Genomic DNA, 57,671 nt, shown 5'->3' on the forward strand with positions numbered 1-57,671 from the left:
TTGTGGGAGAAGGTCGGGTAGACCTTCATCGTGAAGTCGTCGGGGTCATCTCCGTACGGTTGCTGATAGGCGTAGCCCAGGCCGTGGCCGAACACCGGGGCTTCCGCGATCGCGCGGTCGAGGCTGTCGATTTCACGCAGCCGATCTTGCGTCGATTCGTCGACCGCGAGCGCGCCGCCAGAAAGGCCATGCAGCACACGCTGGTTGAATGCGGTGAACTGATCGGCGAGCCACGCCCCGGCCCTGGACTGCTGCAGCAGAAACAATGAGGTCGGCACCGAAAACGCGACAACCGCGGTGCCGACCAGGAAAAGCGTGGCGGTGCGGCGCAGCGCCGCCCAGCTGAAGGTGGCCAGCAACGCGATGACGGCGGCCACCGCCAGCGAGATCAGCACGTGGCGGGCGAAGGCCAGTAACACGATGATCAACGCGGGCAGGCCCAGCGCGACAAAGAAGGCCGGCTTGACCCGGCCGACGATCACCGCGGCGACCAATGCGCTCAGCACGGCGGTGGCCGGTGTTTGTGCGGACAAGATGATGCGCAGGGCCTGGTCGGCTCCCGTTGTCTCGGCAAGGCTTTCCGCCCGGCCAGCCAGCCGGATCGCATGCACCGAGCCGACAATGGCCATGCCCGCCGAGAACCACAGCGTCACGACCATCGTGACGATCGCCGTCCGCAGGTAATTGCCGTACACGACCACCAGCGCCAAGACGAACCCGCCGGCCATCTCCAACAGGTTTTGCGCTGACCGCATCACCACCCAGTCGGGATGTCCAAGCACCAGTCCGACCACCGCATACAGCAGCACCGCCACCGCGAAGATGCCGGGCAGCACGAAATCGGAGACCCGCGGTCGCACCAGTGGAATCAGGTAGCAGATCGCCAGCACCAACGCCACCTGATACGCGTAGATCACGCCCGGGCCGACGACCTTGCCCACGTGCAGGCTTGCCGGCAGCGCCGCGAATGCCAAGAACAGCGCGATCCCTACCATCGCTTCGGGTTTCGCCCAATACACGACCAGGCTGAACATCCCGGCGATCAACATCACGCCTTGGCCAGTGTGACGCACCGACAGCACGCCGAAAACGAAACATCCGAACAAGAACACCGCGAGCAGTGCCGCACCCATCGCCAAGCGATAGCGGCGCGGCAGGTAGAGGATCACGACAGCCCGCTTATCTTTCCGCGGTAGATCCGGGCCGCGGCGCTGGTGTGGCGCGAAATTCGGGCGTCGGTCAATACGGTGCCGACGACGTTCGCCCCGGCCGCGCGCAGCGCCGACAGCGCGTCGTCAACTTCATCGACGGTGGTGCGTCCCGCGCGCACCACCAGCACCGTGGCTTGAACGGCCCCGGCCAGCAAACCGGTATCGGCGGTGGCCAGCACCGGCGGGCCGTCGATCACCAGGCGGGAAAAACGTGCCGAAAGATCCATCAGCACGCTGTCGATCACTTCCGGCAGGTAGGCGTTGGCCGACGCGGTCTCGCGGCGGACACTTCGCGACGCCAGAATGAACAGCTTCGAGATCCGGGTGGGCTTGACGACTTCCAGCGCGATCTCGGGGTTGGCCAACGCGTTGGCCAACCCTTCTCTCGATTCAACCTTCAGCAAGCCGGCAATCACGGGCCGACGGGTGTCGCCCTCGACCAAAAGTACGTCTTCACCGAGTTCGGCCAAGGACAGTGAGAGATTCAGCGCGGTGGTCGTGGTTCCCTCGCCGGCGAACGGCGCCGCCACCACCAGGCGGCGGGCCTGCGGCCCCATCGCCCGCAGCAGGCGGGTACGCAGCCCGCGCACCGCATCGTCGATGGCGGCGTCGGTACCGAACTGCGGCACGCCGCCGCGCCGGCCGGGAAGCTCGGCCAACGTCGGCAGACCCGAAAGCTGGTCGAGCTGCCGGCGGCTATGCACGGTGCGATCACTGGCCTCACGGGCCAGCGCCACCGCGATCCCGAGCAGCACCCCGGCCGCAAGCCCCATCACCAAGTTGCGCTTGGGCAGCGGCCGGCTGGGACGAACGGGCACCTCGGCCCGCTTGACCACCGTCACCCTGGCCATCGGCGCGGTGGGCGGCGCCTGCTGCTGCGGTTCGGCGCCGAGTGCGCGCGGGCCCGAACCGAGCGTCCCAACCAGCGTGGCGAACGAATCGGCCATGCCCCCGGCGAGCAACGCGGCGCGCTTTGGATCGGTGTCGGAAACCGCGATGGTGAACAGCATTGATTTCGGCGTGTATTTCACCTGGGTCTGCTGCACCAGAGCTTCGGGGCTGATCGGCAGCTGCAGCTGACTGATGGCGCGTTGCGCCACCTCACGGCCCCCGGCGATCTCGGCATATGACGACAACAGGTCTTGTGCGGCCTGCCCGCCCCAGTACACGTCGTTGACGTCGGTCTGCCCGGATACCGAGATGAAGATGGTGGCCGAGGATTGATAGACCTTGGTCTGGAATGCGGTGACGGCTGTCGCGCCGGCCAGACACGCGAGCAGCGCGCCGACCACAAGTTTCCAGCGCTTGGCGAGGGTCTGAACAAAGGTGCGGAAATCCATCCATTACCCCCTCTGAGCCGGCGCCACACAAAGAGGGCCGATCGCGTTCCCTGGGCACCCGCACTGGGAATTCCTCTGGAATTATGCAGCATTCTCGCCGTCGCGCAGGAGATACGGCGGTCCTTGCCCCCAGACCCGGCACCGACATCCGGACCAGCCTCGACCAGCCCCGACACCGCGCGGTGGCCGCCAAGCGCGCAGCGCTGACCACGCCGGTTCGCGTAGCGTGTCACCGACAAGCCGCGGCGCAGACGCGTTCCCGCCCGGCAATGGCTTGGCCGTAGGAGATGCCGATGCGACGCCAGGCTCACGATCGCGAGGGAAGACTGCCGCCGATGACGGCCGCGGCCCGGACCAAACGGTGGCTCGCTCCGGTGGCCCGAACCGTCGCGCCGGGTCTTTTCTGGCAACGCAAGTACCGGGTGCTGCAACGCCTCGGGGAATCCCGCGCCGATGTCCGGCTGGCCGCGTCGCTGTGCGATCCGGATCGCATCTCGGTGGACATCGGGGCCGACGTCGGCGAGTTCGCCATCGCGATGCTGGCCTCGTCACGCTCGGTCGTCGCGTTCGAGCCCCGGCCCGCCCAGGCGCGCGAGCTGGCCTCGATGTTCGACGCGGTCGGCGCCGCGGTGCGGGTGGAAGCGGTGGCGCTATCCGACAAGCCCGGTTGCCTGTCCATGCGCGTCGTGGAGTCCGAACCGGGCCGCAGCACGATAGACACCGACAATGCCCTGGGCGATGTGGCTGGCCGCATCCGAAGCATCGACGTAGCGGTCAAGCGCCTCGACGATCTGCGGTTGAGCGACGTCGGCCTGATCAAGGTCGACGTGGAAGGCCACGAACTGGCGGTGTTGCGGGGCGCCACCGACACTCTCATGCGCAACCGGCCGACGATTCTGGTGGAAGCCGAGGAACGCCATCGCCCCAACGCCGTGGCCGAGATCACCACCCTGTTGGGCGGACTCGGGTACCGGGGCTTCTTCGAACTCGGCGACGAGCGGCGCCCGATCGCCGAGTTCGACGTCGCCCGGCATCAGAACCCGGCGAACATCGGCGGCCCGCGGGATGGCTGGGCGCCCCGGGGCGTCTACGTCAACAATTTCGTCTTCGTCCCCTAGACCGGGCCGTCACCCGGTAACCGCCGGCCGAACGAAAAAACCCCGGCCAACGGCCGGGGCATCCGCCACGCGACTCGGCGCTCACTTGTGAACCGAGTCTGCGAATCTGTGGAGCTAGGGAGAATCGAACTCCCGACCTACTCGATGCGAACGAGTCGCGCTACCAACTGCGCCATAGCCCCTGAACGCTATGCAGGCTACCAGCCGCGGCCGCAACGGCCGAACCGCCTGCCCCTACTGGCCGACGGCGCGCGGCAAGTCCCGCGGCCAGCCGTAGCCGCGCACCGGGCCGGCGTAGTCCAGATGCTCGAAGATCGGGTCCTCGTCGTCGATCTCGAGCACCACCGCGCCGGGACGCCGCAGCCGTGACGGCACCACGTCGTAGTCGCGGTCGTGGGTGTTTTCCACCCCGAGCCGCGCCCGGGCCTGTCGTTGCATCCGGCGCCGGCGCACCTTGGCCTCAATGCGGGTCTGGCGGCGCAAATACGCCAGGTAGAGCATCGTCACCACGGTGGCTGCCGAGCAGAGCCACCACGCGGCAGCCGTCACTTCGAAGGCGGCAATGGCCGAGCCGACCAGCACCACTGCCATCGCCACCAGCATGCGTTTACGGAAGGCGTACTTGCGAGCGCTGACCGCTGCGGCGGTCTTGGTGTCGTATCGGCGCCGCCGCGAGGCACCGGAGGTGTACCTCGGCGTCGGCTCGTAGCCCTCTTCGTCGTCGGCTTGCGCCGCCAAACCGGAAGTGTCGTCCAGGTATTCGTAGTCGTCTTCGGCGTGCTCGTGGTTGGCCGCGCGCGCCGCGAAGAGCTCCGCGGTGTCGAGTTCGGAGTCGTCGGCCAATTCCGGCTCATCAGCTAGCTGCGGCTCGTCAACGGGCTCTTCTTCGCCGTCGAGTTCGGCCTCGGTCACCGCCGTGCCGGCCGCCCGCGCCGTCGGCTGCTCCTGCACCGATCGAGCGCCGGGGCCCAGGCAGAGCACACCCGAGTCTTCCTCGACGACATCGACATCGAGGTAGTCGGGCTCGTCGACCGCGGCGTCGCGGGTGGCCGCCACCTTCATGATGACCGCACCCTGGCTGCCCGTGTCCTGGGCTACCTCGTCATCGCCGTGCGCCAACTCCGGGATTTGGTCGGTTTCCGGCTCGGCGTCGTCCTCGTCCTCGTCGTCGTCATTGGCGTGGGCGTCGTGGTCCCAGTCTCGCTGGTGTTTCCAGTCAGGGTCGCTGCGATGACCGGCGGCCGGACCGCCGCGCTTGACCAGCCGCGAGCTCGCGCCCCCGTTGAGCACCCTGGTAGCCAAGGCGACGTCGCTGGTGCGACGGACCGCTTCGCGTTTGCTGATCAGCATGGGTACCAGCACAAACAGCCACAGCACCACCAGCGATATCCACAACAACGACTGCGGGATGCTTGGCATAGTGACCTGCTCTCTTCGGTTCCGATCCCCGCGAGGCACATCAGTGGCCAACGCGGCCGGGTCAAAAGCGCCCAAGGGCAATTACACACCTGTAATTTGCCTCCCACAAGCACCACACGCCACACGTGTCGCGATAGCCCCAATTTTCCCTAGGGCTCCCGCCAGCGGGATTTCGCCATTCGCACCGGCCGGTTTGCCGCCGGCGCTCAGAGCCGGCTGGCTTGCCCCGCGCGAACCAGCGTCGAGACCACCGACCCTTCGACCTCTTCGACGGTGAGGCCAACCAGCAGGTGATCGCGCCATGCCCGGTCCACCTCGAGGTAGCGGCGCAACAGCCCCTCCTCGCGGAACCCGACCTTCGCCAGCACCGCTCGGCTGGCCGCGTTCTCCGGGCGCACTGTGGCTTCCACCCGGTGCAGCCCCACCGGCCCGAAGCAGTGGTCCAGCCCCAGCGCCACCGCACCGGTGGCTATTCCCCCACCGATCTGCGAGCTGGCGACCCAATAGCCGATCCAGGCCGAACGCAGCGCCCCGTGCACCACGTTGCCGACGGTCAGCTGGCCACAGAACCTGCCGTCCAGCTCGATCACATACGGCAGCATCCGGCCCTTGCGCGCCTCCGAGCGCAGCCCCGAGCACACCGCCGGCCAGGCCGCGACCGAATGCCGGATGGTCCAGTCGCCCTCCGCGCTGGGCTCCCACGGTTCCAGGTGAGCGCGGTCGGCCAGCCGGGTCCGGCTCCACTGCGCGCCGTCGCGCATTCGAACCGGGCGCAGCCGGATCACGCCGGCACGAACCCGCAGCGGACCGACATCCATCGGCCAACCGGGATGGCGCTGCCCAGCGCGCATGAGGTTCACGAAGATCTTGCCGTGGGTCGCTCTACCCGTGCTGCGCCAGGAAGGCGACGTCAACGATCTCGCCGGTACGAATCTGTTCGGCTCCGGTGGGTACCACAACCAGACAGTTTGCCTCGGCCAGCGTGGCCAGCAAGTGCGAGGATGCCCCCGGAGCCCCGCCCAGCGCCTGTACCAGGTATTCGCCGCTCTCCTGATCCCGCATGAGCTGGCCGCGCAGGTAGCCCTTGCGGCCGGCCACCGAGGTGATCGGCGACAGCGTGCGGGCCTGCACGATCCTGCGCATCGGTTGGCGTTTGCCCAGGGAGAGCCGGATGAGCGGACGAACCATCACCTCGAACACCACCAAGGCGCTGACCGGGTTGGCGGGCAGCAGAAACGTCGGGACCCGATCGCGGCCGAGTTGGCCGAACCCCTGAACGGATCCCGGATGCATCGCGATGCGAACCACTTCCATATCGCCGAGCTCGGAAAGCACCGAGCGGACCGCCTCGGCGGCCGCGCCGCCCACCCCGCCGGCGATCACCACCACCTCAGCCCGGTTGATCTGGCCCTCGACGATCTCGCCGAGTTGCTTGGGGTCGTTGCTGACGATGCCGACCCGGTTCACCTCGGCGCCGGCGTCCCGGCCGGCGGCCGCCAGCGCGTAGGAGTTGACGTCGTACACCTGCCCATTGCCCGGCGTGCGGGAGATGTCCACCAGCTCCCCGCCCACCGCCATGACCGACAGCCGCGGCCGCGGGTGCACCAGCACCCGTTCGCGCCCCACCGCGGCCAGCAGCCCCACCTGGGCGGCCCCGATGATGGTGCCGGAGCGCACCGCGACGTCACCGGGCTGCACATCGTCACCGGCATGGCGCACATAGGCGCCCGACGGCGCCCCGCGCAGCACCCGAACCCGATTCATTCCGCCATCGGTCCACCGCAGTGGCAGGACCGCGTCGGCCAGCGTCGGTAACGGGGCCCCGGTCTGCACCCGAACCGCCTGCTTGGGCTGCAACCTGGTGGGTGTGCGAGCACCGGCTTCGATGGTGCCCATCACCGGCAGCGTGACCGCATCACGGCTGGTAGCGCTGCCGTCGTCGACAAAGAACTCGGCGGCGCCGGAGGCGAGGTCTTGCCCGACCCCCACCACGTCGACGCTGCGCACCGCATACCCGTCGATGGCGGCCTGATCAAAACCCGGAAGGGGACGTTCGGTGACCACTTCTTCGGCGCACATCAGGCCCTGCGCCTCGGCGATGGCAACACGGATCGGCCTCGGGGCCACCGCGGCGGCCGATATTCGGGCCTGCTGCTCCTCTACAGAACGCACAGCGCGCCTTTCCGTCGAGCCAAGTGGGCGAGCTGGGCCCAACCCGCTCGGCTACTGCTCGGTCAGGCCCAATCGCGCCACCAACCATCGCCGCAAATCCGGGCCGTAGTCGTCACGATCCAATGCAAAGTCAACCGCAGCCTTGAGGTAGCCGCCGGGATTTCCCAAGTCGTGTCGGGATCCGCGGTGCACCACGACATGGACCGGATGCCCCTCGGCGATCAGCAGCGCGATCGCGTCGGTGAGCTGAACTTCACCCCCGGCGCCGCGCTCGATCCGGCGCAGCGCATCGAAGATGGCGCGGTCGAGCACGTAGCGTCCCGCGGCCGCGAACATCGACGGCGCGTCTTGGGTCTTGGGCTTTTCGACCATCCCCTTGACCTTGAGAACATCGGGATTTGCCGCCCATTCCCCGCCCGGCACCGGCTCGACATCGAACACGCCGTAGGCGCTGATCTCGTCGGGGGATACCTCGATGGCACACAACACCGTGCCGCCCAGCCGGGCCCGCACCTTCGACATCGTCTCCAGCACGCCGGTCGGCAGCACCAGGTCGTCGGGCAAGAGCACCGATACGGCGTCCTCATCATCGGACAGCGTCGGCTCGACACAGCTGATGGCATGCCCCAGTCCGAGCGGCTCGGCCTGCACCACGGACTCGACCTTGATCAGTGCCGGGGCCCGGCGAACCTTGGCCAGCATGGCCGTCTTGCCGCGGGCCTCCAACGTGCCCTCGAGCACCAAGTCCTCGACAAAGTGCGCGACAACCCCGTCCTTGCCCTCCGAAGTGACGATCACCAGCCGCTCGGCACCGGCGGCGGCCGCCTCGGCGGCCACCAGCTCGATACCGGGCGTGTCGACGACCGGCAGCAGCTCCTTGGGCACCGTCTTGGTCGCAGGTAGGAACCGCGTGCCCAGGCCGGCAGCGGGAACGATCGCCGTAAAGGGGATCGCAACTTCTTGTGACATCGTTCAAACGATAACCTCGCCAGGAATCGCCGAGTCGGTCCGGCCGGTAGAAATCGTGACCTGTCATCGTTGAGGCCATGACGTCGGTGAACAAGGCGGCGATGCGGGCGCGGCTGCGGCAGGCCCGGCGCCTGGTCCCCGACGACGTTCACGCCGCCGAAGCCCTGCTCCTCGACGCACACTTGGCGCAGGTCATCGACGGTGGCGCCACCGTCTGCGGATACGTTCCGGTCGGCACCGAGCCGGGCTCGATCACCATGCTCGACGTGTTGTTGCAGCATGGGGCGCGGGTGCTGCTGCCGGTCGCCCGCACCACCGACGGCGACGGCCCACTGCCGCTGATGTGGGGCGAGTATCGGCCCGGTGAGCTGGTGCGCGGCCGCTGGGGACTGCTGGAACCGCCGGCGCCCTGGCTGCCGGACTCGGCCGTGGGCCAGGCCAGCCTGGTGCTGCTGCCCGCCCTGGCCGTCGACCTCGACGGTGTCCGGCTCGGCAAGGGGCTGGGCTTTTACGACCGGTCCCTGACCAACCGCAACCCGCAAGCCCGCCTGCTGGCGATCGTGCGCGACGAGGAGGTGGTCGACCGGTTGCCCTCGGAGCCGCACGACGTGCGGATGACGCACGCGATTACCCCCCAGCGCGGGGTCATTTCCTTTCCACACCGGGAATGATCGAGCTCACGTGGCGGTTCTAGCACTTGAAACGGTAGAGTGCTAACCCAGACTGACCAAATCCGGAGGTTTCTGTGCCGACCTACAGCTACGAGTGCACTGAGTGCAGCAACCGCTTCGACGTTGTGCAGTCGTTCACCGACGACTCGCTCACCACGTGCGAGGAATGCTCCGGTCGGCTGCGCAAGCTGTTCCACGCAGTTGGCGTCGTGTTCAAGGGCAGCGGTTTCTACCGCACCGATAGCCGCGAAGCGACGAAGAAATCGAAGAGCTCCAGCGGCGGGTCGTCGTCGAGCGAATCTTCCAGCAGCTCCGGGTCGAGCGACGCCAAGACGTCGAGCACTTCGTCGAGCTCCAAGGAGAAGTCGACAAGCAGCGCCACCCCGGCCGCAGCCAGCACCTCGAGCTAGCGGGTTATCCACAGGGAGCCGTCTGACCGGCACCCGCCGCCCCGCCACCCGCCTACCGTTTGCACCGTGGCGGATCCCTCGCTGAACCCAACCCTGCTCAGCCGCATAGCGGTGTCGGTGCGTCCCGAGTGGACCCGGACCGTCCTGGCCCGCCGCGTTGTCGCGGGCGTTCTGGTCGTGCTGGCCGCCGTCGCCGCCCTGTGGCCCAGCCCCGACACCAACCTCTCCGAGGTGGTGGTTGCCGCGCGTGACCTATCGCCGGGCACACCGTTGACCACCGCGGACGTCCGCCTGGAAACGCGTTCGGCCGCAACCCTTCCCGACGGATCCCAAACCGATGTGGGCGCATTGGTCGGGGCGACACTGGCCAGCCCCACCCGGCGCGGCGAGGTACTCACCGACGTCCGAATCCTGGGCAGCCGGCTGGCCGAGTCCACCGCCGGCCCCGGCGCCCGGGTCGTGCCGCTACATCTGGCCGACAGTGCGCTGATCGATCTGATCCGGGTCGGCGACGTCGTGGACGTCCTGGCCGCGCCGCCCGCCGACGCGCCGGCGGCCAATCAGCCCTCCCCACCGGCCGCGAAGGTCGTGGCCACCGACGCCGTCGTCGTGCTGGTGTCGGCCAAGCAGGAGCTACAAACGCACGCTGACCGCGTAGTGTTGGTTGCGCTGCCGGCTCGCCTGGCGAACATGGTGGCGGGCTCTGCGCTTGGGCAGACTCTCACCCTGACCCTGCACTGAGCAGCTCGCCGCCGTTGCACAGGTGATCGACAGCAAACGCGGTCCAGTCTCGGTCCATTCCTGAAGGGACATCCCAATGCTCAAAGGGTTCAAGGAGTTTCTCTCGCGGGGCAATATCGTCGACCTGGCCGTCGCCGTGGTCATCGGTACGGCATTCACGGCGCTGGTCACCAGGTTCACCGACAGCATCATCACGCCGCTGATCAACCGGGTGGGCGTCAACGAGCAGTCCGATCTAGGCATCTTGAAGATCGGCATCGGCCGCGGCCAGAGCATCGACTTGAACGTATTGCTGTCGGCCACCATCAACTTCATCCTGGTCGCCGGGGTGGTCTATTTCCTGGTGGTGGTGCCCTACAACACGTTGCGCAAGAAGGGTGAGGTCGAGCAGGCCGACGACGCCCAAATCGTCCTGCTCACCGAAATCCGCGACTTGCTCGCACAGACGAACTCCAACTCGTCCGGCCGGCACGAGGCCCCGGGGACAGCCGGGACGCCCCCGCCGAACTACGGACCCCGCGCGGACACCTGACCCGTCACCGGGCCTGGGCCTAGATCTCCAGACTCGACAGTTGGCCGATGATGTGGGCGGCCAACGGATTCAGCGTCGCCATCCCGTCCCGCACGGCATAGCGGGACCCGGCCAGGTTGACCACCAACGTGCTCCCGGATACCCCGGCCAAGCCACGTGAGAGCCCGGCGTCGGTGATTCCGGCGGACAATCCCGAGGCCCGGATGGCCTCGGCGATGCCCAGAATTTCGCGGTCCAGAATCTCGCGGGTGGCCTCCGGGGTGACGTCACGCGGCGTCACACCGGTGCCGCCCACCGATACCACCAGGTCCACCCCACCAATCACCGCGGTGTTCAACGCGTTTCGGATGTCGACCTCGTCGGCCTCAACCGCAACCACCCCGTCGACGACGAAACCGGCCTCGGTGAGCAGCTCGGTGACCAGCGGCCCGCTGTGATCCTCATCGCCGTGCGCGGTGCGGTCGTCCACGACGACGACGAGTGCCCGGCCGACTACTAACTCCGCACCCTGTTCCATGGGTGCAACGCTATATCCGAGGTCGGACAGCTGTGCATCGGCGTTCACTGTTCCGCCTTGCCGAGGGTGACTTGCACGGTACGAGTACTGCCGTCGGGATCCTGGAAGGTCAGCGACACCTTGTCACCCGGCGCCTTGGACCGCACCGCGGCGACCAGCGCGTCGGCGCTGGTGATCGCCCGATCATCGACCTTGGTGACGACAACGCCCTTGGGCAACCCGGCGGTAGCGGCCGCACCGCCCTGCACCACCTCGACAACCTTGGCGCCGGGGACCCCCTTGTCGGTGGTCACCTGCACGCCCAGCGAGGCGTGTGATGCCTTGCCGGTGCTGATCAACTCGTCGGCGATGCGCTTGGCCTGGTCGACCGGAATCGCGAAGCCCAGGCCGATGGAACCACTTTGGGCATCGCCGGAGTCCGCGCCCAGCGTGGCGATGGCCGAGTTGATGCCCACCAGTTGAGCGTTCATGTTGACCAGCGCGCCACCGGAGTTACCCGGGTTGATCGCGGCGTCGGTCTGGATGGCATCCAGCACGGTGTTCTGGTTACCCGCCTCGCCGGTGGTGGACACCGGACGGTTGAGGGCGCTGACGATTCCCGTGGTCACGGTGCCGGCCAGGCCCAGCGGGGAACCGATCGCCAGCACCGGCTGGCCGACCCGCAGGTCCGCCGACGATCCCAGCGCAATCGGGGTCAGGCCACTGACCCCGGACACCCGGACGACGGCGATATCGCTGGTGGGGTCGGCCCCGACCACGGTGAACGACGCGGTACGCCCGTCATAGAGCGTGACCGTGGTCTTGGGCTCCGGCGCACCGGCGGGCGGCTTGGCGGCGGCGGCCACCACGTGGTTGTTGGTCATGACCAATCCGTCGGCCGACAAGATGATGCCCGAACCCTCTTCGGACTGGCGGCCCACGTCGGTTTCCAGCATCACGACGCTGGGCAGCACTTTGGCGGCCACCTGCTCCACCGAACCCGGCGGCATGTTTGCTGCGGGGACACTCGGAGCCCCGCTGGCGACCATTTCACGACCGCTGCTCGTTGCCGGCGAGCGGTTGAGTTCGATGATCGATGCGGCCGCACCGCCGATACCGGCGGACACCACCGCGATCACGACCGCACCCATGACCAACATTCCGGCCCGGGGCCGACGTTCGCGAATTACGTTGGGAGGGGGCGCCATCGGTGGCAGCATGCCGGGAATCGGCCCCGGCCGCGTGCCGCCAGGGATCGGGCCCGGCCCGGTGTCGGGCGGGATCGGTCCCGGACCGGTGGCGGGCGGCAGCAGGCCCGGCCCGGTACCGCTCACACCCTCGTAGGGCGGGCGCGGCTGCGGGCGGGACTGGTGATAGCGCCAGTCGAACTGCGGGTTGTAATTTTGCTGCGGCCCCTGGGCATAAGCGGGCGGCACTGGCTGGTTAGGCGCGGTACGATATCCCGGCTGCTGCGGCGGTGGCGAATACCTCGGGTGATTCGTCATGTCGCTAAGTCGCTCTTCCTCTGCTCGGGCTTGTTTGGCCCTCGATTTTCCAGCCATGCGCTGCTTGCATGGGCTTGATGGTCAACAGTAACTGCACAACTACCTTGCGCGCGCGGACTGAGAATCCACTGAGATAACGTTCGCCGAACCCCGAGAGTTCGCGCCATTGGCGCCGCGGGTGTCTACGGGCTCGGTCTTTTTGTCATCGGGGGCCGCCGGGTAGGCCGAATCCGGCATCGGGCGCCCAGGCAACAGCATGCAGATTGCTGTTCCGGGCGGCTGACCGCCCGGAACGGTGTCTTCGATGCGCAGCGATCCCCCGTGATTGAGCACCACCTGCTTGACGATGGCCAGTCCCAGGCCCGAGCCCGGCATCGCCCGCGCCGAAGTGGACCGGTAGAACCTCTCGAAGACCAGACGACGCTCTTGCGGGGAAATGCCCGGCCCGTTGTCGGACACCACCAGCTCCGCGTGCGATGGATCAAGCTGGCGCAGCCGGATGCCCACCCGGCCGCCCGGCGGACTCCATTTGGCGGCGTTATCCATCAAATTCAGTGCCGCCCGCGACAACCCGGCCGCATCGCCGTAGACCTGCCAACCGACGACATCGACGTCGAAGTGGATGTCGTTGCGACGGCGCCGGACTCGCTCCAGGCTGCGGTCGACCACCTCGGCCATGTCGACGGGTTCGTGCACCACGACACCGGCATCGCCACGGGTCAGGTCGACCAGGTCGCCCACCAGCGTGGACAATTCCTCGATCTGGGCGACCACATCCTCGCGCAAGCCAACCATCTCCTGCTCCGGCAGGCGTGGCGCGCCGGGCTCCATCGACGCCATCAGCAGCTCGACATTGGTGCGCAGCGAAGTCAGCGGGGTACGCAACTCGTGGCCGGCGTCGGAGACCAGCCGCGCCTGCCGTTCCCGGGACTCGGCCAGCGCTCGCAGCATCAAGTTGAATGCCTCGGTAAGCCTGGCCAACTCGTCGCTGCCGAAAACCGGGATGGGCCGCAGGTCGTCGGTGCGGGCGACCCGCTCGGCCGCTTCGGTGAGCCGACCCACCGGGCGCAACCCGGCCCTGGTCACCATTCCACCGGCCACGGCGGCGACCGCGACGCCAACGCCACCAACGATCAGCAGCACGGCGCGCAGCTTTGTCATGACCGCTTCGGTCGGTTTCAAACTCTTGGAGATCAGCAGCGAGCTGCCGTTGGGCAGATGGATCGCAAGCACGCGCTGATCGGACACGGTGCGCCGGGACAAGAACAGATCCCCGTGGATCACCGCTTTCTCCGGCGCCCCGACCGGCAGGGTCTGCCCCGGCTGGTTGGCCGTGTAGATCGACCGGCCCGGGTTCACCAGCATCGCGTTCACATCCGAGTAGGCGGTGCCCTCGATGGCTTTGCCCGGATCGGCGGCCAGCGAGCCGCTGGCGATCAACAACTGCGCCCGGCTCTGCAGCTGGTTGTCGATGTCGCTGTAAAGGGCGGCCGAGATCACCGCATAGACGGCAAAGGACATCAGCACCACGACCATCGCCACCATGGACATCGCCAGCAGCATCACCCGCCAGCGCAGCGACAGCGAGCTGGTGGCACGCAGCGGTGCGCGCGGTCCGCGACGGAATCCCACCATCAGGGTGGCGTTTCGCGTAGCACGTAACCCACCCCGCGCACGGTGTGGATCAGCCGCGGCTCGCCCTCGGCCTCGGTTTTACGCCGCAGGTAGCCCACGTAGACCTCGAGCGCGTTGCCGGACGTGGGAAAGTCGAAGCCCCACACCTCTTCGAGGATGCGGCTGCGGGTCAGCACCCGTCGCGGGTTGGCGATCAGCATCTCCAGCAGGGCGAACTCGGTTCGGGTGAGGCTGATGCGCCGCGCCCCGCGGGTCACCTCCCGGGTCACCGGATCCAGGCTCAGGTCGGAGAACGTCATGGCTACCGAATCGGCGGCTTCGTCGTCTTCGGGCTTGGTGCGGCGCAGCAACGCGCGCATCCGCGCCAACAGCTCTTCCAGCGCGAACGGCTTCGGCAGGTAGTCATCCGCGCCGGCATCGAGCCCCGCGACCCGTTCGGAGACGGAATCACGGGCGGTCAGCACGAGAATGGGCAGATCATCACCGGTGCTGCGAAGTTGACGGCATACCTCCAAGCCATCCAGTCGCGGCATCATGACGTCCAGCACCAACGCGTCAGGCCGATCACTGGCAATCATCTCGAGAGCTTCCACACCATCGTGTGCCAGCTCAACCGTGTAGCCATTGAAGGAAAGCGACCTGCGCAGCGACTCGCGCACCGCGCGATCGTCGTCGACGACAAGTATCCGCACGGACATTAGTTTCGTCCTAACGCCTGAGAGCGGCCTGAGAGGCGCGCCGAAATGACGACAGCGTCACAATTTGATCGGGATCAATAACCAACGGTTTGCCAGCGCCGCCGGGCAACCGGCATCGATGCACCGCACGGCCGTCATGCCGCGCCGTATCACAACCGCCACATTGGCCCCATTGGGAAGGGGCCGGGTTGCGCCCTCTCAGCAGCGACGGCAGCCGCCGCTAAGAGGACAGAGACACCCAGGCGCGATGGCCCAGGGCAATCGGGCTATCGACGGTCGAGATCGATGAGACCGAGCCGGGCCGCCTTGAGCAGCCGGCGAGGCACCTTGTGCTTCTGACCGGCAACGGTGACGCCGACGAGTTCGGCCTTGGTGGCCTTCCACTGCGAGCGCCGGCTTCGAGTATTCGCGCGCGACATCCTGCGCTTTGGTGTGGCCATGGTCGGACCTAACTCCTCGGTCGGGGTTTCGGGTTCAACATGTCGCACGGCATGGCCAATCGGCACAGCGGCGACGAATGACCTCAACGATAGTCGGTGACCTGCTGGTTGCCAAAACCGGGCACCGCCGGATCCGCCGTGTTCGCGTACCGAGTGAGGCGGGTATCACACCGTGGCAGGAGTCCCGCTATGCTGACCTACCGGTTGGTTGGTTCACCCACCGGCAAACCCTGCCCACCGGTAACCCCGATGAAGGAGGACGCGGATGGCGTCTCGTTCTGATGCGTCCGGCGCCGTACGCATCGCGAACTGTTCCGGCTTCTACGGGGACCGTCTCTCGGCGATGCGCGAAATGCTCACCGGCGGCGAGGTGGACTACCTCACCGGCGACTACCTGGCCGAACTGACCATGCTGATCCTGGGCCGCGACCGGATGAAAAACCCCGAGCGCGGCTACGCCAAGACCTTCCTGGCCCAGCTCGAAGACTGCCTGGGACTGGCCCACGAGCGCGGAGTGCGCATCGTCGCCAACGCCGGCGGCCTCAATCCCGCCGGGCTGGCCGATGCGATCAGGGCCCTAACCGAGCGCTTGGGCATCGGCGCCCGCATCGCCCACGTGGAAGGCGACGATCTGGCGCCCCGCGCGGCCGAACTCGGCCTGGGCACACCGCTGACAGCCAACGCCTACCTGGGCGCGTGGGGCATCGTCGATTGCCTCAACAGCGGGGCCGACGTCGTGGTCACCGGCCGGGTCACCGACGCCTCGGTGATCGTCGGATCCGCGGCGGCGCACTTCGGCTGGGGCCGCACCGACTACAACCAGCTGGCCGGCGCCGTGGTGGCCGGCCATGTCATCGAATGCGGGGTCCAGGCCACCGGCGGCAACTACGCCTTCTTCACCGAGGTCCCCGATCTGACCTACGCCGGCTTCCCGCTGGCCGAGGTCAGCGCCGACGGCACCTCGGTGATCACCAAACACCCCGGCACCGGTGGGCTGGTCAGCCCCGACACCGTCACCGCACAACTGCTCTACGAGATATCCGGCGCCCGCTACGCCAATCCGGACGTGACGGCCCGGATGGACACCATCCAACTGTCCAGCGATGGCCCGGATCGGGTGCGCATCAGCGGCGTGATCGGCGAAGCCCCCCCACCCACCCTGAAGGTGTCGCTGAACAGCATCGGCGGGTTCCGCAACGCCATGACGTTCGTCTTGACGGGTCTGAACATCGAGGCCAAGGCCGAGCTCGTGCAACGCCAGCTCGAGGCCACCCTGACCGTCAAACCCGCCGAACTGGAATGGACCCTGGCCCGCACCGACCACGTCGACGCCGACACCGAGGAAGCCGCCAGCGCCCTGCTGCACTGCGTGGTCCGTGACCCCGACCCCGCCAATGTGGGCCGCAAATTCTCCTCGGCCGCGGTGGAATTGGCGTTGGCCAGCTATCCCGGATTCACCTCGACCGCGCCCCCGGGCGACGGCCAGGTGTATGGGGTGTTCGTGCCCGGCTACGTGGACGCCAAGCTGGTGCCACACATCGCCGTGCACGCCGACGGCACGCGCACCGATATCCCCTGCGCCACCGAGACCCTGGAACTGGAATCGGTCGATCCCCCGGCCTTGCCCGATCCGCTGCCCACCGGCCCGACCCGACGGGTACCGCTGGGCCTGATTGCCGGCGCCCGCAGCGGAGACAAGGGCGGGTCGGCCAACGTCGGACTATGGGTGCGCACCGACGAGCAGTGGCGCTGGCTGGCCAACACGCTGACCGTGGAGCTGCTCAAGGAACTGCTGCCCGAGGCGGCCGATCTGCAAGTCACCCGCTACGCGTTGCCCAACCTGCGGGCGCTGAACTTCGTCATCGAGGGGATTCTCGGTCAGGGCGTGGCCTATCAGGCGCGATTCGACCCGCAAGCCAAAGGGCTGGGCGAATGGCTGCGCAGCCGCCACCTCGATATCCCGGAGAGCCTCCTATGAGCATCTGGAACACACCCGAGCGCGAAGAGTTGCGCAAGACGGTGCGCTCATTCGCCGAGCGGGAAGTGCTACCGCACATCGACGAATGGGAACGCACCGGCGAGTTGCCCCGTGACCTGCATCGCCGCGCCGGGGCGGCCGGCCTGTTGGGCGCAGGACTGCCCGAATCCGCCGGCGGGGGCGGCGGCGACGGCGCCGACTCGGTGATCATCTGCGAACAGATGCACCAATCGGGTGCCCCGGGTGGGGTTTTCGCATCGCTGTTCACCTGCGGTATCGCGGTGCCGCACATGATTGCCTCGGGCGATGAGCGGCTGATCGAGGAGTTCGTTCGGCCCACGCTGGCCGGGGACAAAATCGGCGCGCTGGCCATCACCGAACCCGGCGGCGGCTCGGATGTGGGGCATCTGCGGACCAGCGCGGTGCGCGACGGTGACCACTTCATCGTCAACGGCGCCAAGACCTACATCACCTCCGGAGTACGCGCCGACTTCGTGGTCACCGCGGTCCGCACCGGAGGCCCCGGAGCCGGCGGGGTTTCGCTGTTGGTCGTGGAAAAGGGCACCCCGGGATTCGTTGTCAGCCGCAAGCTGGACAAGATGGGCTGGCGCTCCTCGGACACCGCCGAGCTGTCCTACACCGATGCGCGGGTTCCCGCGGCCAACCTCGTCGGCGCCGAGAACAGCGGCTTCGCCCAGATCGCGCAGGCGTTCGTCTCCGAGCGCATCGCGCTTGCCGCACAGGCGTATTCGAGCGCGCAGCGATGCCTGGACATCACCGTGCAATGGTGCCGCGACCGGGAAACATTCGGCCGCCCACTGATCGCGCGCCAATCGGTGCAGAACACGCTGGCCGAGATGGCCCGCCGCATCGACGTTGCCCGGGTCTACTCGCGCAGCGTGGTGGAGCGCCAACTCGCCGGCGAGCACGACCTGATCGCGCAGGTCTGCTTCGCCAAGAACACCGCCGTCGAGGCCGGCGAATGGGTAGCCAATCAAGCCGTTCAGCTGTTCGGCGGCATGGGCTACATGGCCGAATCCGAAATCGAACGCCAATACCGGGACATGCGAATCCTGGGCATTGGCGGTGGCACCACCGAAATCCTGACCGCACTGGCCGCCAAACTCCTGGGGTATCAATCATGATTGCAACACCAGTTCGCCACCGGTTCGCCCGCCACCGCAGGCGGTGCGCGTGACCGTATTGCGCTCCACACTCGACCCGAACGGGGCCGCCTTCAGCGAGGCGGCTTCGGCCGCGACCACGAAGCTCGATGAGATCGACGCCGAACTCGCCAACGCGCTGGCGGGCGGCGGGCCCAAGTACGTTGACCGCCACCATGCCCGCGGCAAGCTGACTCCCCGGGAACGCATCGAGTTGCTCGTCGACCCGGATTCCCCTTTTCTGGAGCTCAGCCCCCTGGCCGCCTGGGGCAGCGCGTTCAAGGTCGGCGCCAGCACCGTTACCGGCATCGGGGTGGTGGCGGGGGTCGAGTGCATGATCGTCGCCAACGACCCGACGGTCAAAGGCGGCACCAGCAATCCGTGGACGTTGAAGAAGATCCTGCGGGCCAACCAGATCGCCTTCGAGAACCGGCTTCCCGTCGTCTCGCTGGTGGAATCCGGCGGGGCGGACCTACCCACCCAGAAGGAGATCTTCATCCCCGGCGGGCGAATGTTCCGCGATCTGACCCGGCTGTCCGCGGCCGGGATTCCCACGATTGCACTGGTATTCGGAAACTCGACGGCTGGTGGCGCCTACGTGCCCGGGATGTCCGATCACGTGGTGATGATCAAGGAGCGGTCCAAGGTGTTCTTGGCCGGTCCCCCGCTGGTGAAGATGGCCACCGGCGAGGAGTCCGACGATGAGTCGCTCGGTGGCGCCGAAATGCACGCCCGCATATCTGGTTTGGCCGATTACTTTGCCGTCGACGAGCTCGACGCGATCCGCATTGGGCGCCGCATCGTGGCTCGGCTGAACTGGGTCAAACAGGGCCCAGCCCCCGCGCCGGTGACCGAGCCGCTCTTCGATGCCGAGGAGCTGATCGGCATCGTGCCCTCGGATCTGCGCGTCCCCTTCGATCCCCGTGAAGTGATCGCCCGCATCGTCGACGGCTCCGAATTCGACGAATTCAAGCCGCTGTACGGGTCGTCGCTGGTCACCGGCTGGGCCCGGCTGCACGGCTACCCGGTGGGCATCCTGGCCAACGCCCGCGGCGTGCTGTTCAGCGAGGAGTCCCAGAAGGCCACCCAGTTCATTCAGCTGGCCAACCGCGCCGACACGCCACTGCTGTTCTTGCACAACACCACCGGCTACATGGTGGGCAAGGACTACGAAGAAGGCGGCATGATCAAGCACGGCTCGATGATGATCAACGCCGTGTCCAACTCGAAGGTCCCGCACATCTCCCTGCTACTCGGCGCCTCCTACGGTGCCGGTCACTACGGCATGTGTGGGCGCGCCTATGACCCGCGCTTCCTGTTCGCCTGGCCCAGTGCCAAATCCGCGGTCATGGGCGGTGCGCAGCTCTCGGGCGTGCTGTCGATCGTGGCGCGAGCGGCCGCGGAGGCTCGCGGCCAGCAGGTCGACGAGGCCGCCGACGCCGCGATGCGCGCGGCCGTCGAGGGCCAGATCGAAGCGGAGTCGCTGCCGCTGGTGCTGTCCGGAATGCTTTATGACGATGGGGTGATCGACCCGCGCGACACCCGCACCGTACTGGGAATGTGTTTGTCCGCCATTGCCAATGGCCCGATCAAGGGGACGTCGAACTTCGGCGTCTTCCGGATGTGATGCCGATGTCTATCACTCGAGTGCTAGTTGCCAACCGCGGCGAGATCGCTCGGCGGGTGTTCGCCACCTGCCGCCGGCTCGGCCTGGGCACCGTCGCCGTCTATACCGACCCGGATGCGGCCGCGCCGCATGTCGCCGAGTCCGACGCCCGGGTGCGGCTGGCGCAGACCAACGACTATCTCAACGCCGAGGCCATCATCGCCGCCGCCCGTGCGGCGGGCGCCGACGCGATCCACCCCGGCTACGGATTCCTTTCGGAGAATCCCGAGTTCGCCGCCACCGTCACCACAGCGGGCCTGACCTGGATCGGACCGCCGGTGGACGCGGTGCGCGCGATGGGCTCCAAGATCGAGTCCAAGAAGCTGATGGCCGCCGCCGGTGTGCCGGTGCTCGACGAACTCGACCCCGAGACCGTCACCGCGGCACAGCTGCCGGTGCTCGTCAAGGCTTCAGCCGGCGGCGGTGGTCGCGGCATGCGTGTGGTCCGCGAATTGTCGGCCCTGCCCGCCGAAGTCGAGGCCGCCCGCCGCGAGGCGCAGTCCGCATTCGGTGACCCGACCGTGTTCTGCGAGCGTTACCTACCCACCGGGCACCACATCGAGGTTCAGGTGATGGCGGACACCCACGGCACCGTGTGGGCCGTCGGGGAACGCGAATGCTCCATTCAGCGTCGCCACCAGAAGATCATCGAAGAGGCACCCTCCCCCTTGGTGCAGCGCATCCCGGGGATGCGGGCCAAGCTGTTCGACGCGGCCCGGCTGGCCGCGGAAGCCATCGGCTACACCGGGGCCGGCACCGTGGAGTTCCTCGCCGACGATGCGGGCGAGTTCTACTTCCTGGAGATGAACACCCGACTGCAGGTCGAGCATCCGGTCACCGAGGAGACCACCGGCCTGGATCTGGTTGAACTGCAGCTCGCGGTGGCCGACGGTGGCCGTCTCGAGGCGGAACCTCCGCCCGCCCATGGTCATTCCATCGAGGCCCGCCTCTACGCCGAGGATCCCGCGCAGGGCTGGCAGCCGCAGGCGGGCGCGATGCACACCATCGAGGTGCCGTCGGTCCGAGCCGAATTCGCCACGCTGGGACAGCGCACCGGAATTCGGCTGGATTCCGGGATTGTCGACGGCTCGGTGGTGTCCATCCATTACGACCCCATGCTGGCCAAGGTCATCTCCTACGCCCCCACGCGCCGGCAGTCCGCACTGGTACTCGCCGATGCGCTGGCCCGCGCCCACCTGCATGGGCTGCGCACCAACCGTGAGCTGTTGGTGAACGTGCTGCGGCATCCGGCGTTTCTCGACGGCGCTACCGACACAGCGTTCTTCGACACCCACGGGTTGGCCGAACTGGCCGCGCCGCTGGCCGACGCGGACAACATCCGCTTGTCGGCGACCGCCGCGGCCCTCGCCGACGCCGCCCACAACCGGGCAACCGCGACGGTGTTCGGATCCATTCCCAGCGGCTGGCGCAACGTGGCGTCGGGTTATCAGGTCAAGACCTACCGCGACGGCGGTGACGTCGAGTACCGCATCGAATACCGATTCACCAGAACGGGACTCCAGATTGCCGGTGACGACTCGGTGCGGCTGGTATCGGCGACACCCAACGACGTGGTGCTGGCCGGCGAAAACGGGGTGGCCCGACGCTTCACGGTCGCGAGCTACGGCCAGGACGTCTTCGTCGATTCCCCCAGCGGCCCGGTGCACCTGGTTGCGCTGCCCCGCTTCCCGGAGCCGGGTTCGGCCGTCGAACAAGGATCGCTGGTGGCACCCATGCCGGGCAACGTCATCCGGTTGGGCGCCGATGTTGGCGATACCGTCACCGCCGGTCAGCCACTGATCTGGTTGGAAGCGATGAAGATGGAGCACACCATCAGCGCCCCGACCGATGGCGTACTTACCCAGCTCAACGTCCAAACCGGCCAACAAGTCGACGTCGGCGCCGTCCTAGCCAGAGTGGAAGCGCCTGAAGCAGAAGGAGATTCGTGATGACCGACACCAGCTTCATCGAGAATGAGGACCGCCGGGCGCTACGCAAGGCGGTATCGGAATGGGCGTCCAACTACGGCCACGAGTACTACCTGAAGAAGGCGCGTGCTCACGAGCACACCACCGAGCTGTGGTCGGAGGCCGGCAAACTCGGCTTCATCGGGGTGAACCTGCCCGAGGAGTACGGCGGCGGCGGCGCCGGCATGTACGAGCTGTCGATGGTGATGGAGGAAATGGCCGCGGCCGGCTCCGCCCTGTTGCTGATGGTGGTCTCGCCGGCCATCAACGGCACCATCATCAGCAAGTTCGGCACCGACGAGCAGAAGCAGCGCTGGCTTCCCGGCATCGCGGACGGGACCCTGACGATGGCCTTCGCCATCACCGAGCCCGACGCCGGATCCAACTCGCACAAGATCACCACGACCGCCCGCCGTGACGGCAGCGACTGGATCATCAAGGGGCAGAAGGTCTACATCTCCGGTATTGACCAAGCCCAGGCGGTGCTGGTGGTGGGACGCACCGAGGAAGCCAAGACCGGGAAGCTGCGTCCGGCGCTGTTCGTGGTCCCCACCGACACCCCCGGCTTCACCTACACGGCGATCGACATGGAACTGGTCAGCCCCGAACGGCAGTTCCAGGTTTTCCTCGATGATGTGCGGCTGCCCGCCGACGCGCTGGTCGGAGCCCAGGACGCGGCCATCGCCCAGCTTTTCGCCGGGCTGAATCCCGAGCGCATCATGGGTGCGGCCAGCGCGGTCGGCATGGGACGGTTTGCACTGAACCGGGCCGTCGACTACGTCAAGACGCGCCAGGTGTGGTCCACCCCGATCGGCGCCCACCAGGGGTTGGCGCATCCCTTGGCGCAATGCCACATCGAAGTCGAGCTCGCCAAGCTGATGATGCAAAAGGCCGCGACGCTGTATGACCACGGCGATGACGGCGGAGCGGCCGAGGCCGCCAACATGGCCAAGTACGCGGCGGCGGAGGCGTCGGCCCGCTCGGTCGATCAGGCCGTGCAGTCGATGGGCGGCAACGGGCTGACCCAGGAGTACGGCGTCGCGGCCATGCTGACCTCGTCGCGCTTGGCCCGGATTGCCCCGATCAGCCGCGAAATGGTGCTCAACTTCGTCGCGCAGACGTCGCTGGGCCTGCCCCGAAGCTACTGAGGCCCCACCGATGGCTGATCGTCTCGTCGAGTACGCGCGTGACGGCGTGGTTGCCCGTCTGACGCTGAACTCCCCGCACAACCGCAACGCCCTGTCCACCACCCTGGTCACCCAGCTGCATGAGGGGCTGCGGGATGCCGCGGCCGATCCGGGCGTGCGGGTCGTCGTGCTCGGGCACACCGGCGGCACCTTCTGCGCTGGCGCGGACTTGAGCGAGGCCGGCTCCGGCGACCCCTATGACCTGGCTGTCGCGCGGGCCCGGGAAATGACCACGGTGCTGCGCGCCATTGTGGAGTCGCCACGACCGGTGATCGGCGCCATCAACGGGCACGTGCGCGCCGGAGGCTTCGGCCTGGTCGGTGCCTGCGACATCGTAGTCGCCGGCCCGGCGTGCACCTTTGCGCTGACCGAAGCCCGGATCGGGGTCGCCCCGGCAATCATCTCGCTGACATTGCTGCCGAAGCTGTCGGCGCGGGCGGCCGCCCGCTACTACCTGACCGGAGCGAAGTTCGGCGCCGACGAGGCGGCGGAGATGGGTTTGGTCACCATCGCCGCCGACGACATGGAGGCCGCGGTGGCCGCGCTGATCGCCGATGTCGGGCGCGGTTCGCCGCAGGGCCTTGCGGCGTCGAAGGCACTGACCACCGCGGCCGTACTGGCCGGTTTCGACCGTGATGCGGAACGCCTCACCGAGGAATCGGCGCGGCTGTTCGTCTCGGAGGAAGCCCGCGAAGGCATGCTCGCGTTCTTGCAGAAACGCCAACCCAGCTGGGCCTCCGACTGAACCTCCGGCAGCCGAAGCCGCCGGACAGGCTGCCGCCCCGGGCCCGGGGCTGGTGACGCACAGCGAACTAACATACATTGACCAAACTCCATGCATGCCCGCTCGAATCTCGATAGCCGGAACCCACCGCGACCGACTCGAGCTGGCCCGCGCTGAGCTCGAACCAGCTTTAGCGGCAGCGGCGGCAACGGTGGAGCCGGCGGCACCGGCGCATCCGCCGGAACCGGTGGTACCCCGGGCAACGGCGGCCTACTCTTCGGCGCATCCGGCACACTGGGGTAGCCGGCGTGCCCCGCCGTTGCCATCACAAATCACCATCCCCGCGCGGCCGGGTCGCCGGATCTCAGGATCCGTAGAAACGCGCACTTCGCACCGGGTCACCAGAGCCCACCGGCCGCGCGAACGTTGCAGTTTAGCCAACACCTCTTGCAGCAAAATCGCGAAGTCGTAGGCTCGTGGGTGATGAGCAATCCAGCCCGACGTGACGCACAGGACACGCGCGACGATTCGTCGCTCGCTGCGGATACCGATCGGATCCAGATCGCACAGCTGCTGGCATACGCAGCCGAGCAGGGACGACTGCAGCTCAACGAGTATGAAGACCGATTGACCAGGGCCTACGCCGCAACCACGTATCAGGAGCTGGACCAGCTGAGCGCCGATCTTCCCGGCGCCGCGGTAAGTCCGCGCCGCGGCGGCAACTGCAACCCGGCACCTTCGACTCTGCTGCTGGCCTTGCTGAGCGGGTTCGAGCGTCGCGGCCGGTGGAACGTGCCCAAGAAGCTGACCACCTTGACCCTGTGGGGCAGCGGAGTATTGGATCTGCGCTACGCCGACTTCACCTCAACCGAAGTCGAAATTCACGCCTACTCGATCATGGGCGTGCAGACCATCCTGTTGCCGCCCGAGATCAACGTCGAGATCGACGGCCGCGGAATCATGGGCAACTTTGACCGGGAAGTCGCGGGCGAGGGCAGTCGCGGGGCCCCCAACGTCAAGATTCAGGGCTTCTCGTTCTGGGGCGGGGTAGGCATCAAACGCAAACCACGCAAGGCGCGCAATTAGACCCATCAGTCGGTCAAACGCACGGCCCTAGCGCCTGCGCCGAGACCTCAGGTAGTCGCCCACCACGGCCGCACCGAGTCCGTCGAGATCGGGTTCGACGACACGTCCCTCGACCCGACGCGCGACTTGATCAATGAACCGGGCCAGGCCCCGGTCACTGCCCAATCGGAAGATGGTGATTTGGGCGCCCAGCCGCGCCATGTCATCGAACCCGCGCACGGTGTGGGCAATGGTGCGCGGATGCGGCGGGTAGTCGAAGAACACCGCAGAACCCGCCCCCTCGCCGGAAAAGTCCTCGAGATGGGCGGTGGGTTCACCATCGGTCACCACCAAGACGACCGGCTGCGCGTTCGGGTGGCGTCTGAGATGTCGCCCGGCCAGCGCCAGCGCGTGGTGCAGGTTGGTGCCCTGCTCGTAGACGCCCTCCAAACCGGTCAGCTCCGCGGCCGTCACGGTCCGCGCGTAGCGGCCGAACGCGATGATCTGCAGGGCATCCGAACGGAACCGCGTGCACACGAGGTGGTTGAGCGCCAGCGCCGTGCGCTTCATCGGCAGCCACCGATTCTCCATCACCATCGAAAACGAGGTGTCCACCAGGAGCGCAACCGCGGCCTGAGTTCGGGTCTCAGTCTCGGAGACTTCGACGTCATCGACGGTGATCCGGATCGGGCCGGCGCCGCCGCCAGGAGGCGCCGTACCGGCCTGGCGCAGCACCGCGTTGGTCAACGTGCGCGAGATGTGCCACGGTTCGGTGTCACCGAACTGCCAGGGCCGGGTCGCGCCGGTCAGCTCACCGGCCGCCCCCGCACGCCGGTGATCCCGCTCACCGCGGCGTCCGGAAAGTTGTTGCACCACATCGCGCAATGCGGTCTCACCCAGCCTGCGCATGGCCTTGGGTGACAGCCGCCATTGGCCGTCGGATCCCCGGTCGAAGAAACCCTGATTCACCAAGGCCCGTTCCAGTTCGGCGAGCGTGCGGGCATCGATGGCGGCCTGGTCGCCGAGTTGACGGGCCAGCGCGTCGAGGTCGACGTCATCCATGGTGGCGCCCGGATAAGCCTGCGAGAGCTGTTCGGCCAGCTGCTCGAGTTCGGCGATGTCGGCCAGCGCCTTGGTGCCTTCACCCATGCCGAACGGGTTGTCGCCGGAGAACTGCTGCTGGCCGGTCCAGTCCTCGCCCGGACGCGCCTCCTGCAGATGGGCGTCGAGGCGGTTGAGTGCCTGCATCAGCGAAGGCGATCCGAAAGCCTGCTGCGCCAACGCATCCAGCTCATCACGCTGCTCCTGGGACAGGCTGTTGCGGAACCGCTGCGCGGCGGCGGCCCGCTTGGCCAGCGAGTCCAGCAGCTCCTCGACATTGCTCGGGTTCTCCGGGAAGAACTCGCCGTGCTTGTCCATGAAGTCTTGGAAGTCTTGCTGGGTGTCCTGTCCCCTGGCGTGCTTGTCCAGCAGGTTGTTGAGGTCGTCGAGCATCTCGTTCACGCGCTGGCGATCCTCGTCGGTGGCGCCTTCCAACGCCTGCTTCATGCCGGCGAAGCGTTGGTCGAGTAGCTCGCGGCCCAGCAGATCCTTGATCTGGTCGTACTTTTCGCGGGCCTCGCCGCTGCGCCAGTCGTACTCGGAGAGTTCCTGTACGGCTTTGGCCGGCGACGGCGGCAATGCCTCCAACTGCAATTCGGAGAATCGAGCGTCATCGTCTAGCGCCCGGGCCAATTCTTTGCGCTCGGCCAGCACCGCCTCGTCCAGCAGCTTCTTGATCTCCTGCAGGGTGCCGTCCAAGTTGTTGCGGCGCAGTAGCTCGCGGCGGCGGCGGTTCGCCTCGGACGCCAACCTGTCGGCACCGGGCATGGACTTGGTGCCGCGCCGCAGCAGCTCGGACAGCGCCCGGCGCGGTGAGGTGCCCGCCATGACGTCCTGACCGATCTGCTCCAGCGCCTCGCGCAGGTCTACCGGCGGCGCCAGCGGATCAGGTCCGCCGGTGTACGCCGAGTACCGCGTCGAGTGCCCCTTCGCCCGGTCAGCCATAAACGGTTTGGCCCTCCCCGGACACTTTGTCGACTCGCTTGGCCAGGTACAGCGCCTCCAGGGCCAGCTCCAGGGCTGCGGCGCGCTCCCCTTCGGATTCGGCGTTGAGTTTGCGCGCGATGGTCTCCACCACCGGCAGTCCTGGAACGGCCGCCAGCACATCCTTGGCCGATACCCGCTCACCGGTCGTCACCGCCGAACCTCCCTCGACGGCTGACACCAGCGTGCCGACGTCGATGCCACCCAGCGCCCGGGACGCGGTATCCGCGGTGGCCCGGCGCAATAGGTGTTCGAGCACCGCCTGCTCGCGCCCCTCCTCACCGGACTCAAACTCGAGCTTGCCGCGCAGCACGTCGATCACGGTGCCCAGATCGACCACCCGGGCCACCGGGTCGGTCTCGCCCAGCACCGCCCCGCGGTGGCGGGCGGCGGCCGCCACGGTCTCCGCCGCCGCGATGGCGAAGCGCGCCGACACCCCGGAGCGCTGATCGACCGAACTGGACTCGCGCAGGTAGCGGGCGAACCGCGCGATCACCTGCAACAGATAATCGGGCACCTGAGCGCTCAGATGCGCCTCCTGCGCGATGACACCCATCTCCGCCTCCAGCTCCAGCGGGTAGTGAGTGCGGATCTCGGCGCCGAACCTGTCTTTGAGCGGGGTGATGATGCGCCCCCGGTTGGTGTAGTCCTCGGGGTTGGCACTGGCGACCACCAACACGTCCAGCGGCAGGCGCAGGGTGTAGCCGCGGACCTGGATGTCGCGCTCCTCCATCACATTGAGCATGGACACTTGGATCCGCTCGGCCAGGTCGGGCAGCTCGTTAACGGCCACGATTCCGCGGTGTGCGCGCGGAATCAGCCCGTAGGCGATGGTTTCGGGGTCTCCGAGACTGCGGCCCTCGGCCACCTTGATCGGGTCGATGTCACCGACCAGGTCGGCAACACTGGTGTCGGGGGTGGCCAGTTTTTCGGTGTAACGCTCGCTGCGATGCTTCCATGCCACCGGCAGATCGTCTTTCAGCTGCGCGGCCCGGCGGATCGACTCCGGCGTGATCGGCCGGTAAGGATGCTCGGGAAGTTCCGCACCGGCGATCACCGGTGTCAACTCGTCGAGCAATCCGGTCAGCGCGCGCAGCAGCCGGGTCTTGCCTTGGCCGCGCTCGCCCAGCAGCACAAAGTCGTGGCCCGCGATCAGGGCCCGCTCGAGCTGGGGAATCACGGTGTCGTCGAAGCCCAGGATGCCCGGCCAGACGGCCGCGTTATCCGGCCCATCGGCCAGCGCGGTCAACAGATTCTCCCGGATTTCCTGCTTAACCCCCCGCTCGCGATGACCGGAGGCACGCAGCTCGCCGACGGTGCGAGGCAGATTGCTCGGTGAAGTCACCACTCCACGCTACGACGAGTCAGGGACAGGCGCCTGGGAACGGGGCCTAGCCAGGCATAAATGCGCCCACACCGGCACCCTAATGCGCGAAGTGGCGCGAACCGGTGAGGTACAAGGTGATGCCCGCCTTGGCGGCCGCCGCGGTGACTTCCTCGTCGCGCACCGACCCTCCCGGGTGCACGATCGCCTTGACCCCGGCGGCCGTCAACGTCTCGAGGCCGTCGGGGAACGGGAAGAACGCATCGGAGGCAGCGACGGCGCCGTTGACGCGTTCGCCGCCGCGCTCCACCGCCAACCGTGCGGCATCGACGCGGTTGACTTGGCCCATCCCGACGCCGATGGTGGCGCCGTCGGCCACGATGACGATCGCGTTGGACTTGACCGCACGACAGCTGCGCCAGGCGAAGACCAGGTCGGTCAGCGTCGCCGGATCGGCGGGCGAGCCGGTGGCCAGGGTCCAGTTGGCCGGGTTGTCGCCGGCGGCATCGAGCTGGTCACGCTGCTGCATCAGCAGTCCCCCGCTGATCGGACGCAGCTCGGCGCCGCCGTCTTGGGGCTCGGATGCCACCAACACCCGGATGTTCTTCTTCTTCGTCAACTGATCAAGGGCGGCGGGAGCGTAGGCCGGTGCCACGATCACCTCGGTGAAGATGGTGCTGACGTACTCCGCCATCTCTGGGCTGACCTCGGTGTTGCAGGCAATCACGCCGCCGTAGGCACTGAGTGGGTCGCAGGCGTGGGCCTTACGATGCGCGTCGGCGACCGAAACCTCCGAGATGGCAATGCCGCACGGGTTGGCGTGCTTGATGATTGCCACGCATTTCTGCTCGTGGTCAAAGGCGGCCCGCCAGGCCGCGTCGGCATCGGTGAAGTTGTTGTAGGACATCTCTTTTCCGTGCAGCTGCTCGGCCTGAGCCAATCCCGGCCAAGCGCCGGGGTCGGCGTAGAGCGCGGCCTGCTGATGCGGGTTCTCGCCGTAGCGCAGCATCGCCTGACGCCGCCAATTTCTGCCGAACCAGCGCGGAAAGTCGGTTTCGGGCTGCTCGGGCGCCACCGTGGACTGCATCCAGCTCGCGACTGCGATGTCGTATTCGGCGGTGTGCTGAAAGGCCAGCGAGGCCAGCTTCTTGCGTTCGGCGAAGGTGAATCCGCCGCTACGCACCGCGGCCAGCACGCCGTCGTATCCCTGCGGGTCGGTGACCACGGCCACACTGGGATGGTTCTTGGCCGCCGCCCGCACCATGGAGGGGCCGCCGATGTCGATCTGTTCGACGCAGTCGTCGACGCTGGCACCGGATTCCACGGTCTGGCTGAACGGGTACAGGTTGACCACGACCAGCTCGAATGCCTCGACTCCGAGCTCGGCCAGCGCCGCCTCGTGCTCGGGGTTTCGCAGATCGGCCAGCAGGCCGGCATGCACGCGCGGATGCAGCGTCTTGACCCGCCCGTCGAGTACCTCGGGGAATCCCGTCAGCTCCTCCACCCGGGTCACCGGAATCCCTTTGCTGGCAATGGTCTTCGCGGTTGATCCGGTCGAGACGATCTCGACACCTGCCGCGGTCAGCCCCTGCGCCAGGTCAACCAGCCCGGTCTTGTCATACACACTGATCAACGCGCGGCGGATCGGCCTTCTTATGTGGTCGGTGCTCATCCTATGGTCGCCTTTCGTCCAATCATCGCTTTTCGTCCGATCACCGTCACGCCGCCGGTGGCAATCCCGGCCACCACGTCCACCAGAAGCTTGCGCTCCACTACCTTGATCCGTTCGTGCAAGGTCGCTTCGTCGTCGCCGTCGAGCACCGCAATGGCTTGCTGCGCCAGTATCGGTCCCGTGTCCATCCCGGCGTCCACCAGGTGCACCGTACAACCGGTGACCTTCACGCCGTAGGCCAGCGCATCGGCTACCCCATGAGCACCGGGAAACGCCGGCAGGAGTGCCGGATGGGTGTTGAGGATCCGTTGGTGGAATTTCGAAAGGAATTGCGGCCCAAGAATTCTCATGAATCCGGCGGATACCACCAGGTCAGGCGAGTAGGCGGCGGTGGCGGCGGTGATGGCGGCGTCCCAAGCATCGCGGCTGGGGTGATCGGAGACGCGGACGGTGAAGGCGGGCACCGACGCCTGCGCGGCGATCTCAGTGGCCCGGCAATCCCGATCGACCCCAACGGCGACGATTCGCGCCGGGTAGTCGGCCACGGCGGCGTCCAGCAATGAGTTCAGCAATGACCCCGTGCCCGACGCGAGCACCACAAGCCGCGCCGGTGCACTCGGGGGTACCCGGACCGGTTCCTGCACACGGCGAGCCTAGTCGGGCTACCCGGCCGCAGCGGCGGGCGGGCATCCGCGGTCAGGTCAAATGTTCGGGCGGATGGCTGGTGTCAGGCCCGTCCTGCCGGTCTGGCCCATCTGGCCGGTCTGGCCGGTCTGGCCCATCTGACCAATCGGCCTCGTCGGGTGCGGCAGGGGGGACGTCGGCGTCGTCGCCACCGGGCGCAACGGGTTCGCGCGAAGTCATATCACCCAGCGGGGCGTCCTGATCGAAAAGTGGGACAAAGGGCTCATCAACGGGCTCACGAATGGGCTCGTCAACGTCTGCTTCAACGGGTGGGGCCGGCCGCGGTTTGGGCCGCCTGGGACGCCGTCTGATTCCACCCGCCATCACCAGCGTGGCGCCCCCGACCACGGCGAACCAGAAGAACACGCCGACCAGCAGTGCTCCCTCGTCGACGCCAACGGCGCCGAAGTTGCCTAGCTTCCCGCTCCCCCCGTAACCGAGCAGCGCCATCGCCAATGCCCCCACCAGGGCCGCGGCCAACAGTTTGCCCATGGCAGGCAGGGGCGGCAGCGGACGGCGCGCGCACTGTTGCCCGACCGCCACTCCGGAGGACGCCCCGATGATCAGCAGGGCTACCCACACCGGCCCCAGCGGCGGGGTGGGAGCCGCGGCCAGGATCGGCACAGCGGGGATGTCGCCGCCAAAGACCGTGAACGCACTGAACGTCGCGAAGCCGATGTGCGCACTGGCCCCGACAGCGATCGCCGCGGCGCCAACGACGACGTTGGGCACATAGAGCACCGACAGCACGGTGAGGCTGAACTGGCCGAACGCCGAATCGGTGATGCCGTACAGCTCCTGCATCGTCGCCCAGTGCACGACCAGCGACCCCGCGGTCACCAGGCCGGAGAGCCCGAGCAGTGCCAGCACCCCGGCGGCGGCGGCCCGCAGCGAGTCGCCCAGCCAGTTCGGCAGCGGTGAAACCGCCAGAGCCCGTCTGCCCACCCGCGACCAGACCCCCAGGCCCGCACCGATGGCATGAACCGCCAGCACGCTGACAAACGCACGCAATGCACTGGGCGTCTGCAACTCGGTGATGACCGACGACGCATCGTGGATCACCGCCAGGCAGATCGCCGCGATCAGCAGCGGCCCGCCCAACGCCGATGCGATAACCCACCGAACAACCAGCCACGACGAGTACGGCGAAGTCGCCAGCGCCGTCGTGCGGGCCGTGCCCCACACCATCAACAGGGCCGGGAGCAGGGGCATTACGCCCAGTTCACGGCCACCGATCGAGATCGGCACCTGGTGCACACCCAGCCACATGCTGGCGATCGCACCCAGCGCGCCCGTCATGTCGCTGTTTGCGATCACCAGCTGAATCAGCGTGACCGCCGCGATGATGACCAGCGCCACCACAGCCGGGGCGAACGCGACCTTGCCCAGGTCGCGCGCCTGGCGAGCACCCGCTGCTCGACTGTCCTCCACCCGTGTCACTCTCCGCGCACGTGTCCTACTAGGCGCGAGAGCGCCCGGTTAGACCGGCGCCGACCCGGGTGACGAAGATTGCTGGCCCTGGCCGTAGTTCTGCTGCCCACCGCCGGGATTGGAGTAGTTGACCGGAGCCGAACCACCCTGGGATCCCGTCCCGGCACTAACGGACGGCGGCGGGCTGAAGCTGGGGAATCCAGTGGGCGGAGTGGACGGGGTCTGGTGCATCGGCTGGGGGGCCGACTGTGCTTGCGGGGCGCTGAATCCACCGCTGGACGGGTTGGAACCCTGGCTGGAGGTAAAGCCGCCGTACTGCGACCCGTACCCGGACGGCTGCTGCGGCGACTGCTGCGGATTGGGCGCGGACTGCTGTGCACCCGGTTGACCGTAGTACCCGCCCGGCTGGCCGCCGTACTGCCCGTACTGGCCGTACTGGCCGTACTGGCCATAGGGATCGAATTTCGGCCTCGGCGCCGGCGCCGACACCACGCCGGTCTCCAGCAACAGCGCGCCGACTGCGGCGACAGCCTGAAACACAATGCACACCAGGACAATCCACAGTGCCCAACCGGTCGAAAAGGCGCTCGGCTTGTTGAAGGTCGACGAAATCATCAGGAATACGCCCAGTATCGAGACGACCGCGACGACGGCCCCGTAGCTCTTGACCTTGGGGAGCAGGCTCACTCCGGCAAGCAGCCCGGCCAGCAACGCCATCCCGACGGCCAGCACGGTGTCGCCGGAAGCTTCGCTGCTGCCGCCGCCGAGTTCAGAGCTGATCGTGAACATCGGCCCGAAGCTGGCGAGATACGCGAGAAAACCGAGCACCGCCACCGCAACGTTCAGGTACATCGGGAGCTTGCTCGCCGCGTCGTCGGCTTGAGCGAAAGACGGTGTGGCGCCTCCGTAGGAGCCGCCCGATTGCGCGGGCGGATATCCGGGGCTACCCGGCGTGTAGGTCATGGCTCCTCCTGTTACTTGCGCGCCGTCGCGGCGCCGCTGCTGCATTGCGACGCTTGGTCCCTGCGACGCGATTCGAACAACCACGCTAGCGCACGTTCCGGTGCTCGCGCCGCGGCGACCTGCCCCCGCTCGACCAGCGCCATCACCTCCGTCGATCCCGCCGAGCCGATCGGCGCGGGGGGCGCTTGCCCGGCCGAGGTAGAACACGTTCTAATTCTGTTATGGACTATGGGCTTGTGCTTTTCACCAGCGACCGCGGCATCGCTCCGGCGGCGGCGGCGAGACTCGCTGACGACCACGGCTTTCACACCTTCTATGTGCCTGAGCACACCCATATCCCAATCAAGCGAGAAGCCGCTCATCCAACGACGGGCGATTCCTCGCTTCCCGACGATCGTTATATGCGCACGCTGGACCCCTGGGTGAGTTTGGGCGCGGCATCGGCGGTGACCTCGCGGGTACGGCTGTCGACTGCGGTGGCGCTGCCCGTCGAGCATGACCCGATCACCCTGGCCAAGAGCATTGCCACGCTGGATCACCTGTCCGGCGGACGGGTCAGCCTCGGCGTGGGGTTCGGTTGGAACACCGACGAACTCGCCGACCATGGCGTTCCACCCGGACGGCGCCGCACGATGTTGCGTGAATACCTCGAGGCGATGCGGGCGCTGTGGACGCAGGAGGAAGCCGCCTACGACGGCGAGTTCGTCAAGTTCGGCCCCAGCTGGGCCTGGCCCAAGCCGGTGCAGTCCCACATTCCGGTGCTCGTGGGCGCCGCTGGCACCGAGAAGAACTTCAAATGGATAGCGCGTAGCGCCGATGGCTGGATCACCACACCGCGTGACTTCGACATCGACGCGCCGGTCAAGTTGTTGCAGGACACCTGGGCGGCCGCCGGCCGCGACGGGGCCCCACAGATCGTGGCGCTGGACTTCAAGCCGGTCCCCGAGAAGCTGGCCCGCTGGGCCGAGCTTGGGGTCACCGAGGTGCTGTTCGGACTACCGGATCGCCCCGAGGATGAGATCGCCGCGTACGTAGAGCGGCTGGCCGGCAAGCTGGCCGCCATGGTCTAGGCGCGAGCTAGAGAACGCAGCGGTTGCCGTAGTCGAACGAGCGCACCCGGATCGCTTGCCCCAGCGGGTCGCCGTCGGTCAGCAACCCGATCAGCTCGTCGTCTTCGGTGCTCGCCAGGAAGCGGCGGCCGTCGGCGGCCAGCCGGCCGATGACGATCCCGGTGAGACGCCCACCGTCATGGCGGACCGTGTACGTCTCGATCGTGGCGGGGCCGTCGGCCTGCTCGGTAACCGGTTGGCTGGCCCCGCTGTCGATTTGTGTTTGCAGCTCGGCGCTGCGGTCCGGCTGCCATTGCGCCGGGGCGGTGGAATAGACCCCGACCGAGTACTTGCTCATGATCCCGCCGTTGGCGCCGACGAGCCCGAACCGTCCCGGCTCGCTACGCATCCGGGCTACGGTCTCGGCCACCGCATGCATCGAGTAGTTATTTCCCGCCCCGCCGAAGAACGGCAGCCCACCGGTGAGCGTCAGACCGCGCGGGTCATCGGTCGCAATCCCCAGACCGTCGCAGATGTTGAACACCGGCACCGGAAAGCAGCTGTACAGGTCGAAGGTGGCGATGTCGTCGAGACCGACACCGGCCACCCGGAGCGCCTCGCGCGCCGCCAGCACGGCTGACGGGGCGTGCCCAAGATCGGGGCGCTGCAGCAGGGCCTGCTCTTGCAGGTCGGCATGCCCGCGAAGGTAGACCCACTTTTCCTCGGGAACCCCGAGCCGGCGTGCGGCCGCAACCGACATCACCAGCGCGGCCGCGCCCTGGTTCACCTGATCGCGCGCGACCAGCAGCCGGGGGTAGGGCTCGGCGATCATCCGATTGCGGTCGGTGACCGTGATCAGCTCCTCGACGGTGCGCTCGATTGGCGCCGCGGCAAAAGGATTGCCGGCCGCGATCTTGGTGAACGGCGCGAACAGCTCGCCCATCCGCCGCAGGTAGTCGGCCGGGCCGAGACCCGTTGCGGCCCGGCGGGCATTCTCCAGCAAGCCGTATTGGGTGGGCGCATCCACCAGGCCGTGAATGATCGTGTAGCGCGTGATCAGGCCGTCGATGCCAGGGCCGCGGTCCTGCAACTCCCCGTCGACGATCTCGGTGAAGTCCGGTTTGTCGGCACGCCCAGCGAAGTGGCGACTGGTCGACGTCGCATCAGAGCCGAACACCATGGTGACTTCGGAGCGGCCTGCCGCGATCGCGCCGGCCAGCTCGGTGATCAGGTGCTGGGGCCCCTGGCCCCCGACGATCTCGAGGATCGCGCGGGCCGGATCCGCCCCGATCCGCTGGGCCACCGAGCGCGGATAGTTGTTGGACCGGCCTAACGGGGCCTTGGGGACGGGCCCGGAGATCTCGAACTGTCGGACGCCCGCGACGGTGTCGATGGCCGCGGCCACGTCGGCGGCACAGTCTTCGAGAGCGGCCTGGGCAGCGGCGGCGGCCAGCTCAACGGCCGACATCCCCCGGTAGTCGGGGTCATCGATGCGTTCGAGGGCCTGTCCGACACCGACAATGACCGGCGTACCCGGATCAAGATCCATAGCATCACTATCTACCTCGCCGAATTACACGTCCGCGCCGGGGCGTCGCGGGGGCACATTCACACCCGAAATATCGCCCGGAACTGGGATAACACCGCCGGTGGGCGCGTACGATTAGCAGTCCGGAATGTATCTGTCATTCCCTGCGCCGTGGAGGTCGCAGATGTCTTTTCTCACCACAGCGCCCGAGTTTGTCAACGCGGCAGCTTCGGATCTGGCGAGCATCGGCACGGCAGTCAGTCAGGCCAACGCGGCCGCCCTTGCCCCGACGACGGGGGTGCTGGCCGCCGGCGCCGACGAGGTGTCGGCCGCCATCACGGCACTGTTCGGGGCACACGCCCAGACCTATCAGGCCCTGAGCGCTCAGGCGGCGACTTTTCATGCCCAGTTCGTACAGCTCATGGCCGCAAGCGCCGGACGGTATGCGACCGCCGAAGCCGCCGCCGCGTCGCCTCTGCAAACCCTGGAGCAGCAGCTTCTCGATGTGATCAATGCCCCCACCAACGCCCTGCTGGGACGCCCGCTGATCGGCAACGGGGCTAACGGGGCACCCGGGGCAGACGGCCAAGCGGGCGGGCTGCTGATCGGAAATGGCGGCGCCGGCGGCGGGGGCACCGCCGCACATCCCGCCGGCGGCAACGGCGGCGCGGCGGGGTTGTTTGGCAACGGCGGAGCCGGCGGACCCGCCAAGCCCAGCAGCAGCCAGGCCACTGGTGGCAACGGCGGGGCCGGCGGGTTGCTGTTCGGCAACGGCGGAGCCGGCGGCACCGGAGGGTCCGGCCTCGGCGGTGTCGGCGGTAACGGCGGGTCTGCCGGGCTGTTTTTCGGCACCGGCGGAGCCGGCGGCGACGGCGGAGCGACGCTGATCTCCGGCGACGGCGGGGCCGGCGGCGCCGGCGGCGCGGGTGGATTTATCGGTACCGGCGGCGCCGGCGGCCATGGCGGCACGACTCCGGCCGCCGGCGCGGGCGGCGCGGGTGGCGCCGGCGGAGCAGGCGGGATCCTGCTCGGCTCCGGCGGAGGCGGCGGTGGCGGCGGTAACGGGACCGGGGCCACCACCACCACCGGTGGCACCGGCGGGATCGGTGGCCACGGCGGTTTCTTCAACGGCAATGGCGGTACCGGCGGCGCCGGCGGATTCGGCCCCACCGGAGGGGCTGGCGGGGCCGGCGGGGCCGGCGGCACACTGTCCGGCTCCGGTGGGGACGGCGGCATCGGCGGGTACGGCGCCGGTGGAGACGGCGGCGGTGCCGGCGGGGCCGGCGGTGACGCGGGCTTGTTGATCGGCGACGGCGGTGCCGGCGGCTCGGGAGGACCCAACGGCGGCACTGATCCCGGCGGCACCGGCGGCAACGGCGGGCGTGCCGCGTTGCTCATCGGTTTCGGCGGGAACGGCGGCAACGGCGGGGTGGGGACGGCGACCACCGGCACCGGCGGCCAGGGCGGCGACGGCGGTCAGCTGATTGGCGTGCCAGGCAACCCCGGCCTGCCGTAGCCACCGAACACGGGGCGCGACAAGTGCCCGAGCAGACGCAAAATGGCACGCTTCCAGGCGGAAGCGTGCCATTTTGCGTCTGCTCGGCGTCTAGAGACCCTTCAGGATCTCCCGGGCCAGCACCGCGGTCTCCGACGGGGTCTTGCCGACCTGTACCCCGGCGGCCTCCAGGGCTTCTTTCTTGGCCGCCGCGGTGCCCGAGGAGCCGGACACGATGGCACCCGCGTGCCCCATGGTCTTGCCCTCCGGCGCGGTGAATCCCGCCACGTAACCGACAACCGGCTTGGACACGTTGGCCTTGATGAAGTCGGCCGCTCGCTCCTCGGCGTCCCCACCGATCTCGCCGATCATCACGATCAGCTTGGTGTCGGGATCCTTCTCGAACGCCTCGATGGCATCGATGTGGGTGGTACCGATCACTGGGTCGCCACCGATACCGATCGAGGTGGTGAAACCGAAATCGCGCAGCTCGAACATCATCTGGTAGGTCAGCGTGCCGGACTTGGAGACCAGCCCGACCGGGCCGGCGCCGGTGATGTTGGCCGGGGTGATGCCAACCAGCGCCTGCCCCGGGGTGATGATGCCCGGGCAGTTGGGCCCGATGATGCGGGTCTTGCCGCCCTTGCCCAGGTTGTAGGCCCAGGCATAGGCGGTGTCTTGCACCGGGATCCCCTCGGTGATGACCACCAGCAGCGGAATCTCGGCGTCAATGGCCTCGATGATCGCGTCCTTGGCGAACTTCGGCGGCACGAAGATGATCGAGACGTCGGCGCCGGTCTTTTCCATCGCCTCGGCGACACCGCCGAATACCGGCAGCTTGATTACCCGGCCACCCTTGTCCTCGTGCGTCACGGTGGTGCCCGCCTTGCGCGCGTTCACCCCGCCGACGATTTGGGTGCCGGCCTTGAGCATGCGCGCAGTGTGGACGGTCGCCTCGCTGCCGGTGATGCCCTGGACGATGACCTTGTTGTCCTTGTTCAAGAAGATCGACATTGTTCAAAGTCCTTTCAGGCGCTGGCCAGCTCAGCGGCCTTGTCGGCAGCCTCGTCCATCGTCGGCACCAGCGTCACCAGCGGGTGGTTGGCGTCGGTCAGGATGCGACGGCCCTCCTCCACGTTGTTGCCGTCAAGCCGGACCACCAGCGGCTTGTTTGCCTCGGCACCGAGGATTTCCAGCGCCTTGACGATCCCGGTGGCCACCGCATCGCATGAGGTGATGCCGCCGAACACGTTCACGAACACGCTCTTGACCTGTGAATCACCCAGCACGACATCCAGGCCGGCGGCCATCACCTCGGCCGAGGCGCCGCCACCGATGTCGAGGAAGTTGGCGGGCTTGACCCCACCGTGCTTCTCACCGGCGTAGGCAACCACGTCCAGGGTCGACATCACCAGGCCAGCACCGTTACCGATGATGCCGACCTGGCCGTCGAGCTTGACGTAGTTGAGGTCGTGTTCCTTGGCCTTGAGTTCCAGCGGATCGGTGGCCGCACGGTCTTCGAACTCGACGTGATCGGGGTGCCGGAAGTCGGCGTTGGCATCCAGGGTGACCTTGCCGTCCAACGCCAAAATCTGGTCGTCGGGGGTACGCACCAGCGGGTTGACCTCAACCAGGGTGGCATCCTCGCCGACGAACAGGTCCCACAGCTTGGAGATGGTTACCGCGGCAGCGTCGAGCACCTCGGCCGGCAGGTGGCCCTGTTCGGCGATGGAGCGGGCGAATGCCAGGTCAACGCCCTTGGCCGCATCCACCGGGACCTTGGCCAACCGATCGGGCTTGGTGGCGGCCACCTCCTCGATCTCCATGCCGCCCTCTACCGAGCACATCGCCAGGTAGGTGCGGTTGGCACGATCGAGCAAGAACGAGATGTAGTACTCCTCGGCGATGTCGCTAGCCTCAGCGACCAGCAACTTCTTGACCACGTGGCCCTTGATGTCCAAGCCGAGGATGTTGTTGGCGTGTTCGTAGGCGTCGTCGGGCGTGGCAGCGTACTTGACGCCACCGGCTTTGCCGCGACCGCCGATCTTGACCTGCGCTTTGACCATTACCGGATGACCGATTTCGGTGGCAATAGCCCGCGCGCCCTCGGCGGTGTCAGTCACCCGCCCCGGCGTAGTAGGTACATTGTGCTTGGCGAACAGTTCCTTCGCTTGATACTCGAATAGATCCATGGGCTCACTGTCTTCGCTCGACTTGCTAGACCAATAGGGAGGCGATACCAAGATTCGGCAACTCGCACGGTTGCAAACTGTATCTAGGCGCCAAATGAGCCCGGCGATCGCATCCACCGGTGTGGCGCAGGTCACCGAAAATCCGCGGATCTAAACGTGATCCAACTCACATTTTGAGGCAGGTTCCCAAACTGAGGTTGCCAGCTACCTCCGAGAGCGGATACCGTCTCAGGGTCCAGATAACGTTATGGTCACAAAACGAGGACATTTCAGCATTGTCCCAGCACAGATACGCCCGCACTGCCGTCGTTGGCAACCCTCGCACAGCCCGCGATCGTTGGCTCCAGCACCATCGCAACGAAGTCACCGAGATCATCCCACTGGATGGTTTCGACGAGCTCGACGAGCTAGAGCTCGCCGATCTCGACGACTTGGACTTTGGTGATCCCGAGTTCGACACCGGTCGACAGCTCCTTCAAGCGCCCGAGCTTGACGATCTCGACGAGATCGACAATCTGATTCCGGCGTGGTTGGCAACCCCCAGCCCGGTACTGGTCGGCGCGACCAGCGAGGCTCTCCCCGAGCCAAGCGCTGCTGTCCCCCCGGCCACGAACGTCGCCCCGGCACCCCGCCGTAGTGGCCAGCACCGCAAGCAGTCCACCAGCGCGGCAAAGGGTCGAATCCTGATTGGGTCCATGGCCGCCGGTGCAGCCGCCGCCGCAGCGCATACCGTGACCCACCAATCCGACGTCACCAGCATGGACACCGTGCTGACCGCGAACGCATCGGCCCTTATCGGAGGCTCGGACAGCAACGAGGCCCGCGGGGTTCAGGTCATCGCCGCACAACCGGCGACCAATGTCGAGGCGCACAAGGCCGAGTTCGCTCGCGGTGTGGCCTTTGCCCAGGAACGCGCCCAGCGCGAGGCTCGACTGCAACAGCCTCTGTACGTCATGCCCACCAAAGGCATTTTCACCTCCAACTTCGGCTACCGCTGGGGCGTACTGCACGCCGGGATCGACCTCGCCAACTCCATCGGAACCCCGATCTACGCGGTATCGGACGGCCTGGTGATCGACGCGGGCCCCACCGCCGGCTACGGCATGTGGGTGAAAATCCGCCACGCCGACGGCACCGTGACGCTCTACGGGCACGTCAACACCACGCTGGTCAATGTTGGACAGCGGGTGATGGCCGGCGATCAGATCGCGACGATGGGCAACCGGGGCTTCTCCACGGGCCCGCATCTGCACTTCGAAGTTCTCCAGGGCGGCACTGAGCGGATAGACCCGGTGCCCTGGCTCGCCAAGCGCGGCCTGAATGTCGGCAACTACGCCGGCTGACCGTTGACCGCACCGGGCGACCCCGCTGCGAGCGAGACCACACCCGATCCGTCCCCGTCCGCCGACGAGCCACGGACCCGCATCATTCGGCGCGCGCCGACGGGACCACAACCGGTGACGACGGACTCCGCGACCGCCAAGATTTCGCACCGCCCACCCTCCCTTGACGAGACTGCGCGGGCAGACCGGCTACCGCCGTTGCCCGACGGGCCGCCCGTCGAGCCAAGTTCGCGGACGGCGGTCGCAACCGCGGCCGTCAGCATCGTCAACGGATGGGCCACCTCGGTGGTTGCCACCGACCTGATCACCGGCTGGTGGCGCAGCGACCGCCTGTTCTGCATCGCGGTGGGATTTCTGGCGCTGGTCTTCGCGAGCTCCACCACCGCCGGGGTGATCATGCTGTTGCTACGCCGCCCGTTCGGGCGCTACCTGATCCTGGTGGGCGCCGTGGTTGCGGTATTGACATACGGTGGCGTGTTCATCGCCGGCGCTCGCGTCGCTTGGATCGTGCACGCCTTTCCGGTGTTGCCGATCGCCAGCGCGGCGCTGGCGCTGCATCCCCAGACCAGGCGCTGGCTCTTCGACTAGCCGGCTCCGGCCGAATGTGTTCTCACTGCGACGATTTCGCAACTTTTTCGCAACGAGTTCAGGTTCGGCGAGTAGCCGCTAAAGCTTGGCGACCGGGGCGTGGTTATGCATCAGCTTCACCCGTCCCGAACTACCGAAGTCGATCAGCGACATCGCCGATTCGCCGACACCGGATACTTCCTCGACGCGGCCCAGACCGTACTTGTCGTGCGTGACGCGATCGCCGGGCTGCAACACCAACAGCGGCCGCTTGCTCGTGCTCGTGCGGACGGGTGCCGACCGCGCCGTGCCAAACCGGCCGGCTCCACTCACGGGCGCGCTGAACGACGGCTTGGGCGCAAGGCGGCGCCAGTTGAGGAGTTCCTGAGGTATCTCCCGCAGGAACCGGGATTCGGGGTTGAGCATCGGCTGCCCCCACGAAGACCGGACGATGGCCCTACTCAGGTAGAGCCGTTGCCGGGCCCGGGTGATCCCGACGTAGGCCAGTCGCCGTTCTTCGGAGAGTTCGGTCGGATCATCCAGTGCCCGCATGTGCGGGAACATCCCGTCCTCCCACCCGGTCACGAACACCACCGGGAACTCCAGACCTTTGGCGGTGTGCAGGGTCATCAGGGTGACCACGCCCGCGCCATGCTCGGGAATATCGTCGGTGTCGGCGACCAGCGACACCCGTTCCAGAAAGGCCGCCAGCATGCCGGTGTCCGGCACATCCTCGGCATCCGGTTCGGGCTCGGCGGCATTTGCCAGGTCGGTGCTGAATTCGTGGGCAACGCTGACGAGTTCGTTGAGGTTGTCCAGCCGGGCCAGCTCCTGCGGATCGGTGGAGGACTCCAGTTCGCGGCGGTATCCGGTGCGTTCCAGCACCGCCTCCACCAACTCACCGAGATCCGCCTCGGATGAGTCGAGGCGTCCTCGCAACTCCTCGAGCAACTCGACAAAGCCCGCGATCGCCTTCTCCGCACGGCTATTGAGCATCGGCACCTTGCCCTCGGCGGCGGCCACCAGAGCGTCGGAGAAGCCGGCGCCGGTGTTCTCCGCGTACACCGCCACACAGGCCTCGGCACGATCGCCGATACCGCGGCGCGGCGTGTTGAGGATGCGCCGCATGCTCACCGCATCGCCGGGGTTGTCCAGCACCCGCAGGTAGGCGATGATGTCGCGAATCTCCTTGCGCTCGTAGAAGCGCACGCCGCCGACGACCTTGTAGGGAATGCCGGCGCGGATGAACACCTCTTCCAGCGACCGCGACGAATTGTTGGTGCGATAGAAGACCGCGACGTCGTTGTAGGTGATCTCGTCACGCTCGGCCAGTGCGTCGATCTCTTCGGCGACGAACCTCGCCTCGTCGTGTTCGTTGTCGGCGACGTAGCCGACGATCAACTCCCCCGCGCCAGCATCGGTCCACAGCCGCTTCTCGCGACGTCCGGAGTTGCGCGAGATCACCGAGTTGGCCGCCGACAGGATGTTCTGTGTCGAGCGGTAATTCTGTTCCAGCAGAATCGTTGTGGCATCGGGATAGTCGCGTTCGAAGTCTTCGATGTTGCGAATGGTGGCGCCGCGAAACGCATAGATCGACTGATCGGCGTCGCCGACTACGCACAACTGCGCCGGGGGCACGTCCCCGGGCTCGTCGTCGCTGCCGCGACCAACCAGTTCCCGCACCAGGACGTATTGCGCGTGGTTGGTGTCTTGGTATTCGTCGACCAGAACGTGCCGAAACCGGCGCCGATAGTGCCCGGCGATGTCGGGAAAAGCTTGCAGAATTCCCACCGTCTCGCCGATGAGATCGTCAAAGTCCAGCGCATTGGCGGCCCGCAGGCGGCGCTGATATTCCGCGTAGACCGATGCGACGGTGCGCGCCAAGTCATCGGAATCCTCCGACAGATCCGACACCGCCCGATCCGGGTCGATCAATTCGTTTTTCAGATTGGAGATGGCATTGGCCAGCAGGCGCGGCGAGTATCGCTTGATGTCCAAGCCCATATCGCGCCCGATCATCTGCAGCAGCCGCCGTGAATCGTCTGCGTCATAGATCGAGAAGTTCGAGTTGAGGCCCTTGATCAGCGCCGCCTGGTTGCGCAGGATGCGCACGCAGGTCGAGTGGAAGGTGGACACCCACATGTACTTGGCCCGGCCGCCGACCAGGCTCACCACCCGTTCCCGCATCTCGGCGGCGGCCTTGTTGGTGAAGGTGATGGCCAGGATCTGACCGACCCCAACACCGCGGGCCGCGATCAGGTAGGCGATCCGCCTGGTCAGCACCGCCGTCTTGCCCGAGCCCGCGCCCGCGACAATCAGCAGCGGCGAGCCTTCGTGCACCACGGCCTGGCGCTGTTGTGGGTTGAGACCTTCCAGCAGTTGGTCGGCATCGGTCGCTTGAACAGTCATGTCCGCCCAAACTTACCGCCGCCCGCCGACGACTTGGCGCCGACGGGGTCCAACGCCCAGGCGAGCGTCTGGATTCGGGGTCAGTTCCCGAAGCCCGATTGCTGGTCGCCCTTGTTGAGGCCGCCGGAGCTGCTGGTGCCCGAGTTGGCGAAGCCCGAGTTAGCGGTTCCGGTCTGGATGAAACCGGAGTTGTCCGTGCCGGTGTTCATGACGCCCACGTTTCCGGCCCCGGTGCTATTCCAGAATCCGATGTTGAGGTTGGCCGAATTCCCGACTCCCACATCATTGGTGCCCGTGTTGAAGAAGCCGGTATTGGTGCCGCCGGTGTTCTGGAAACCCGTCTGGTTATTCCCCACATTTCCGAAACCCTCACTCGAGGTGCCGGTGTTCTGGAAGCCCGAGTTGTCGTTGCCGTCGTTGTTGAACCCCGAGTTTCCACTGCCGGTATTCCCGAAGCCGGAGTTGGTCGCACCACTGTCGGTTGCGATACCGAAGCCGGTATTGACCTCACCGGAATTGCCGGCGCCGGTGTTCGTGCTGCCCGAGTTGAGGAACCCGGTGTTCACGCTGCCCGAGTTGAGGAACCCGGTGTTGTCCGAACCCGAGTTGCCGAAGCCCACGTTGGCGCCGCCGGCGTTCTCATAGCCGACGTTTCCGGATCCCGCGTTGCCGAAGCCCATGTTGAAGCTGCCGGCGTTGCCGAGCCCGACATTGTCGTGACCGGCGTTCATGAAGCCGACGTCGCCGGCGCCGGAGTTGCCGAAGCCCAAGCAGGTGTTGGCCGAGTTCGCCATGCCGGTGTTGAGCGAGGCGGCGTTGACGAACCCGGTGTTGAAACTGCCGGAGTTGCCAATGCCGGTGTTGGTGTCACCCGAGTTCCCGATGCCCCAGTTTCCGTCACCGGAGTTGAAGAAGCCGACGTTGTTGTTGCCCGAGTTGAACAAGCCGATGTTTCCGCTTCCGCCATTGAGTCCGTTGAAGTTGATGCCAACCTGATCGTTGCCGCTCAGGCCGATCCCAAAGTTGTTGTTGCCGGTGTTTCCGAAGCCCACGTTGCCACTGCCAAGGTTTCCGAAGCCCACGTTGTTGGCGCCCAGGTTGCCGAAACCCACGTTGCCGCTATTGGTGTTGCCGAAACCGAAGTTGTTGCTGCCGCGGTTCCCGTCACCAAAGTTGAAACTCCCGAAATTTCCGCTACCGATGTTGTAGTTTCCGGTGTTACCGAATCCCTTGTTCCCACTGCCACTGTTCCCGCCGCCGATATTTGCGCCGCCGGTACTTTGGTAGTTCCCGAAGCCGATATTTCCGTTTCCGCGGTTACCGCTACCGAAGTTGTTCGACCCGATGTTCCCGCCGCCCAGATTGAAAAAGCCGTTATTGCCGTTGCCGAAGTTGACGTTGCCGCCCCGGTTTCCGCTGCCGAAGTTGAAGTTTCCGATGTTGCCGCCGCCGAAGTTGAGGTTGCCCGTGTTCCCGTTGCCCAGGTTCGCGATTCCGGTGTTGCCGAATCCGAGATTCCCGGCGCCGAGGTTGCCGATTGCCGCCAGCGGGCTCAGAGCAGGGACATTCTGCAGCAGCTGCTCCCACGGTGACAGCGCCGCCGCCACCGCCGACGCCCCCGAGTGGTAGCCGAACATTGCCGCGACGTCCTGCGCCCACATTTCCTCATAGGCGGCTTCGGCGGCCGCAATGGCCGGCGCGTTTTGACCGAAGATGTTCGACATCACCATCTGCACCAACGCATTTCGATTGGCCGCCACCGCGGCCGGCACCACCGTCGCCGCCCGCGCCGCCTCGAACGCGCTCGCCACCATCTTGGCCGCACCGGCCGCACCGACCGCCTGCGCCGCCGCCGCACTGAGCCAACTCGTGTAGGGCGCGACCGCAGCCGCCATTGCCGCCGATGCCGGGCCCTGCCACGTCTGCCCGACCAGCCCGGAGGTCACCGCTGCGAACGAGTCCGCCGCCGACCCCAGCTCGCCGGCCAGGCCGTCCCACGCCGCCGCGGCCTGAAGCATCGGGGCAGAACCGGCGCCGGTAAACATTCGCAGGGAGTTGATCTCGGGAGGAAAAATCGAAAAGTTCATTGCCGCAGCCCTTCCCAAAAGCGGTCTTAGCCAGGCTTCGAGGCTGAGCCGCCGACTCCCGGCCGCAGCGATTTCGGAGCCTAGGGACATCCAAGCTCTTGGATCCGCCATCCGTGCGCTTTACAGCGAGCGGGCCATGATTCACAGGCAGTTCCCAGCAAGCGTGATCGCCGCAAACCGCGCGCGATTCGGCCGCCGCCCCGGGCTCACGTCCCATACCCCTTTTGCGCAGGTGCGGCGGTTAATGGCACACTCTCCTGGTGCTCAACACGCAGCGTCGATTTTTCTACGGGTACCCGCCAGCGGTACCCGAGGCGTAGCTGCTTTCGCAGAGCCCCGTGGTCCGCTTCGGCGATCGGGGCTCGTCTCTCGCGTGAGGCCTGATGCCGGATGAGACCAGAACCCCCACCTCACGAGAACGCGGAGTTAGAAATGAACACCGAAACAATCGACACCGAAGATCTCCCCAGCATTGACGAGCTGCGCGAAGAGATCGACCGGTTGGACCGCGAGATCCTGGCCGCGGTCAGGCGGCGCGCCGAGGTGTCTCAGGCGATCGGCAAGGCTCGGATGGCCTCCGGCGGCACCCGACTGGTGCACAACCGCGAGATGAAGGTCATCGAGCGCTACAGCGAGCTCGGACCCGAGGGCAAGGACCTGGCAATTCTGCTTTTGCGGTTGGGTAGAGGTCGACTCGGCCACTAAACGGTCACTAACGCGGCTCTTTGCCGCAGATTGCGGCAATGCTGCGGTACATTTCCGCCGAAATGGATGCAGCAAAGCCGGCTGGGATTTCACGGGCGCGCCGTCTGACGTGGATGTCCGCGGCCGCCCTGCTAGTCCTGCTCGTCGCGCTGTCCTCGACTTCGGCAACCTCTTCCGCGTGGTCGCGTCACGGCCAACCCATCGAGTATCTGACCGTCCCGTCGCCGGCGATGCACCGCCAGGTGAAGGTGGAGTTCCAGCGCGGCGGCCCACACGCGGTCTACTTGCTCGACGGCATGCTCGCCCGCGACGACTACAACGGCTGGGACATCAACACCCCGGTGTTCGACTGGTTCGATCAGTCGGGATTGTCCGTCGTGATGCCCACGGGTGGAATGGCCAGCTTCTACTCCAACTGGTACCGGCCGGCGGTCGGCAACGGCGGCACCTGGACCTACAAGTGGGAAACGTTCCTCACCGAGGAACTGCCCGCCTGGCTGGAGAACAACAAAGGCGTCAGCCAGATGGCCAACGCGGTGGTGGGCGCGTCGATGGCCGGATCCGCGTCGCTGATCCTGGCGGCCCGCCACCCCAGCAACTTCGTCTACGCCTCGTCCATGTCGGGCTTTCTGAACTTGTCCGCGGGCAAGTGGCCGTCGCTGGTCAGTGTCGCGCAACTGGGTGCGGGTGGCTTTCACTCCGATGCCATGTGGGGCCCTGCGGAGGATCCCGCATGGGCGCAAAACGATCCGACGGTCAATGCCGCAAAGCTGGTCGCCAACAACACTCGCATCTGGGTCTATTCCGGCAACGGCACCCCCTCGGCAGAACTGGGCGGGGACAAGCCCGGGGCCAGTCTGTTGGAAAACGCCACCCGAGTGAGCAACAAGGCATTCCAGAGCAAATACAAAGCGGCCGGCGGCTACAACGGCGTATTCAATTTTCCCGACAACGGGCTACACACGTGGCAGTACTGGGGCGCGCAGTTGCAGGCCATGCTGCCGGATCTGCGACGTGTGCTGGGCGCGGGCTAGACGCCCCTATTAGCACGAACCCGACCGCATTAGGGTCGAACCATGACCTCCGAGCAATCAATCCCTGACATCACCGCCACCCCGGCGTGGGAAGCCCTGCGCAAGCATCACGATCAGATCGGAGAAACCCACCTTCGGCAGATCTTCGCCGACGATCCCAATCGCGGCCACGATCTCACGGTCACCGTCGGCGACCTCTACATCGACTACAGCAAGCACCGGATCACTCGCGACACAATAAGTTTGCTGGTCGATCTGGCGCGTACGGCAAATCTGGAAGCACACCGTGACCAGATGTTCGCGGGTGCCCACATCAACACCTCAGAGGACCGGGCGGTTCTGCACACGGCGCTGCGGCTGCCCCGTGACGCCGAGTTGATCGTGGATGGCCGCAACGTGGTTGAGGACGTGCACGCGGTGCTCGACGCGATGGGCGACTTCACCGACCGGTTGCGCAGTGGGGAGTGGACCGGCGCCACCGGGAAACGAATCAGCACCGTCGTCAACATCGGCATCGGCGGATCAGATCTGGGCCCGGTCATGGTCTACCAAGCGCTGCGCCACTACGCCGACGCCGGGATTTCAGCCCGTTTCGTCTCCAACGTAGACCCGGCCGACCTCATCGCCACGCTGGCCGACTTGGACCCGGCCACAACACTTTTCATTGTCGCGTCGAAGACGTTTTCCACTCTCGAGACGCTGACCAACGCGACCGCCGCACGGCGTTGGCTAACCGACACACTCGGCGATGCGGCGGTGTCGCAACACTTCGTTGCGGTCTCCACCAACCGGCGTCTGGTCGACGACTTCGGGATCAACACCGACAATATGTTCGGATTCTGGGACTGGGTCGGTGGACGCTATTCGGTCGACTCTGCGATCGGACTCTCGGTGATGGCCGCGATCGGCCGGGAGGCCTTCGCCGACTTCCTATCCGGATTCCACATCGTCGACGAGCATTTCAGGACCGCTCCGCTAGAGTCCAACGCGCCTGCGCTGCTTGGGCTTATCGGGCTTTGGTACTCCAACTTCCTGGGCGCGCAGTCGCGCGCCGTGTTGCCCTACTCCAATGACCTGGCGCGATTCGCCGCCTATCTGCAGCAGTTGACCATGGAGTCCAACGGAAAATCGACCCGCGCCGACGGTACAGCGGTCACCGCCGATACTGGTGAAATCTATTGGGGCGAACCAGGAACCAACGGTCAACACGCCTTTTACCAGTTGCTGCATCAAGGCACCCGGCTGGTACCGGCTGACTTCATCGGTTTCAGCCAGCCCATCGATGACCTGCCGACCGTCGAGGGCACCGGCAGCATGCACGACCTGTTGATGAGCAACTTCTTCGCCCAGACCCAGGTGCTGGCGTTCGGCAAGACCGCCGAGGAGATCGCAGCCGAGGGCACCCCCGCCGCGGTGGTGCCGCACAAGGTGATGCCCGGCAACCGGCCGTCGACTTCCATTCTGGCCAACCGGCTTACGCCGTCGGTGTTGGGACAGCTGATCGCCCTCTACGAACATCAGGTGTTCACCGAAGGCGTGGTGTGGGGTATCGATTCGTTCGATCAGTGGGGCGTGGAACTGGGCAAGACTCAGGCAAAGGCGTTGCTTCCGGTGATCACCAGCGATGGCTCACCGCAGCGGCAGTCGGACAGCTCCACCGACGCGTTGGTACGTCGATACCGAACCCAACGCGGACGCACCGGCTAGAGCGGTGGCGCGAGCGTGCGCAATTGTGCACAAGCGAACGGCGTGTCGCGCACAGGCACGCACGCTCGCGCACCTAGGCACTAGGGGCGCGAGCAGGCGCTAGGCGAACTTCTTGGCTAGCGGCGGCGGCAGCACCCGCATCAACTGCACCAGCGGCGCCCACGGCCACCAGGGCACCGCGGCCCGGCCAGGTTCGCGTTCAATGGCGGAGACCAGCGCGTTGACACCGGTTTCGTTGTCCACCATCAACATTGTGCTGCCCGATTTCGCCGTCATCTCGGACTCGATGTAGCCCGGTTCCATCACCGAGACGGTGATCGGGCCCTTGTCGTACTCGGCGCGCAAGGACTCGCCCAACGAGCTCAGGCCGGCTTTGCTCGCTGCGTAGGCGGCTTTCACGCCCGGCACTCCCTTGCTGGCGAGCACCGAGGAGATGAGCACCAGGTGGCCAGAACCGCTCTTGTGAAACATCTCCAGCGCCGTTTCGATCTGCACCAGCGCCGCCACCAGGTTGGTCTCGATCGTCGCCTTGTTCGCCCACAGTTTGCCCGAGCCCAACGGTGCACCCTTGCCGATGCCGGCGTTGACGATGACGCGATCGATGCCGCCCAGTTCATCGCGCAACTCGGCAAATACCTTGGGCACTTGGTCGTGGTCGTTGACGTCCAGCTCGGCTATCGCGATCGTGATTTCTGGATGCTTTTGGGCGAGTTCGCTTTTCAATTCTTCGAGACGATCGGTGCGTCGCGCGCACAACGCTAGGTCGCGGCCTCGGGCAGCGAAAGCGCGGGCCATGCCCGCACCCAGCCCGGAACTGGCGCCGGTGATGAGAATTTTCTGGCGGGTCATTCGCGCAGCATATCGGCTGCCCGCCCAGCGTCGAGTTGTCGGGCCGACGGGCGGTTACCCCGCGCAGCGTCGCGATGCTCGAGCGCCACTACTTGAGCAGCCGCGACATGCGCCGGTCGGCCAGCACTTTGCCGCCGGTCTGGCAGGTCGCGCAATATTGAAATGACTTGTCCGCAAACGAAACCTCTCGCACGGTGTCCCCGCACACCGGGCACGGCAGGCCGGTGCGCGCGTGTACCCGCAGGCCGGAACGCTTCTCCCCTTTGAGCGTGGCGGCGCCTTGGCCGACGGAACGGCTGACCGCGTCGGTGAGAACGGAGACCACCGCGTCGTGCAAGGCGGCAAGTTGTTCTTCGGACAGTTTTGCGGCCGTGGCGAACGGCGAGATCTTCGCGACGTGCAGAATTTCGTCGCTGTAGGCGTTGCCGATGCCCGCGATCACCTTCTGATCGGTGATGACCGTCTTGATCCGGCCGGTGTGGGGGCCCAAGACGCCGGCCAGCTCCTCGGGCCCGAGTTCGAGCGCATCCGGTCCGAGCGTGGCGATGCCGGGCACCTGCCGCGGATCCTCGACCAGCCAGACTGCCAGGCGCTTCTGGGTCCCGGCTTCGGTGAGATCGAAGCCGGGTGCCACCCCGGGGGTGCCGAGATGGACGCGCAACGCGATCGGGCCTTTGCCTGGGCGCAATGGGGCCGCCACCAGCTTGTCCGACCAGCGCAACCAGCCCGCCCGCGAGAGGTGCGCGATCAACCACAGCGGCCCCGCCTGCACCCCCAGGTGTTTTCCCCACCGGCCCGCACCGGTCACGGTCTGGCCGTGCAGGGCATTGATCGGCGGGTCGAAGGTTTTCAGCACCGATAGCGCGGCCACATCGACGCGGCCGATGGTGGTCCCGACGGCGTGCCGGCGCAGGTGGTCGACCAGCGCTTCGATCTCCGGGAGTTCGGGCACCTGTTCAGTGTGCCGATGGTCGCAACGGGGTGTCCATCCGCGCCAGGTTACCTACCCGGACCGTCGGCCCCGGCCTTGCCGAATAGCAATCCACCGTTGCCGCCAAAACCAGGGAAGCCGAATGCGGCCGCGGCACCACCGTTGCCCCCGTTGCCGATCAGAAACGCATTCCCGCCATCGCCGCCATCACCCTCGCCCGCGATGCCGAGTGAGCCGAATGGCGACTGACCGGCGCCGGGGCTGCCGGCGTCGGCACCGTTGCCACCGTCGCCGTAGAAAAATCCTCCGTTGCCGCCGTCGCCACCGCTACCGGCGCCGCCACCGTGACCGTCGCTACCCACACCATTTCCGCCGTCGCCACCGAGCGCCCCAGCACCGCCGCCGCCGAACAGCCCCGCGGAGCCGCCGGAACCGCCATCGCCCCCGGCCCCGCCGTTGGTGCTCTGCCCCGTACCCACCGTGCCGCCGTTGCCGCCCAACCCTCCAGCCGCGCCGTTTCCGGCAACCCCTTGCAGCAAGCCGGCGTTGCCACCGTTACCGCCGTTACCGCCGGCCTGGCCGGGGTGGCCCGGTCCACCCTGGACACCTTCACCACCGAGGCCTCCGTTACCGCCGTTGCCCCAGAGGCCGGCGGAGCCGCCATTGCCGCCCTTCTGGCCGACGCCGCCGGAACCGCCCCTGCCGCCGCTGCCGATCAACCAGCCGCCGTCGCCGCCGTTCTGCCCGGTTCCCGCCGCGCCGTCGGCGCCGTTGCCGATCAGCGGACGCCCGGTCAGCGCCTGCGACGGCGCATTCACCGCGTCCAGTACCGGTTGCAGCGGGGAAGCATTTGCCGCCTCGGCGCCGGTGTAGGCGCTAGCGCCGGAGTTCAGCAGCTGCACGAACTGTGCGTGAAACAGGTCCGCCTGGGTGCTCAGCGCCTGATATGCCTGAGCGTGTGCGGCGAACATTCCGGCAATGGCCGTAGACACCTCGTCGCTGCCGGCAGCCAGTATCCCGGTCGTCGGCGCGGCCGCGGCAACGCTGGCCGCATTGATCGACGAACCGATACTGGCCAAATCGGTGGCCGCAGCGGCCACGAAATCGGGTGCGGCGTAGAGAAAGGACACTTAAAGACCTCCTGTGAGATCCCGACATATCCGCGGGATTTTTCGCATTGCAGCCCGAGTCAGACGCTGCGGGCTGGGCCCGACATCGGGCTCGGCAAATACTCGTGTGTGTGGCGGGCTATGCGGGCCCCTCCAACCCGGGCAGGCCCAAAAGCAATCCGCCCGTTCCACCGGTGCCGCCGGTGCCACCCTGGTCGCTGCCGGCACCGGCACCGCCGTTGCCACCGTTGCCGATCAGGAAGGCGTCGCCGCCGTCACCACCGATACCGTTGAGCGAAGGTGCCATGAAGCCGGCGGGCACATTGCCGGCCGCACCACCGTTGGCGCCGTTGCCCAAGAAAATGCCTCCCTGACCGCCGTCGCCGCCATTGCTGGTCAGGTACACGGTCCCGGTGCCGCCCCCGCTGAGCGTCCCGGGGGCCCCGGTGTTTCCGCCGTTGCCGCCGTTGCCGCCGTTGCCGAACAGCAGCGCGTCGCCGCCACCGCCGCCGAACCCGCCGGGACCGGCGTCGCCGTTTTCGGTGCCGCCGCTCCCGCCGGCACCACCGCTGCCGCCGGCTCCCCCGGTGCCGCCGTTGCCGATCAGACCCGCCTGGCCGCCTGCGCCGCCCCAGCCGCCCATGCCGCCGGCACCGTTGACGGCAGATGACGTGCCGGAGTTGTCTCCGCCATTGGCGCCGTTTCCGCCGAAGCCGCCATTGCCGCCGTTGCCGTAGAAGAAGCCCGCCTTGCCACCGTTGCCGCCCTGCGCGCCATCGCCACCTATGCCGCCCTGGCTATCGTCGCCGCTCGCGGACTGGCCGAGTCCGCCGTTGCCGCCGTTGCCGCCGCTGCCTCCGTTGCCGAACAGCCCGGAATTGCCGCCGTTACCGGCAGAGGCGGCGAAACCACCGCCTTGCGCGCCGCTGAGGACGGAGCCCCCGGCGCTCTCGAAGGTGCCACCGCTACCGCTGTTTCCGCCGTCCCCACCATTGCCGTACAGCCACCCGCTCTGACCGCCATTGCCGCCGTTGCCACCCGAGCCCGCGAGGCCGCCACTGAATGTGGCGGTGCCGCCGGTGGCGTCGCCACCGTCGCCTCCCTGACCACCAACTCCACCGTTGCCGAAAAGCAGTCCGCCCGCGCCGGCCAGGCCGCCGTTACCACCATTGCCGCCGCCGGTGCCGGTTCCGATGGCCGCGCCGCCGTCACCGCCGTGGCCACCGATCCCGCCATTGCCGCCGAGGCCGTACAGAAATCCTCCCGCGCCCCCGATTCCCCCGTTGCCGCCGGTCAGGCCACTGTCGCCGGCGGCCCCGGACGCACCGGCGCCACCGGCACCGCCGGCACCGCCGTTGCCCAACAGCCCGGCCGACCCGCCGTTCCCGCCGGCCTGCCCCGCCGCGCCGGACCCGCCGTTGCCGCCGTTACCGAGTAGCCAGCCGCCATCGCCGCCGCTTTGCCCCGTCCCGTTGATCCCGTCGGCGCCGTCGCCGATCAGGGGCCGACCGGTCAGCTGTTGTACCGGCGCATTAACGGCGTCAAGGGCTTGTTGCAGCGGCGACACATTCGCCGCCTCGGCGCCGGTGTAGGCGCTAGCGCCGGAGTTCAGCAGCTGCACGAACTGTGCGTGAAATGTGTCCGCCTGCTGGCTGAGGGCCTGATAGGCCTGCGCATGTGCGGCGAACATGCCCGCAACGGCTGCAGAAATCTCATCCGCCCCGGCGGCCAGTACCCCCGTCGTCGGTGCCGCCGCGGCAACGCTGGCCGCGTTGATCGACGAACCGATGCCCGCCAAATCCGTTGCTGCAGAAGCAACTAACTCGGGCGCAGCGAAGAGGTAAGACATCGATGGCTCCTCTGACGGCTACCAAGGGTTTCAATCGCGATCCGGATGGGGCGGCACCCGCCTGGCAATCGGCGGCTACGCCGGTCCGGGCGCCCCAGCCGTGCCGAACAGCTTTCCGCCGGAACCGCCCAAGCCACCGATACCGCCCTGGGCGGCGGGGGCACCGGCCCCTCCGTCCCCGCCGTTGCCGATCAGCCCGGCGTCACCGCCAGTACCGCCGATGCCGTTCTCGCTGGGAGCCATGAAGCCTGCCGGGATGCTGCCCGCCGCGCCACCCTTGCCTCCGTTACCGAAGAAGAAGCCGCCGTCACCGCCACCACCGCCGTCACTGGTCTGGTAGACGCTGCCGGTACCGGTGCCATCGCTGTAGGTGCCGGGCGTCCCGGTAGCACCGCCATCTCCGCCAGCGCCGCCGTTGCCGAACAGCAGCGCGCTGCCACCTTGGCCGCCGAGCGCGCCCGGACCGGCATCGGCACCGTTGCGCGCACCCCCGCCGCCGTCGCCGCCGTTGCCGCCGTTGCCACCGTTACCGCCGTTACCGAACAGACCGCCTTGGCCGCCGGTACCGCCGAAGCCGCCGAAGCCGCCAGCGCCGGCATACGACTGGAAGTTGTCGGTGCCCGCTCCGCCGGCCGCACCGTCCCCGGCGTCGCCGCCGACGCCCCCGTTGCCCCAGATGAACCCGCCGTTGCCGCCATTACCCCCGAACGCGCCGTCGCCACCAGCGCCGGCAAAGGTCAGGTCGCCGGCGGCGGCTTGACCCGCCCCACCGTCGCCACCGTTACCGCCGGCGCCGCCCATGCCGAACAGCCCGGAGTCGCCGCCATTACCGCCGGTTACCGCAAAGTTTCCACCTCCGGCACCGGACACGATGGTGTCGGCGCTGGCCTGGAATGTCCCGCCGTTGCCGGTATTCCCGCCGTTACCGCCGTTACCGTACAACCATCCGCTGTGGCCGCCGTCGCCGCCGTTGCCGGCGGAGCCCGCGGTGCCGCCGGTACCTGTTGCGTCGCTGGAACCGGTGGCATCGCCACCGTCGCCGCCCCGTCCCCCTACCCCGCCATCACCAAATAAGAATCCGCCGCGCCCGCCCAGGCCGCCGTCGCCGCCGGCACCACCATTGGTGCCTGCACTGGTGGCGGCGCCACCGTTGCCGCCAAGGCCACCCAGACCGCCGGTACCGCCCAGGCCGTACAGCAACCCACCGCTGCCACCCATACCGCCGCTACCACCGGCCTGGCCGGATACCCCCGAGGCACCCGCGGCGCCTGCTCCACCGGCGCCGCCGTTTCCACCATTGCCCAACAGCCCGGCCGACCCACCGTTACCACCGGCCTGGCCCGCCGCGCCCGAGCCGCCGGTGCCGCCGTTGCCGTACAGCCAGCCGCCATCACCCCCGGCCGCCCCGGTGCCCGCGGCTCCGTTGGCACCATTGCCGATCAACGGGCGCCCGGTCAGACCCAGCACCGGTGCATTTACCAGGTTCTCGACCTGTTGCATCGGCGTCACGTTGGCCGCCTCGGCGGCGGCATACTCCGTGGCACCGCCACTCATCAGCTGGACGAACTGCTGGTGGAACGACGCAGCCTGCGCACTGAGCGCCTGGTATGCCTGGGCGTGCGCACCGAACAAGAACGAAATCGCAGCCGACACCTCGTCGGCGCCCGCGGGCAACACCGTGGTGATCGGTGCCAACGCGGCCGCGTTGGCCTGAGCAAGAGTCGAACCGATACCCCCGAGATCGTTGGCCGCTGCTGCCACATACTCGGGCGCTGCGATCACCCACGACATTGAAAAACCTCCCGACCCCACGACAGCGCAACTGCCAAAACGTGACCTTCGACACAAGTTGAGTAGGACGCCGATGCTAGCGCGATCTAGCGCCCGATACTGGCGCTTAAACCAAATCCTTAATTCATCATCGAGCCAGTGCAGTTCAGCGCGCTCGCCTACGCAAGCCCTTAATAAGTTCGAATTAGATAGGTATCCATGATCCAGCCGTGCCGCGCTCGAGCCTCGGCACGCAATGCCGCGATGCGCTCGCCAACTTCGCCGACCGTGCCCGCAACGAGCAGTTCGTCTTCGGTGCCCAGATAGGCGCCCCACCAAATGCGAGTCTGCGGCGGGCAGGCCCGAAACGAGCAATCGGCGTCGAGCATGACTACCGCCGTGCCGGCGACTTGGCGGGCGCGCAATTGCCGGCCCGTGGTGATGACGACGGGCGCGCCCACGTCATTGAGCGGAATTCGATGCCGGGCCGTTAACGCCTGAACTGCCGTGATGCCCGGGATGACGTCATAGCTGAAGTCCACCTCGGCGGACACCGCATCCAGGATGCGCAGGGTGCTGTCATAAAGCGAGGGGTCGCCCCAGGCCAGAAAAGCCCCCACCCCACCGGGCCCCAGTTCGGTGCTGATGGCCCTCGCCCAGATCCGTGCCCGCTGCGCGTGCCACTGCGAAACCGCGTCCTCGTAATGGGCATCCACCGCACGCTTGGGGTCGGGCAACTCGACGAAGCGATATCGCGGCTCGCGGATAAATCGTGCGCATATCGCCCGGCGCAACTCCACTAGCTCACTTTTGGCCTCGCCTTTGTCCATCGCGAAAAACACTTGCGTGTCATTGAGCGCGTTGATCGCCTGGACGGTCACATAGTCGGGATCACCGGCGCCGATACCGATGACGTGAATATGCCGACTCACCATGGCGTCCTTCCGGGAGGTCGTCCGGGTCTTGCAACACAACGTAATTGAGATCGCGAAATACCTATCCGTTACCGGCGGTACCCAGTACCATGGGTATTGACTATCGAGTGTGATCTCCCTAACGTCTGAAGCACCTGATGAAGGGACGCCAAGCGATGACCACTGCGGTGAAACCAAGTGGGCCGGGTCGTGAAGAGTTCTCCGAACGCCTACTCAGAGGCTCGGTCAAAAAGTCCTACGAACCCATCGTCGACATCGACTGGGATGCCCCGCTGGACCCGGACAAGTTCTACCTGCCCCCCAGGCTGGTGTCGCTGTACGGCACCGAGATGTGGGACGAAATGACCCGCGAGCAGCAGATCGAGCTGTCCCGCCAAGAGCTGGTCAATACGCTCTCGGCCGGGATCTGGTTCGAGAACATGCTCAACCAGTCGCTGTTGCGCACCATCCTGCACGAGGACCCGACCAGCCGCTCGACGCATTACAAGCTGACCGAGCTGGGCGACGAGACCCGCCACATGGTCATGTTCGGCAAAGCCATCGAGCGCATCGGCGCCAAGCCGGTACGCCCACGGCGATTGCATCGGATGGTCATCAACACCCTTCCGCTGGCCTTTCAGCGGGGTTCGATGCTGTGGGTGGCCGCGCTGATCGGCGAGGAGATCTTCGATTCGCTGCAGCGCCAGATGATGGACGATCCGGAACTGCAGCCAATCATCCAGCGGCTCATGCGGATTCACGTGACCGAGGAGGCGCGCCACATCCAGTTCGCGCGGGATGGCGCACGCAAGCGGGTGGGCGAGATGCCTCGGGTCAACCGGTGGTTCATGGCCAACATCAACGGGC

The 57,671-nt window shown here is 67.1% G+C and carries 48 protein-coding genes, 1 tRNA gene and 1 pseudogene (2 of these 50 running past the window's edge); 20 read left to right on the top strand and 30 right to left on the bottom strand.

The genetic code is table 11. From position 1 onward, the window contains the following. Positions 1–1,169, bottom strand: the 5' portion of a protein-coding gene (locus CCUG20998_RS22440; RefSeq protein ID WP_020729688.1) for an O-antigen ligase family protein. Its footprint begins 307 nt before the window's first position; 1,169 of the gene's 1,476 nt are visible here — the first part of the coding sequence; the start codon lies at positions 1,167–1,169; the stop codon falls past the left edge of the window. Further along, positions 1,166–2,551, bottom strand: a complete 1,386-nt coding sequence (locus CCUG20998_RS22445) for a tyrosine-protein kinase domain-containing protein (RefSeq protein WP_020729687.1) — start codon at positions 2,549–2,551, stop codon at positions 1,166–1,168. The genes CCUG20998_RS22440 and CCUG20998_RS22445 overlap by 4 nt, the downstream gene beginning before the upstream one ends. A gap of 293 nt (positions 2,552–2,844) precedes the next feature. Here CCUG20998_RS22445 and CCUG20998_RS22450 point away from each other — a divergent pair, with 293 nt between their 5' ends. Next, positions 2,845–3,669, top strand: coding sequence for an FkbM family methyltransferase (locus tag CCUG20998_RS22450; RefSeq protein ID WP_020729686.1), 825 nt, complete (start codon positions 2,845–2,847; stop codon positions 3,667–3,669). 109 nt (positions 3,670–3,778) lie between these two features. On the opposite strand, the gene CCUG20998_RS22455 is transcribed toward CCUG20998_RS22450, so the two are convergent. The 5 genes from CCUG20998_RS22455 to CCUG20998_RS22475 all read right to left on the bottom strand — a co-directional run bounded on the left by CCUG20998_RS22455 (position 3,779) and on the right by CCUG20998_RS22475 (position 8,229). After that, positions 3,779–3,851, bottom strand: a tRNA-Ala gene (locus CCUG20998_RS22455). Between the two features lie 52 nt (positions 3,852–3,903). Next, a complete protein-coding gene (gene sepX / locus CCUG20998_RS22460) occupies positions 3,904–5,088 on the bottom strand; it encodes a divisome protein SepX/GlpR (protein ID WP_020729685.1) in 1,185 nt (394 codons plus the stop codon). A gap of 206 nt (positions 5,089–5,294) precedes the next feature. After that, the gene (locus CCUG20998_RS22465) at positions 5,295–5,948 is read right to left on the bottom strand and encodes a GNAT family N-acetyltransferase (protein WP_020729684.1); all 654 of its coding nucleotides are present in this window, start codon (positions 5,946–5,948) and stop codon (positions 5,295–5,297) included. A gap of 22 nt (positions 5,949–5,970) precedes the next feature. Next, positions 5,971–7,260, bottom strand: a complete 1,290-nt coding sequence (gene glp, locus CCUG20998_RS22470; protein WP_015357011.1) for a molybdotransferase-like divisome protein Glp — start codon at positions 7,258–7,260, stop codon at positions 5,971–5,973. Positions 7,261–7,311: 51 nt separating this feature from the next. Further along, positions 7,312–8,229: a UTP--glucose-1-phosphate uridylyltransferase gene (locus tag CCUG20998_RS22475; RefSeq protein WP_012396073.1), complete on the bottom strand. Its 918-nt coding sequence runs from the start codon at positions 8,227–8,229 to the stop codon at positions 7,312–7,314. Between the two features lie 77 nt (positions 8,230–8,306). Between CCUG20998_RS22475 and CCUG20998_RS22480 the strand changes: the two genes are divergently transcribed. The 4 genes from CCUG20998_RS22480 to mscL all read left to right on the top strand — a co-directional run bounded on the left by CCUG20998_RS22480 (position 8,307) and on the right by mscL (position 10,583). After that, a complete protein-coding gene (locus CCUG20998_RS22480) occupies positions 8,307–8,900 on the top strand; it encodes a 5-formyltetrahydrofolate cyclo-ligase (RefSeq protein WP_103654069.1) in 594 nt (197 codons plus the stop codon). A 74-nt stretch (positions 8,901–8,974) separates the two neighbouring features. Next, positions 8,975–9,310 (top strand): FmdB family zinc ribbon protein, encoded by a 336-nt coding sequence (locus CCUG20998_RS22485; protein WP_011742222.1) that lies wholly within the window; start codon positions 8,975–8,977, stop codon positions 9,308–9,310. A gap of 66 nt (positions 9,311–9,376) precedes the next feature. Next, positions 9,377–10,051, top strand: coding sequence for an SAF domain-containing protein (locus CCUG20998_RS22490; protein WP_094359110.1), 675 nt, complete (start codon positions 9,377–9,379; stop codon positions 10,049–10,051). A gap of 76 nt (positions 10,052–10,127) precedes the next feature. After that, positions 10,128–10,583 (top strand): large-conductance mechanosensitive channel protein MscL, encoded by a 456-nt coding sequence (gene mscL, locus CCUG20998_RS22495; protein ID WP_011742224.1) that lies wholly within the window; start codon positions 10,128–10,130, stop codon positions 10,581–10,583. Between the two features lie 19 nt (positions 10,584–10,602). Here mscL and CCUG20998_RS22500 read toward each other — a convergent pair whose 3' ends face one another. From CCUG20998_RS22500 to rpmF, 5 genes are all read right to left on the bottom strand, one after another. Continuing rightward, positions 10,603–11,100, bottom strand: coding sequence for a MogA/MoaB family molybdenum cofactor biosynthesis protein (locus CCUG20998_RS22500; RefSeq protein ID WP_020729680.1), 498 nt, complete (start codon positions 11,098–11,100; stop codon positions 10,603–10,605). Between the two features lie 44 nt (positions 11,101–11,144). Further along, positions 11,145–12,584 carry a S1C family serine protease gene (locus CCUG20998_RS22505; RefSeq protein WP_081651053.1) on the bottom strand — a complete coding sequence of 480 codons (1,440 nt, stop codon included), beginning with the start codon at positions 12,582–12,584 and terminating at the stop codon, positions 11,145–11,147. Between the two features lie 99 nt (positions 12,585–12,683). Beyond that, on the bottom strand, positions 12,684–14,219 hold the full coding sequence (locus tag CCUG20998_RS22510) for a HAMP domain-containing sensor histidine kinase (protein ID WP_011742227.1): 1,536 nt from the start codon (positions 14,217–14,219) through the stop codon (positions 12,684–12,686). Beyond that, positions 14,219–14,911, bottom strand: coding sequence for a two-component system response regulator MprA (gene mprA / locus CCUG20998_RS22515; RefSeq protein ID WP_020726450.1), 693 nt, complete (start codon positions 14,909–14,911; stop codon positions 14,219–14,221). Before mprA ends, CCUG20998_RS22510 begins: the two co-directional genes overlap by 1 nt. 272 nt (positions 14,912–15,183) lie before the next feature. Further along, a complete protein-coding gene (gene rpmF, locus CCUG20998_RS22520; RefSeq protein WP_012396080.1) occupies positions 15,184–15,357 on the bottom strand; it encodes a 50S ribosomal protein L32 in 174 nt (57 codons plus the stop codon). Between the two features lie 265 nt (positions 15,358–15,622). Here rpmF and CCUG20998_RS22525 point away from each other — a divergent pair, with 265 nt between their 5' ends. From CCUG20998_RS22525 to CCUG20998_RS22560, 7 genes are all read left to right on the top strand, one after another. Further along, a complete protein-coding gene (locus CCUG20998_RS22525) occupies positions 15,623–17,335 on the top strand; it encodes an acyclic terpene utilization AtuA family protein (protein ID WP_012396081.1) in 1,713 nt (570 codons plus the stop codon). Beyond that, a complete protein-coding gene (locus CCUG20998_RS22530) occupies positions 17,332–18,480 on the top strand; it encodes an acyl-CoA dehydrogenase family protein (protein ID WP_020729676.1) in 1,149 nt (382 codons plus the stop codon). Before CCUG20998_RS22525 ends, CCUG20998_RS22530 begins: the two co-directional genes overlap by 4 nt. A gap of 49 nt (positions 18,481–18,529) precedes the next feature. Beyond that, on the top strand, positions 18,530–20,125 hold the full coding sequence (locus CCUG20998_RS22535; RefSeq protein ID WP_012396083.1) for an acyl-CoA carboxylase subunit beta: 1,596 nt from the start codon (positions 18,530–18,532) through the stop codon (positions 20,123–20,125). A 5-nt stretch (positions 20,126–20,130) separates the two neighbouring features. Beyond that, positions 20,131–22,113: an acetyl/propionyl/methylcrotonyl-CoA carboxylase subunit alpha gene (locus CCUG20998_RS22540; RefSeq protein ID WP_036456460.1), complete on the top strand. Its 1,983-nt coding sequence runs from the start codon at positions 20,131–20,133 to the stop codon at positions 22,111–22,113. Beyond that, a complete protein-coding gene (locus CCUG20998_RS22545) occupies positions 22,113–23,279 on the top strand; it encodes an acyl-CoA dehydrogenase family protein (RefSeq protein WP_012396085.1) in 1,167 nt (388 codons plus the stop codon). The genes CCUG20998_RS22540 and CCUG20998_RS22545 overlap by 1 nt, the downstream gene beginning before the upstream one ends. A gap of 10 nt (positions 23,280–23,289) precedes the next feature. Beyond that, positions 23,290–24,063 carry an enoyl-CoA hydratase family protein gene (locus CCUG20998_RS22550; RefSeq protein ID WP_020729674.1) on the top strand — a complete coding sequence of 258 codons (774 nt, stop codon included), beginning with the start codon at positions 23,290–23,292 and terminating at the stop codon, positions 24,061–24,063. Between the two features lie 462 nt (positions 24,064–24,525). Further along, on the top strand, positions 24,526–25,128 hold the full coding sequence (locus CCUG20998_RS22560) for a DUF1707 SHOCT-like domain-containing protein (RefSeq protein ID WP_036456071.1): 603 nt from the start codon (positions 24,526–24,528) through the stop codon (positions 25,126–25,128). Positions 25,129–25,155: 27 nt separating this feature from the next. Here CCUG20998_RS22560 and CCUG20998_RS22565 read toward each other — a convergent pair whose 3' ends face one another. The 6 genes from CCUG20998_RS22565 to CCUG20998_RS22590 form a co-directional block, all read right to left on the bottom strand. Next, positions 25,156–27,153 carry a vWA domain-containing protein gene (locus CCUG20998_RS22565; RefSeq protein WP_020729672.1) on the bottom strand — a complete coding sequence of 666 codons (1,998 nt, stop codon included), beginning with the start codon at positions 27,151–27,153 and terminating at the stop codon, positions 25,156–25,158. Continuing rightward, entirely contained in the window at positions 27,146–28,540 is a 1,395-nt protein-coding gene (locus CCUG20998_RS22570; RefSeq protein WP_020729671.1) for a sigma 54-interacting transcriptional regulator, read from the bottom strand. The genes CCUG20998_RS22565 and CCUG20998_RS22570 overlap by 8 nt, the downstream gene beginning before the upstream one ends. A gap of 76 nt (positions 28,541–28,616) precedes the next feature. Continuing rightward, the gene (gene purH / locus CCUG20998_RS22575) at positions 28,617–30,188 is read right to left on the bottom strand and encodes a bifunctional phosphoribosylaminoimidazolecarboxamide formyltransferase/IMP cyclohydrolase (protein WP_020729670.1); all 1,572 of its coding nucleotides are present in this window, start codon (positions 30,186–30,188) and stop codon (positions 28,617–28,619) included. Further along, entirely contained in the window at positions 30,185–30,832 is a 648-nt protein-coding gene (purN, locus tag CCUG20998_RS22580) for a phosphoribosylglycinamide formyltransferase (protein WP_036456068.1), read from the bottom strand. The genes purH and purN overlap by 4 nt, the downstream gene beginning before the upstream one ends. A 52-nt stretch (positions 30,833–30,884) precedes the next feature. After that, complete coding sequence (locus CCUG20998_RS22585; protein WP_020729668.1) at positions 30,885–32,303, bottom strand: cell division protein PerM; 1,419 nt, start codon at positions 32,301–32,303, stop codon at positions 30,885–30,887. Positions 32,304–32,351: 48 nt separating this feature from the next. After that, positions 32,352–33,266: a DUF5336 domain-containing protein gene (locus CCUG20998_RS22590; protein WP_020729667.1), complete on the bottom strand. Its 915-nt coding sequence runs from the start codon at positions 33,264–33,266 to the stop codon at positions 32,352–32,354. A 221-nt stretch (positions 33,267–33,487) separates the two neighbouring features. Here CCUG20998_RS22590 and CCUG20998_RS22595 point away from each other — a divergent pair, with 221 nt between their 5' ends. Continuing rightward, entirely contained in the window at positions 33,488–34,336 is an 849-nt protein-coding gene (locus CCUG20998_RS22595) for an LLM class F420-dependent oxidoreductase (protein ID WP_020729666.1), read from the top strand. A gap of 7 nt (positions 34,337–34,343) precedes the next feature. Here the strand turns inward: CCUG20998_RS22595 and CCUG20998_RS22600 are convergent, their stop codons facing one another. Further along, positions 34,344–35,864: an acetyl-CoA acetyltransferase gene (locus CCUG20998_RS22600; RefSeq protein WP_020729665.1), complete on the bottom strand. Its 1,521-nt coding sequence runs from the start codon at positions 35,862–35,864 to the stop codon at positions 34,344–34,346. A gap of 163 nt (positions 35,865–36,027) precedes the next feature. On the opposite strand from CCUG20998_RS22600, the gene CCUG20998_RS22605 reads away from it, so the two are divergent. Further along, positions 36,028–37,359, top strand: a complete 1,332-nt coding sequence (locus CCUG20998_RS22605) for a PE family protein (RefSeq protein WP_116269147.1) — start codon at positions 36,028–36,030, stop codon at positions 37,357–37,359. Between the two features lie 90 nt (positions 37,360–37,449). Here CCUG20998_RS22605 and sucD read toward each other — a convergent pair whose 3' ends face one another. Together sucD and sucC are read right to left on the bottom strand one after the other, a co-directional pair. Further along, positions 37,450–38,352: a succinate--CoA ligase subunit alpha gene (sucD, locus tag CCUG20998_RS22610; RefSeq protein WP_015357031.1), complete on the bottom strand. Its 903-nt coding sequence runs from the start codon at positions 38,350–38,352 to the stop codon at positions 37,450–37,452. Positions 38,353–38,366: 14 nt separating this feature from the next. Further along, positions 38,367–39,530 (bottom strand): ADP-forming succinate--CoA ligase subunit beta, encoded by a 1,164-nt coding sequence (gene sucC, locus CCUG20998_RS22615; RefSeq protein WP_012396100.1) that lies wholly within the window; start codon positions 39,528–39,530, stop codon positions 38,367–38,369. Between the two features lie 275 nt (positions 39,531–39,805). On the opposite strand from sucC, the gene CCUG20998_RS22620 reads away from it, so the two are divergent. Both CCUG20998_RS22620 and CCUG20998_RS22625 read left to right on the top strand, forming a co-directional pair. Then, positions 39,806–40,873, top strand: a complete 1,068-nt coding sequence (locus CCUG20998_RS22620; protein WP_020729664.1) for a M23 family metallopeptidase — start codon at positions 39,806–39,808, stop codon at positions 40,871–40,873. A 3-nt stretch (positions 40,874–40,876) separates the two neighbouring features. Further along, the gene (locus tag CCUG20998_RS22625) at positions 40,877–41,461 is read left to right on the top strand and encodes a hypothetical protein (RefSeq protein WP_172607217.1); all 585 of its coding nucleotides are present in this window, start codon (positions 40,877–40,879) and stop codon (positions 41,459–41,461) included. Between the two features lie 78 nt (positions 41,462–41,539). On the opposite strand, the gene pcrA is transcribed toward CCUG20998_RS22625, so the two are convergent. Both pcrA and CCUG20998_RS22635 read right to left on the bottom strand, forming a co-directional pair. Beyond that, positions 41,540–43,849: a DNA helicase PcrA gene (gene pcrA, locus CCUG20998_RS22630; RefSeq protein ID WP_020729662.1), complete on the bottom strand. Its 2,310-nt coding sequence runs from the start codon at positions 43,847–43,849 to the stop codon at positions 41,540–41,542. 80 nt (positions 43,850–43,929) lie between these two features. Continuing rightward, a complete protein-coding gene (locus tag CCUG20998_RS22635; RefSeq protein ID WP_020729661.1) occupies positions 43,930–45,936 on the bottom strand; it encodes a PPE family protein in 2,007 nt (668 codons plus the stop codon). 390 nt (positions 45,937–46,326) lie between these two features. On the opposite strand from CCUG20998_RS22635, the gene CCUG20998_RS22640 reads away from it, so the two are divergent. From CCUG20998_RS22640 to pgi, 3 genes are all read left to right on the top strand, one after another. Continuing rightward, complete coding sequence (locus CCUG20998_RS22640; RefSeq protein WP_081651052.1) at positions 46,327–46,641, top strand: chorismate mutase; 315 nt, start codon at positions 46,327–46,329, stop codon at positions 46,639–46,641. Between the two features lie 62 nt (positions 46,642–46,703). Next, a complete protein-coding gene (locus CCUG20998_RS22645; protein WP_012396105.1) occupies positions 46,704–47,675 on the top strand; it encodes an esterase family protein in 972 nt (323 codons plus the stop codon). A 42-nt stretch (positions 47,676–47,717) separates the two neighbouring features. Further along, positions 47,718–49,382 carry a glucose-6-phosphate isomerase gene (pgi, locus tag CCUG20998_RS22650; protein ID WP_020729659.1) on the top strand — a complete coding sequence of 555 codons (1,665 nt, stop codon included), beginning with the start codon at positions 47,718–47,720 and terminating at the stop codon, positions 49,380–49,382. 99 nt (positions 49,383–49,481) lie between these two features. On the opposite strand, the gene CCUG20998_RS22655 is transcribed toward pgi, so the two are convergent. The 7 genes and pseudogenes from CCUG20998_RS22655 to cobF form a co-directional block, all read right to left on the bottom strand. Continuing rightward, on the bottom strand, positions 49,482–50,231 hold the full coding sequence (locus CCUG20998_RS22655; protein WP_012396107.1) for an SDR family oxidoreductase: 750 nt from the start codon (positions 50,229–50,231) through the stop codon (positions 49,482–49,484). Between the two features lie 88 nt (positions 50,232–50,319). Continuing rightward, positions 50,320–50,787 (bottom strand): zinc finger domain-containing protein, encoded by a 468-nt coding sequence (locus CCUG20998_RS28750; RefSeq protein ID WP_172900628.1) that lies wholly within the window; start codon positions 50,785–50,787, stop codon positions 50,320–50,322. A gap of 159 nt (positions 50,788–50,946) precedes the next feature. Continuing rightward, positions 50,947–51,183: pseudogene (locus CCUG20998_RS28755) on the bottom strand (DNA-formamidopyrimidine glycosylase family protein); the annotation flags it as partial. A 47-nt stretch (positions 51,184–51,230) separates the two neighbouring features. After that, positions 51,231–52,292, bottom strand: coding sequence for a PE family protein (locus tag CCUG20998_RS22665; RefSeq protein ID WP_020729657.1), 1,062 nt, complete (start codon positions 52,290–52,292; stop codon positions 51,231–51,233). A 118-nt stretch (positions 52,293–52,410) separates the two neighbouring features. Continuing rightward, a complete protein-coding gene (locus CCUG20998_RS22670) occupies positions 52,411–54,120 on the bottom strand; it encodes a PE family protein (protein WP_020729656.1) in 1,710 nt (569 codons plus the stop codon). Positions 54,121–54,195: 75 nt separating this feature from the next. Further along, a complete protein-coding gene (locus CCUG20998_RS22675; protein WP_020729655.1) occupies positions 54,196–55,911 on the bottom strand; it encodes a PE family protein in 1,716 nt (571 codons plus the stop codon). Between the two features lie 170 nt (positions 55,912–56,081). After that, positions 56,082–56,825, bottom strand: a complete 744-nt coding sequence (cobF, locus tag CCUG20998_RS22680; protein WP_012396112.1) for a precorrin-6A synthase (deacetylating) — start codon at positions 56,823–56,825, stop codon at positions 56,082–56,084. Positions 56,826–56,980: 155 nt separating this feature from the next. Between cobF and CCUG20998_RS22685 the strand changes: the two genes are divergently transcribed. Further along, a protein-coding gene (locus CCUG20998_RS22685) for an AurF N-oxygenase family protein (RefSeq protein WP_020729654.1) crosses the window boundary here: on the top strand, positions 56,981–57,671 show its 5' portion. It continues 215 nt past the right edge of the window; only the first 691 of its 906 coding nucleotides appear in the window; it begins with the start codon at positions 56,981–56,983; the stop codon falls past the right edge of the window.

Source organism: Mycobacterium marinum (assembly GCF_003391395.1).
GTDB classification, from domain to species: domain Bacteria; phylum Actinomycetota; class Actinomycetes; order Mycobacteriales; family Mycobacteriaceae; genus Mycobacterium; species Mycobacterium marinum.

Bases quoted from the DNA above. Each gene is read 5' to 3' on its own strand.
- CCUG20998_RS22645 (WP_012396105.1), top strand. From the start codon at position 46,704: ATGGATGCAGCAAAGCCGGCTGGGATTTCACGGGCGCGCCGTCTGACG.
- CCUG20998_RS22550 (WP_020729674.1), top strand. From the start codon at position 23,290: ATGGCTGATCGTCTCGTCGAGTACGCGCGTGACGGCGTGGTTGCCCGT.
- CCUG20998_RS22445 (WP_020729687.1), bottom strand. From the start codon at position 2,551: ATGGATTTCCGCACCTTTGTTCAGACCCTCGCCAAGCGCTGGAAACTT.
- sucD (WP_015357031.1), bottom strand. From the start codon at position 38,352: ATGTCGATCTTCTTGAACAAGGACAACAAGGTCATCGTCCAGGGCATC.
- rpmF (WP_012396080.1), bottom strand. From the start codon at position 15,357: ATGGCCACACCAAAGCGCAGGATGTCGCGCGCGAATACTCGAAGCCGG.
- CCUG20998_RS22540 (WP_036456460.1), top strand. From the start codon at position 20,131: ATGTCTATCACTCGAGTGCTAGTTGCCAACCGCGGCGAGATCGCTCGG.
- CCUG20998_RS22590 (WP_020729667.1), bottom strand. From the start codon at position 33,266: ATGACCTACACGCCGGGTAGCCCCGGATATCCGCCCGCGCAATCGGGC.
- CCUG20998_RS22640 (WP_081651052.1), top strand. From the start codon at position 46,327: ATGAGACCAGAACCCCCACCTCACGAGAACGCGGAGTTAGAAATGAAC.
- CCUG20998_RS22530 (WP_020729676.1), top strand. From the start codon at position 17,332: ATGAGCATCTGGAACACACCCGAGCGCGAAGAGTTGCGCAAGACGGTG.
- CCUG20998_RS22500 (WP_020729680.1), bottom strand. From the start codon at position 11,100: ATGGAACAGGGTGCGGAGTTAGTAGTCGGCCGGGCACTCGTCGTCGTC.
- CCUG20998_RS22600 (WP_020729665.1), bottom strand. From the start codon at position 35,864: ATGGATCTTGATCCGGGTACGCCGGTCATTGTCGGTGTCGGACAGGCC.
- CCUG20998_RS22480 (WP_103654069.1), top strand. From the start codon at position 8,307: ATGACGTCGGTGAACAAGGCGGCGATGCGGGCGCGGCTGCGGCAGGCC.
- CCUG20998_RS22565 (WP_020729672.1), bottom strand. From the start codon at position 27,153: ATGGCTGACCGGGCGAAGGGGCACTCGACGCGGTACTCGGCGTACACC.
- CCUG20998_RS22670 (WP_020729656.1), bottom strand. From the start codon at position 54,120: ATGTCTTACCTCTTCGCTGCGCCCGAGTTAGTTGCTTCTGCAGCAACG.
- CCUG20998_RS22450 (WP_020729686.1), top strand. From the start codon at position 2,845: ATGCGACGCCAGGCTCACGATCGCGAGGGAAGACTGCCGCCGATGACG.
- CCUG20998_RS22475 (WP_012396073.1), bottom strand. From the start codon at position 8,229: ATGTCACAAGAAGTTGCGATCCCCTTTACGGCGATCGTTCCCGCTGCC.
- mscL (WP_011742224.1), top strand. From the start codon at position 10,128: ATGCTCAAAGGGTTCAAGGAGTTTCTCTCGCGGGGCAATATCGTCGAC.
- pgi (WP_020729659.1), top strand. From the start codon at position 47,718: ATGACCTCCGAGCAATCAATCCCTGACATCACCGCCACCCCGGCGTGG.
- CCUG20998_RS22595 (WP_020729666.1), top strand. From the start codon at position 33,488: ATGGACTATGGGCTTGTGCTTTTCACCAGCGACCGCGGCATCGCTCCG.
- CCUG20998_RS22675 (WP_020729655.1), bottom strand. From the start codon at position 55,911: ATGTCGTGGGTGATCGCAGCGCCCGAGTATGTGGCAGCAGCGGCCAAC.
- cobF (WP_012396112.1), bottom strand. From the start codon at position 56,825: ATGGTGAGTCGGCATATTCACGTCATCGGTATCGGCGCCGGTGATCCC.
- purH (WP_020729670.1), bottom strand. From the start codon at position 30,188: ATGAGCACCGACCACATAAGAAGGCCGATCCGCCGCGCGTTGATCAGT.
- sucC (WP_012396100.1), bottom strand. From the start codon at position 39,530: ATGGATCTATTCGAGTATCAAGCGAAGGAACTGTTCGCCAAGCACAAT.
- CCUG20998_RS22525 (WP_012396081.1), top strand. From the start codon at position 15,623: ATGGCGTCTCGTTCTGATGCGTCCGGCGCCGTACGCATCGCGAACTGT.
- CCUG20998_RS22635 (WP_020729661.1), bottom strand. From the start codon at position 45,936: ATGAACTTTTCGATTTTTCCTCCCGAGATCAACTCCCTGCGAATGTTT.
- CCUG20998_RS22655 (WP_012396107.1), bottom strand. From the start codon at position 50,231: ATGACCCGCCAGAAAATTCTCATCACCGGCGCCAGTTCCGGGCTGGGT.
- CCUG20998_RS22545 (WP_012396085.1), top strand. From the start codon at position 22,113: ATGACCGACACCAGCTTCATCGAGAATGAGGACCGCCGGGCGCTACGC.
- CCUG20998_RS22510 (WP_011742227.1), bottom strand. From the start codon at position 14,219: ATGGTGGGATTCCGTCGCGGACCGCGCGCACCGCTGCGTGCCACCAGC.
- pcrA (WP_020729662.1), bottom strand. From the start codon at position 43,849: ATGACTGTTCAAGCGACCGATGCCGACCAACTGCTGGAAGGTCTCAAC.
- sepX (WP_020729685.1), bottom strand. From the start codon at position 5,088: ATGCCAAGCATCCCGCAGTCGTTGTTGTGGATATCGCTGGTGGTGCTG.
- CCUG20998_RS22560 (WP_036456071.1), top strand. From the start codon at position 24,526: ATGAGCAATCCAGCCCGACGTGACGCACAGGACACGCGCGACGATTCG.
- CCUG20998_RS22505 (WP_081651053.1), bottom strand. From the start codon at position 12,584: ATGACGAATCACCCGAGGTATTCGCCACCGCCGCAGCAGCCGGGATAT.
- CCUG20998_RS22605 (WP_116269147.1), top strand. From the start codon at position 36,028: ATGTCTTTTCTCACCACAGCGCCCGAGTTTGTCAACGCGGCAGCTTCG.